Source organism: Flagellimonas onchidii, assembly GCF_004804315.1.
In the GTDB taxonomy this organism is placed as follows: domain Bacteria; phylum Bacteroidota; class Bacteroidia; order Flavobacteriales; family Flavobacteriaceae; genus Flagellimonas; species Flagellimonas onchidii.
This window is the reverse complement of record NZ_SRXX01000003.1, coordinates 56,442-114,112: the sequence shown is the minus strand read 5'-3', so window position 1 is coordinate 114,112 and position 57,671 is coordinate 56,442. Positions and strand designations below refer to the sequence as shown.

The 57,671-nt window shown below is 39.0% G+C and carries 61 protein-coding genes (2 of these 61 cut by a window edge); 30 read left to right on the top strand and 31 right to left on the bottom strand.

The features are described from left to right. The 7 genes in view from E4661_RS04440 to E4661_RS04410 are tightly spaced (at most 14 nt apart) and all read left to right on the top strand, a layout consistent with a single transcriptional unit that may run on beyond the window. Positions 1–1,177, top strand: the 3' portion of a protein-coding gene (locus E4661_RS04440) for a DUF1015 domain-containing protein (RefSeq protein ID WP_136465617.1). 59 nt of this gene lie to the left of the window's left edge; the window shows 1,177 of its 1,236 coding nt (coding positions 60–1,236); its start codon lies beyond the left edge, outside the window; it ends in the stop codon at positions 1,175–1,177. 13 nt (positions 1,178–1,190) lie between these two features. Further along, positions 1,191–1,853 carry a YggS family pyridoxal phosphate-dependent enzyme gene (locus E4661_RS04435; RefSeq protein WP_136465616.1) on the top strand — a complete coding sequence of 221 codons (663 nt, stop codon included), beginning with the start codon at positions 1,191–1,193 and terminating at the stop codon, positions 1,851–1,853. A 14-nt stretch (positions 1,854–1,867) separates the two neighbouring features. Beyond that, the gene (locus E4661_RS04430) at positions 1,868–3,229 is read left to right on the top strand and encodes an exonuclease domain-containing protein (RefSeq protein WP_136465615.1); all 1,362 of its coding nucleotides are present in this window, start codon (positions 1,868–1,870) and stop codon (positions 3,227–3,229) included. Beyond that, positions 3,226–4,065, top strand: a complete 840-nt coding sequence (locus E4661_RS04425) for an ion transporter (protein WP_136465614.1) — start codon at positions 3,226–3,228, stop codon at positions 4,063–4,065. The genes E4661_RS04430 and E4661_RS04425 overlap by 4 nt, the downstream gene beginning before the upstream one ends. Then, positions 4,062–4,985: a tRNA (adenosine(37)-N6)-dimethylallyltransferase MiaA gene (gene miaA, locus E4661_RS04420; protein ID WP_136465613.1), complete on the top strand. Its 924-nt coding sequence runs from the start codon at positions 4,062–4,064 to the stop codon at positions 4,983–4,985. The genes E4661_RS04425 and miaA overlap by 4 nt, the downstream gene beginning before the upstream one ends. Next, positions 4,978–5,472, top strand: a complete 495-nt coding sequence (locus E4661_RS04415; protein ID WP_136465612.1) for a gluconokinase — start codon at positions 4,978–4,980, stop codon at positions 5,470–5,472. Before miaA ends, E4661_RS04415 begins: the two co-directional genes overlap by 8 nt. Next, entirely contained in the window at positions 5,469–6,806 is a 1,338-nt protein-coding gene (locus E4661_RS04410) for a GntP family permease (protein WP_168796326.1), read from the top strand. Before E4661_RS04415 ends, E4661_RS04410 begins: the two co-directional genes overlap by 4 nt. 46 nt (positions 6,807–6,852) lie before the next feature. Here the strand turns inward: E4661_RS04410 and E4661_RS04405 are convergent, their stop codons facing one another. From E4661_RS04405 to E4661_RS04340, 14 genes are all read right to left on the bottom strand, one after another. Continuing rightward, a complete protein-coding gene (locus E4661_RS04405) occupies positions 6,853–7,566 on the bottom strand; it encodes a response regulator transcription factor (RefSeq protein ID WP_136465611.1) in 714 nt (237 codons plus the stop codon). 12 nt (positions 7,567–7,578) lie between these two features. Then, positions 7,579–9,159: a sensor histidine kinase gene (locus E4661_RS04400; protein WP_136465610.1), complete on the bottom strand. Its 1,581-nt coding sequence runs from the start codon at positions 9,157–9,159 to the stop codon at positions 7,579–7,581. 64 nt (positions 9,160–9,223) lie between these two features. After that, a complete protein-coding gene (coaE, locus tag E4661_RS04395) occupies positions 9,224–9,823 on the bottom strand; it encodes a dephospho-CoA kinase (protein WP_136465609.1) in 600 nt (199 codons plus the stop codon). Then, positions 9,820–10,776, bottom strand: coding sequence for a CdaR family protein (locus E4661_RS04390; RefSeq protein ID WP_136465608.1), 957 nt, complete (start codon positions 10,774–10,776; stop codon positions 9,820–9,822). Before E4661_RS04390 ends, coaE begins: the two co-directional genes overlap by 4 nt. A gap of 2 nt (positions 10,777–10,778) precedes the next feature. Continuing rightward, the gene (locus E4661_RS04385) at positions 10,779–11,786 is read right to left on the bottom strand and encodes a glycosyltransferase family 2 protein (protein WP_136465776.1); all 1,008 of its coding nucleotides are present in this window, start codon (positions 11,784–11,786) and stop codon (positions 10,779–10,781) included. A gap of 55 nt (positions 11,787–11,841) precedes the next feature. Further along, positions 11,842–12,654 (bottom strand): enoyl-ACP reductase FabI, encoded by an 813-nt coding sequence (locus E4661_RS04380; RefSeq protein WP_136465607.1) that lies wholly within the window; start codon positions 12,652–12,654, stop codon positions 11,842–11,844. A gap of 87 nt (positions 12,655–12,741) precedes the next feature. After that, on the bottom strand, positions 12,742–14,394 hold the full coding sequence (gene recN, locus E4661_RS04375) for a DNA repair protein RecN (protein ID WP_136465606.1): 1,653 nt from the start codon (positions 14,392–14,394) through the stop codon (positions 12,742–12,744). A gap of 161 nt (positions 14,395–14,555) precedes the next feature. Beyond that, positions 14,556–15,032: a hypothetical protein gene (locus E4661_RS04370; protein ID WP_136465605.1), complete on the bottom strand. Its 477-nt coding sequence runs from the start codon at positions 15,030–15,032 to the stop codon at positions 14,556–14,558. A gap of 104 nt (positions 15,033–15,136) precedes the next feature. Next, complete coding sequence (porD, locus tag E4661_RS04365) at positions 15,137–16,027, bottom strand: type IX secretion system protein PorD (RefSeq protein ID WP_136465604.1); 891 nt, start codon at positions 16,025–16,027, stop codon at positions 15,137–15,139. Beyond that, on the bottom strand, positions 16,020–17,228 hold the full coding sequence (gene coaBC, locus E4661_RS04360) for a bifunctional phosphopantothenoylcysteine decarboxylase/phosphopantothenate--cysteine ligase CoaBC (protein WP_136465603.1): 1,209 nt from the start codon (positions 17,226–17,228) through the stop codon (positions 16,020–16,022). Before coaBC ends, porD begins: the two co-directional genes overlap by 8 nt. Before the next feature lie 3 nt (positions 17,229–17,231). Beyond that, positions 17,232–17,558: a DNA-directed RNA polymerase subunit omega gene (locus E4661_RS04355; RefSeq protein WP_136465602.1), complete on the bottom strand. Its 327-nt coding sequence runs from the start codon at positions 17,556–17,558 to the stop codon at positions 17,232–17,234. 20 nt (positions 17,559–17,578) lie between these two features. Continuing rightward, entirely contained in the window at positions 17,579–18,394 is an 816-nt protein-coding gene (locus E4661_RS04350; protein ID WP_136465601.1) for an outer membrane protein assembly factor BamD, read from the bottom strand. A gap of 117 nt (positions 18,395–18,511) precedes the next feature. After that, entirely contained in the window at positions 18,512–19,402 is an 891-nt protein-coding gene (dapA, locus tag E4661_RS04345; RefSeq protein WP_136465600.1) for a 4-hydroxy-tetrahydrodipicolinate synthase, read from the bottom strand. Beyond that, positions 19,402–19,935, bottom strand: a complete 534-nt coding sequence (locus E4661_RS04340; protein ID WP_136465599.1) for a DUF6913 domain-containing protein — start codon at positions 19,933–19,935, stop codon at positions 19,402–19,404. The genes dapA and E4661_RS04340 overlap by 1 nt, the downstream gene beginning before the upstream one ends. Before the next feature lie 62 nt (positions 19,936–19,997). On the opposite strand from E4661_RS04340, the gene E4661_RS04335 reads away from it, so the two are divergent. Further along, positions 19,998–20,765: a 5'-nucleotidase C-terminal domain-containing protein gene (locus E4661_RS04335; RefSeq protein WP_240751408.1), complete on the top strand. Its 768-nt coding sequence runs from the start codon at positions 19,998–20,000 to the stop codon at positions 20,763–20,765. Then, a complete protein-coding gene (locus E4661_RS04330) occupies positions 20,766–21,677 on the top strand; it encodes a metallophosphatase (RefSeq protein WP_136465597.1) in 912 nt (303 codons plus the stop codon). A gap of 64 nt (positions 21,678–21,741) precedes the next feature. On the opposite strand, the gene E4661_RS04325 is transcribed toward E4661_RS04330, so the two are convergent. The 7 genes from E4661_RS04325 to E4661_RS04295 all read right to left on the bottom strand — a co-directional run bounded on the left by E4661_RS04325 (position 21,742) and on the right by E4661_RS04295 (position 28,234). After that, positions 21,742–23,298, bottom strand: coding sequence for an Ig-like domain-containing protein (locus E4661_RS04325; protein WP_136465596.1), 1,557 nt, complete (start codon positions 23,296–23,298; stop codon positions 21,742–21,744). A gap of 456 nt (positions 23,299–23,754) precedes the next feature. Beyond that, positions 23,755–24,054, bottom strand: coding sequence for a hypothetical protein (locus E4661_RS04320; protein WP_136465595.1), 300 nt, complete (start codon positions 24,052–24,054; stop codon positions 23,755–23,757). Further along, positions 24,038–24,466: a hypothetical protein gene (locus tag E4661_RS04315; protein WP_136465594.1), complete on the bottom strand. Its 429-nt coding sequence runs from the start codon at positions 24,464–24,466 to the stop codon at positions 24,038–24,040. The genes E4661_RS04320 and E4661_RS04315 overlap by 17 nt, the downstream gene beginning before the upstream one ends. Beyond that, entirely contained in the window at positions 24,463–24,858 is a 396-nt protein-coding gene (locus tag E4661_RS04310) for a hypothetical protein (protein ID WP_136465593.1), read from the bottom strand. Before E4661_RS04310 ends, E4661_RS04315 begins: the two co-directional genes overlap by 4 nt. Before the next feature lie 10 nt (positions 24,859–24,868). Beyond that, complete coding sequence (gene ligA, locus E4661_RS04305) at positions 24,869–26,863, bottom strand: NAD-dependent DNA ligase LigA (RefSeq protein WP_136465592.1); 1,995 nt, start codon at positions 26,861–26,863, stop codon at positions 24,869–24,871. Beyond that, positions 26,860–27,747 carry a peptide chain release factor N(5)-glutamine methyltransferase gene (gene prmC / locus E4661_RS04300; RefSeq protein WP_136465591.1) on the bottom strand — a complete coding sequence of 296 codons (888 nt, stop codon included), beginning with the start codon at positions 27,745–27,747 and terminating at the stop codon, positions 26,860–26,862. Before prmC ends, ligA begins: the two co-directional genes overlap by 4 nt. 1 nt (position 27,748) lies before the next feature. Then, positions 27,749–28,234 (bottom strand): GNAT family N-acetyltransferase, encoded by a 486-nt coding sequence (locus E4661_RS04295; RefSeq protein ID WP_136465590.1) that lies wholly within the window; start codon positions 28,232–28,234, stop codon positions 27,749–27,751. Between the two features lie 50 nt (positions 28,235–28,284). Between E4661_RS04295 and ribD the strand changes: the two genes are divergently transcribed. Genes ribD through E4661_RS04275 form a run of 4 tightly spaced genes read left to right on the top strand, consistent with a single transcriptional unit; the run spans position 28,285 to position 31,383 of the window. Then, positions 28,285–29,316 carry a bifunctional diaminohydroxyphosphoribosylaminopyrimidine deaminase/5-amino-6-(5-phosphoribosylamino)uracil reductase RibD gene (gene ribD / locus E4661_RS04290; RefSeq protein ID WP_240751407.1) on the top strand — a complete coding sequence of 344 codons (1,032 nt, stop codon included), beginning with the start codon at positions 28,285–28,287 and terminating at the stop codon, positions 29,314–29,316. Then, positions 29,309–29,911: an HAD family hydrolase gene (locus tag E4661_RS04285; protein ID WP_136465588.1), complete on the top strand. Its 603-nt coding sequence runs from the start codon at positions 29,309–29,311 to the stop codon at positions 29,909–29,911. The genes ribD and E4661_RS04285 overlap by 8 nt, the downstream gene beginning before the upstream one ends. Further along, complete coding sequence (locus E4661_RS04280; RefSeq protein WP_136465587.1) at positions 29,912–30,775, top strand: EamA family transporter; 864 nt, start codon at positions 29,912–29,914, stop codon at positions 30,773–30,775. Then, positions 30,775–31,383, top strand: a complete 609-nt coding sequence (locus E4661_RS04275) for an IMPACT family protein (protein ID WP_136465586.1) — start codon at positions 30,775–30,777, stop codon at positions 31,381–31,383. Before E4661_RS04280 ends, E4661_RS04275 begins: the two co-directional genes overlap by 1 nt. A 106-nt stretch (positions 31,384–31,489) precedes the next feature. Here the strand turns inward: E4661_RS04275 and E4661_RS04270 are convergent, their stop codons facing one another. After that, the gene (locus tag E4661_RS04270) at positions 31,490–31,888 is read right to left on the bottom strand and encodes an acyl-CoA thioesterase (RefSeq protein WP_136465585.1); all 399 of its coding nucleotides are present in this window, start codon (positions 31,886–31,888) and stop codon (positions 31,490–31,492) included. Between the two features lie 205 nt (positions 31,889–32,093). Between E4661_RS04270 and dnaA the strand changes: the two genes are divergently transcribed. From dnaA to E4661_RS04255, 3 genes are read left to right on the top strand one after another with little or no spacing between them, the layout of a single operon-like run. After that, complete coding sequence (gene dnaA / locus E4661_RS04265) at positions 32,094–33,518, top strand: chromosomal replication initiator protein DnaA (protein WP_136465584.1); 1,425 nt, start codon at positions 32,094–32,096, stop codon at positions 33,516–33,518. Between the two features lie 9 nt (positions 33,519–33,527). Next, a complete protein-coding gene (locus tag E4661_RS04260) occupies positions 33,528–33,980 on the top strand; it encodes a low molecular weight protein-tyrosine-phosphatase (protein ID WP_136465583.1) in 453 nt (150 codons plus the stop codon). Between the two features lie 4 nt (positions 33,981–33,984). Continuing rightward, the gene (locus E4661_RS04255; protein WP_136465582.1) at positions 33,985–34,713 is read left to right on the top strand and encodes an SAM-dependent methyltransferase; all 729 of its coding nucleotides are present in this window, start codon (positions 33,985–33,987) and stop codon (positions 34,711–34,713) included. Between the two features lie 55 nt (positions 34,714–34,768). On the opposite strand, the gene E4661_RS04250 is transcribed toward E4661_RS04255, so the two are convergent. The 4 genes from E4661_RS04250 to dapF all read right to left on the bottom strand — a co-directional run bounded on the left by E4661_RS04250 (position 34,769) and on the right by dapF (position 37,900). Further along, positions 34,769–35,407, bottom strand: a complete 639-nt coding sequence (locus tag E4661_RS04250) for a lysozyme family protein (RefSeq protein WP_136465581.1) — start codon at positions 35,405–35,407, stop codon at positions 34,769–34,771. A gap of 159 nt (positions 35,408–35,566) precedes the next feature. After that, positions 35,567–36,610: an endolytic transglycosylase MltG gene (gene mltG / locus E4661_RS04245; protein ID WP_136465580.1), complete on the bottom strand. Its 1,044-nt coding sequence runs from the start codon at positions 36,608–36,610 to the stop codon at positions 35,567–35,569. After that, positions 36,600–37,133 carry a GNAT family N-acetyltransferase gene (locus E4661_RS04240; RefSeq protein WP_136465579.1) on the bottom strand — a complete coding sequence of 178 codons (534 nt, stop codon included), beginning with the start codon at positions 37,131–37,133 and terminating at the stop codon, positions 36,600–36,602. The genes mltG and E4661_RS04240 overlap by 11 nt, the downstream gene beginning before the upstream one ends. Further along, the gene (gene dapF / locus E4661_RS04235) at positions 37,127–37,900 is read right to left on the bottom strand and encodes a diaminopimelate epimerase (RefSeq protein WP_136465578.1); all 774 of its coding nucleotides are present in this window, start codon (positions 37,898–37,900) and stop codon (positions 37,127–37,129) included. Before dapF ends, E4661_RS04240 begins: the two co-directional genes overlap by 7 nt. Before the next feature lie 133 nt (positions 37,901–38,033). On the opposite strand from dapF, the gene E4661_RS04230 reads away from it, so the two are divergent. The 11 genes from E4661_RS04230 to E4661_RS04180 all read left to right on the top strand — a co-directional run bounded on the left by E4661_RS04230 (position 38,034) and on the right by E4661_RS04180 (position 50,841). Beyond that, on the top strand, positions 38,034–39,428 hold the full coding sequence (locus tag E4661_RS04230; protein ID WP_136465577.1) for a S1C family serine protease: 1,395 nt from the start codon (positions 38,034–38,036) through the stop codon (positions 39,426–39,428). 133 nt (positions 39,429–39,561) lie between these two features. Then, positions 39,562–41,010, top strand: a complete 1,449-nt coding sequence (locus E4661_RS04225; protein ID WP_136465576.1) for a glyceraldehyde-3-phosphate dehydrogenase — start codon at positions 39,562–39,564, stop codon at positions 41,008–41,010. A 109-nt stretch (positions 41,011–41,119) separates the two neighbouring features. Then, positions 41,120–41,728 (top strand): tRNA (guanine-N1)-methyltransferase, encoded by a 609-nt coding sequence (locus tag E4661_RS04220; protein ID WP_136465575.1) that lies wholly within the window; start codon positions 41,120–41,122, stop codon positions 41,726–41,728. Between the two features lie 67 nt (positions 41,729–41,795). Then, positions 41,796–42,236, top strand: a complete 441-nt coding sequence (locus E4661_RS04215) for a GNAT family N-acetyltransferase (RefSeq protein ID WP_136465574.1) — start codon at positions 41,796–41,798, stop codon at positions 42,234–42,236. A 25-nt stretch (positions 42,237–42,261) separates the two neighbouring features. Then, positions 42,262–42,936 (top strand): tRNA (guanosine(37)-N1)-methyltransferase TrmD, encoded by a 675-nt coding sequence (gene trmD, locus E4661_RS04210; RefSeq protein WP_136465573.1) that lies wholly within the window; start codon positions 42,262–42,264, stop codon positions 42,934–42,936. A 1-nt stretch (position 42,937) separates the two neighbouring features. Further along, on the top strand, positions 42,938–43,261 hold the full coding sequence (locus tag E4661_RS04205) for a hypothetical protein (RefSeq protein ID WP_136465572.1): 324 nt from the start codon (positions 42,938–42,940) through the stop codon (positions 43,259–43,261). Between the two features lie 118 nt (positions 43,262–43,379). Continuing rightward, complete coding sequence (gene rplS, locus E4661_RS04200; protein ID WP_136465571.1) at positions 43,380–43,730, top strand: 50S ribosomal protein L19; 351 nt, start codon at positions 43,380–43,382, stop codon at positions 43,728–43,730. A 627-nt stretch (positions 43,731–44,357) separates the two neighbouring features. Then, positions 44,358–46,598: an NADP-dependent isocitrate dehydrogenase gene (locus tag E4661_RS04195; RefSeq protein WP_136465570.1), complete on the top strand. Its 2,241-nt coding sequence runs from the start codon at positions 44,358–44,360 to the stop codon at positions 46,596–46,598. Between the two features lie 73 nt (positions 46,599–46,671). Further along, the gene (locus E4661_RS04190; RefSeq protein WP_168796325.1) at positions 46,672–47,481 is read left to right on the top strand and encodes a DUF4249 family protein; all 810 of its coding nucleotides are present in this window, start codon (positions 46,672–46,674) and stop codon (positions 47,479–47,481) included. 59 nt (positions 47,482–47,540) lie between these two features. Then, the gene (locus tag E4661_RS04185) at positions 47,541–49,940 is read left to right on the top strand and encodes a TonB-dependent receptor (RefSeq protein WP_136465568.1); all 2,400 of its coding nucleotides are present in this window, start codon (positions 47,541–47,543) and stop codon (positions 49,938–49,940) included. Position 49,941: 1 nt separating this feature from the next. Then, entirely contained in the window at positions 49,942–50,841 is a 900-nt protein-coding gene (locus E4661_RS04180; RefSeq protein WP_136465567.1) for a DUF4249 family protein, read from the top strand. Positions 50,842–50,844: 3 nt separating this feature from the next. On the opposite strand, the gene E4661_RS04175 is transcribed toward E4661_RS04180, so the two are convergent. Further along, positions 50,845–52,167 carry a GntP family permease gene (locus E4661_RS04175; RefSeq protein WP_136465566.1) on the bottom strand — a complete coding sequence of 441 codons (1,323 nt, stop codon included), beginning with the start codon at positions 52,165–52,167 and terminating at the stop codon, positions 50,845–50,847. A gap of 9 nt (positions 52,168–52,176) precedes the next feature. On the opposite strand from E4661_RS04175, the gene E4661_RS19370 reads away from it, so the two are divergent. Next, positions 52,177–52,455 (top strand): DUF6095 family protein, encoded by a 279-nt coding sequence (locus E4661_RS19370; protein WP_313779146.1) that lies wholly within the window; start codon positions 52,177–52,179, stop codon positions 52,453–52,455. Here E4661_RS19370 and E4661_RS04165 read toward each other — a convergent pair. Further along, complete coding sequence (locus tag E4661_RS04165) at positions 52,452–53,132, bottom strand: DUF4294 domain-containing protein (protein ID WP_136465564.1); 681 nt, start codon at positions 53,130–53,132, stop codon at positions 52,452–52,454. The two genes, E4661_RS19370 and E4661_RS04165, sit on opposite strands and share 4 nt — an antisense overlap. 99 nt (positions 53,133–53,231) lie before the next feature. Between E4661_RS04165 and E4661_RS04160 the strand changes: the two genes are divergently transcribed. Further along, complete coding sequence (locus E4661_RS04160) at positions 53,232–54,320, top strand: M42 family metallopeptidase (RefSeq protein WP_136465563.1); 1,089 nt, start codon at positions 53,232–53,234, stop codon at positions 54,318–54,320. Between the two features lie 87 nt (positions 54,321–54,407). Beyond that, positions 54,408–54,965: an NUDIX hydrolase gene (locus E4661_RS04155; RefSeq protein ID WP_136465562.1), complete on the top strand. Its 558-nt coding sequence runs from the start codon at positions 54,408–54,410 to the stop codon at positions 54,963–54,965. Between the two features lie 357 nt (positions 54,966–55,322). Here the strand turns inward: E4661_RS04155 and hisS are convergent, their stop codons facing one another. The 3 genes from hisS to rplI form a co-directional block, all read right to left on the bottom strand. After that, positions 55,323–56,708, bottom strand: a complete 1,386-nt coding sequence (gene hisS, locus E4661_RS04150; protein ID WP_136465561.1) for a histidine--tRNA ligase — start codon at positions 56,706–56,708, stop codon at positions 55,323–55,325. A 133-nt stretch (positions 56,709–56,841) separates the two neighbouring features. Continuing rightward, a complete protein-coding gene (locus tag E4661_RS04145; RefSeq protein WP_136465560.1) occupies positions 56,842–57,312 on the bottom strand; it encodes a DUF6495 family protein in 471 nt (156 codons plus the stop codon). Between the two features lie 75 nt (positions 57,313–57,387). Further along, positions 57,388–57,671, bottom strand: the 3' portion of a protein-coding gene (gene rplI, locus E4661_RS04140) for a 50S ribosomal protein L9 (protein WP_136465559.1). The gene runs 169 nt beyond the window's last position; only the last 284 of its 453 coding nucleotides appear in the window; its start codon lies off the right edge, out of view — the gene reads right to left on this strand; its stop codon occupies positions 57,388–57,390.

The window sequence follows — 57,671 nt, the reverse complement described above, 5'->3', positions numbered from 1 at the left end:
TGCTTCACGTTCTTATGAAGAATATTCAAAAGACGAACTCAGATCGGTATTGAGATATAATCCCTTTTCTTTTTTGCACATTATTAATCCAGGATTCAAATTCCATAAGAACATTTCAGGAAAAGAACGCTTTAAGCTCGTGCATAATCGTTATTTGGAATTTTTAGAGGATAATATCTTTCAAAAAGATGACCATCCTTGCTTTTATCTCTACCAAATCACAAAAGGAGATTTGACCACTCTTGGATTCTTTTGTGCCTGTAGTGTAAATGATTATCAAAAGGATGTTATCAAAAAACATGAAGATACCATCCAAAGAAGGGAAAAGCTTTTTGCGGATTATTTGAACACCGTGGGCTTTAATGCCGAACCGGTACTTATGACATATACGGATGATGGTATTATTGGTTCGATATTAAAACAAGAAGCTTCCAAACAACCTGATTACGATTTTACCACTTCCGATAAGGTAAGCCATAAACTCTGGCAAATAGAAAATGTAAAAGTCATTGCGAAGCTTCAACAATCCTTCGAAAAGATGGATGCCCTATACATTGCAGATGGACATCACCGCAGTGCTTCTTCCAATCTTTTGGCTAAGAAAATGAAAGCTAAGCATACATCACATTCCGGTGACGAGGCTTACAACTTTTTCATGACCTATTTGATTCCTGAATCCGATATCAAAATTTATGAGTTCAATCGGATGGTAAGAGACTTAAATGGGTACTCCAAGGAAGAATTCTTAATTCAGTTGGATGCTCACTTCAGAATCGAAAAGAAAGACGACGGCCTTTACAAACCAACCCGAAAGCATCATTTTAGCATGTATTTGGATGGAGATTTCTATTCCCTGTATTTGAGAAAACGAGTCTATGAATTTACCGATGCGCTCAGCGAATTGGATACCCAAATTCTTTACAAAACGATTTTGGAACCTATTTTGGGAATTTCAGATTTACGAAACGACAAGCGTATTTCCTATGGCTATGGAAAACACAATGTCATTAAAATGAAAGACAGTGTGGATAATGGGGAGTTTGCTGTGGGATTCAGTTTGGTTCCCATCAACATGGATGAAATCAAGGCCATAGCAGATGCTGGCTTGGTAATGCCCCCTAAAAGCACTTATATTGAACCCAAACTTCGTAGTGGGTTGACCATCTACGAGTTTTAGAACATAAAAAAATATGTCCATAAAAGATAATCTTACTGCACTAAAAGAAGAGCTTCCAAAGGAGGTTACACTGGTTGCCGTCTCTAAAACCAAGCCTAATGCTTCCATTTTAGAAGCTTACGACGCAGGACACAGAGTGTTTGGTGAGAACAAAATTCAGGAGATGACCCAAAAATGGGAAACCTTACCCAAGGATATTGAATGGCATATGATTGGGCATGTACAGCGTAACAAAGTGAAATATATGGCCGAATATGTGTCGTTAATTCATGGAGTGGATAGTTTTAAGTTGTTAAAAGAGATTGACAAACAGGCTAAAAAACACAATCGGGTAATTCCTTGTCTACTACAAGTTCACATCGCCGAAGAAGAGTCCAAATTCGGTCTAGACAAAAGCGAGCTCGAGGGAATTGTAAATTCCGAAGAGTTTAAAAATTTTGAAAACATAAAAGTGATAGGAGTTATGGGCATGGCTACCTATACGCAAGATCAATCCCAAATTCGAAAAGAGTTTGCTTATCTAAAATCCATTTTTGAATTTTTAAGTGATAAACTTCTTGATATTTCCGTATTGTCCATGGGTATGAGCGGTGACTACACCATTGCCATAGAAGAAGGCAGTACCATGGTCCGCATAGGAAGTAGTATCTTTGGAGCACGCAACTATTCGCAATAATACTACCAAGGTTCATGTACGCCATACTCGATATTGAAAGCACTGGAGGAAAATACAATGAGGAGGGTATCATGGAAATCGCAATCCATAAGTTTGATGGGCATCAGGTTGTGGACAAGTTCATGAGCTTGGTCAATCCAGAGCGAGAAATCCAGCCCTTTGTCGTAAAGCTAACAGGAATCAATAATAAAATGCTGCGCTCTGCCCCCAAGTTTCATGAGGTGGCAAAACGAATTATAGAAATTACGGAAGGAGCCATCATTGTAGCACATAATGCCCAGTTTGATTATCGAATTCTTAGAACCGAATTTCGGAGATTAGGCTATGATTTTCAACGCAAAACCCTTTGTACGGTTGATCTAGCGAAAAAATTATTGCCAGATGCGGAATCCCATAGTTTAGGAAAACTGGTCCGTTCATTGGGTATTCCCATGAGCGACCGCCATCGCGCCAACGGTGATGCCATTGCCACTTTGAAGCTTTTTAAGCTTCTTTTGGACAAGGATTCGGAAAAGACCATTATAAAAGAAGTCACCCGGGAGGAATCCATGGGTGAGTTATCTCCCACCCAGCTCGACATTGTTTCGGAATTACTTTCGGAAACCGGTGTCTATTACATGCATGATAAGGATGGAGATATCATCTTTCTTGGCAAGACAAAAGATGCTAAAAGGAGGGTGAACCAACATTTTACCAATGTGGGTCAATTGGCACGCAAGCTTCAGAAAGAAACCAAAAGAGTCACTTTTGAACGCACGGGAAGCGAGTTAGTGGCCATTCTAAAAGAATATGAAGAACTAAAACGAACAAGACCCAAGCACAATAGCATTGCTAAAAAGAGTCTATTCTCGCACGTAATCAATTTTTCGAAGAATGGAAGCACTCCTATTGAGCTTGAAATCACAAAAAGGAGATTTCAAAAAAACCAGAAGATTGGCTTTAACGGGATTCCTTCAGCAACAAGGTTCTTAAAGAAGATAAGCGAAGAATTTAAAATCAATCCCACTTCTTTAGGCATAGAATTTACCGTTGAACCATCTAAAAATGGTTCATGCCAAGGGTACACAGACAAGGAAAGTATTTTGGAATACAATCAAAAAATAGTCGATGTACTTGATAAATATAGTCTCAGAAATAGAACCATTGCCTTGGTTGACAGAGGGCGTGAATTAGGTGAACATAGTTTCATTTTAATAAAGAATGGTAATTTGAAGGGATATGGATATGCTGAACTCAACCACCAAATAAATAATATTCATATATTAGAATCGATAATCACTCCAATGGTAAGTGATGACAATACCACTTTTATTATTGAATCTTACTTAAGAAAAAATAGTAAACTCAAGGTCTTGGAACTAACACCTGCCCTTTGAAAAAACAAGAAGTACATTCCGGTTGGAAACACCGACTACATGAAATCATTTATGAAGCCGATACTCCTTTAGGCAAGTTTTTCGACATTACACTTATTGTCTTAATCGTCCTCAGCGTTGTTCTTGTCATGTTGGAAAGCGTTAAGGAAATAGATTTACATTACCACCGTATCCTGTTGACCTTGGAATGGGTAGTGACCATTTTTTTTACGCTGGAGTATATCGCACGGTTAATAAGCATCAAAAAACCTTGGAAATACGTCTTCAGCTTTTATGGAATCATAGATTTTGTTTCCACCATCCCTCTTTATCTATCCTATATTTTAGCAGGTTCCCAGGTTTTATTGGCAGTAAGGGCTTTTAGGCTACTGAGGATTTTCAGGATTTTGAAACTGGTCAAATTTATGGGGGAAGCCTCGGTTCTTAAGGCTGCATTGAAAGCGAGCAGGGCCAAAATAGCGGTGTTTATTTATGTGGTACTCATATTATCGGTGATTATGGGAACCATTATGTATTTGATTGAAGGAGATGAAGCGGGCTTCACAAGCATTCCCCGAAGTATTTATTGGACCATCGTTACTTTGACTACCGTCGGATATGGAGATATTGCTCCCCAGACCAATTTGGGGCAATTTTTGGCTACGGTCATTATGATTTTAGGTTATGGGATTATTGCTGTCCCCACGGGCATTGTTACTGTGGAATTCTCCAGACATAAAAATGGAGATAAAAGCAAAAGCGTGGTTCATACCAACACCCAAGCATGTCCTAGCTGTACGGCGGAGGGGCATAGAGACGACGCTTCCAACTGCTATAATTGTGGGGAATTGCTATGAGTGCGAAAACTTTGATTGCAGTTGTCGGACCTACGGCCATTGGAAAGACCAAATTGGGTATTGAAATCGCGCAGCACTTCCAAACGGAAATAATCTCCGCAGATTCCCGCCAGTTTTTTAAAGAAATGAAAATCGGCACTGCGGTGCCATCGTTGAAGGAATTGAATGCAGTCCCACATCATTTCATTCAACATAAAAGTATTCAGGAACCTTATTCGGTCGGGAATTTTGAGAAAGATGCCCTAGAACACCTGGAAAAACTTTTTCAAGAAAAGGATTACGCTGTTATTGTTGGAGGTAGCGGTTTGTATGTTGATGCAGTAATTCAGGGTTTGGATGATTTTCCCAAAACTGACCCTAATCTTAGGGAAAGCTTAAATCAAAGATTTAAGGAAGAAGGGCTTTCTTATCTTCAAGATGAATTGAAGAAAAGAGATTCCAAATATTATGCTGTTGTAGACGTTGAAAATCCTCATAGATTGATTAGGGCTCTAGAGGTATGCATCAGTACCAACAATCCATATTCCTCATTCCTGAATCAAAAGAAAGTGAAAAGAAACTTTCATGCTTTATATGTGGGCATTAAGGCAGATAGAGAGGTCATTTATGAGCGAATCAACCAACGAGTGGACCTTATGTTGGAAGCAGGGCTTTTAGAAGAGGCAAAGCAACTATACTCCAACCGGGACCTAAATGCATTGCAAACTGTTGGATATCGTGAGCTTTTTGAATATTTTGACGGTAATTTCACTTTGGATTTCGCCATTTCCGAAATCAAAAAGAACACCCGAAGGTTTGCAAAAAGGCAACTTACATGGTTGCGAAAAAATGAATCTGTTCTATGGGTGAATTATGATGAAGAACCGTCCGAAATCTTGAAAAAAATAGAACAACATTTAATGGAAGATACAAATGGCTAGGTTCGACAAGGTTTTGGTGGTCATGGGAGTTTCCGGTACCGGAAAATCCACAATTGGTAGATTACTTTCCGAGGCACTCGATATTCCTTTCTATGATGGAGATGACTTTCATCCAGAAGCGAATGTCAAAAAAATGAGGGTCGGAAAGCCACTGAATGACAAGGACAGACAAAGTTGGTTGGAAAAACTGAATGCGTTGGCCTTGGAGCATAAATCGACGGGAGCCATAATAGCCTGTTCGGCGCTTAAACAGCGTTATAGGAATTTGTTGGAAAAAGATATGGGCAGTGCAATCCATTTTATTTATCTGGAAGGCTCTTTTGAGCTTATAAAATCCAGACTGGAAAGTCGAAAAGAGCATTTTATGCCCTTGGAATTGTTGCAATCGCAGTTTGATACACTTGAACCTCCCTCTGAGGCTATTACAGTATCCATTTTCCATTCCCCTGAAAAAATTGTTGAATTAATCAGGGGCGAAATACAATGATAGAGACCAATTTGATCATCGCCGTTCTGGGCGGTATAGCTGTACTGTTATTTTTGATTCTGAAATTTCGGATACACGCATTTTTGGCGCTTCTGATTGGAAGTATCACTGTAGGATTGGTGGCGGGCCTCGATGCCAAAGAAATTATAGATACCATTCAGCAAGGTATGGGGGGTACGCTTGGTTTTGTTGCCACTGTTGTTGGTTTGGGAGCCATGTTCGGTGCTATTCTTGAGGCATCAGGGGGCGCAAAGACCATAGCCGACTTTATGATATCAAAATTTGGATTACAAAGAGCTCCTTTGGCCATGGTCATTTCTGGTTTTTTGATTGCCATCCCGGTATTCTTTGATGTGGCATTTATCATTCTGGTCCCCATGATCTATGCGCTACAACGGAAAACAGGAAAATCACTTCTGCTTTATGCCATTCCACTTTTAGCGGGATTGGCCATCACACATGCCTTTATCCCTCCCACCCCAGGACCGATTGCAGTTGCCGATATCATAGGGGCCGACCTCGGATGGGTAATTTTAGTTGGATTCCTGGCAGGAATTCCGACAGCATTGATTGCGGGCTTACTTTTTGGTAGAACCATTGCCAAGAAAATTTTTGTTGCCGCTCCCACTGAAATAGAAAATTCCACCCCTGCATCATTACCTCCTATTGGTCAGACACTTTGGATCATTGCTCTGCCCATCGTACTTATTTTGCTCAACACCATATCTTCCACTGGAGCCTTGGGCATATCAAATCCGATAATTTTAAAAATGATAGGATTGGTGGGACATCCTTTTTCAGCACTGATTATCGCTAATATATTGGCGTGGTATTTTTTTGGTATTAAAAGAGGATTTACCAAAGCCCAATTATTTGATATCTCTTCTAAATCCTTGGCGCCCGCTGGGACTATCATATTGTTGACAGGAGCCGGTGGGGTATTTAAACAGGTTTTGACCAATACCGGAGCAGGAGAGCTGTTAGCCACCTCGCTGAGCAATGCAGGGTTTCCCATTTTGGCCTTTGCTTTTATAAGTGCGGCTATCGTTCGTATAGTTCAGGGTTCCTCTACTGTGGCTATGATTACTGCAGCAGGATTGGTGTCACCCCTTTTAGGGAATGCTTCATTAAGTCCTGTGGAGCTAGCTTGCATGGTTATCGCCATAGCTTCAGGTGCCAGTATATTTTCCCACGTGAACGACAGTGGGTTTTGGTTGGTTGGTCAATACTTGGGGATTACCGAAAAGCAAACTTTTAAGTCTTGGACCATGATGACCACGATTTTGGCCATTACCGGAATGGCAACAGTTTCGGTACTTTATTTTTTGATATAAAAAAACCACCTAAATAGGTGGTTCGGGATTATTTTAACAAAGAGTTCTATTGGTTTTCGGCCTTGATAACCAATCTAAACCCTTCTCCATGGATATTCAGGATTTCTACCACATCGTCCCTCTTTAAATATTTTCTGAGCTTGGCGATGTAAACATCCATACTTCTTGACGTAAAGTAATTATCGTCCCTCCAGATTTTGGTCAACGCCAGTTCACGGGGCATCAAATCATTTTCGTGAAGTGCAAGAAGCCTAAGCAGTTCATTTTCCTTTGGAGAAAGCTTTACAGGCTCTTCTTCCTTATATTTTAAGAAACGAAGCTTGGAGTTCAGGTGAAAGTTGCCAATTTGAAACTCAAATTGTTTACTGTCGGCCAAAGTACTTGAGGCTTTTCTTTGAAGGATGGCCTTTAGTTTCATCAGCAATACCTCAGAATCAAAAGGCTTGTTCAAATAATCATCTGCACCCGCCTTATATCCTTTTAAAACATCCTCCTTCATGGTTTTGGCCGTAAGGAAAATAATAGGAACGTTTTCGTTCTTTTCCCTAATCTCCCTTGCCAAAGTAAACCCATCTTTATAGGGCATCATAACGTCCAAAATGCAGACGTCATAGTTATCCTTTTTAAACTTTTCGAAGCCTTCCATACCATTTTTGGCCAAGACCACGTCAAAATCGTTCATTGACAAATAATCCTTCAACACAATCCCAAAATTTGGGTCATCCTCAACTAACAGTATTTTCTTTTGTTCTGTCTCCATAGTTTTGTTTTTCTATATTAAGGGAAGCTTTATATAAAAGGTACTCCCTTTTCCTTTTTCACTTTCGGCGTAAACTTCGCCTTGATGATCTTCAATAATTCTTTTTACATAGGCCAACCCTAATCCATGGCCTTTTACATTGTGAATATCACCGGTATGCTCCCGGTAAAACTTTTCAAATACTTTTTTCAGGACCGCTTTGCTCATACCAGCTCCCTGGTCTTGAATTTTAATAATAATGTTGTTCTTGACTACCTCCGTAAAGACATCAATTTTTGGTGGTTCTGGAGAATACTTGATGGCATTGTCCAACATGTTCACAATCACATTGGTAAAATGCATATCATTAGCCAAAACTTCAGCTCTTTCTGCATCCAAATGCGCATTGATGTACCCACCCCTATTTTTCACTATCAACTCAACATGTGTAATGGCATCCGTCACAATTTCATGAGCGTCTACCCTATCTTTACTAATGTCCAATTGATTTTTTTCCAATTTGGAAATTCGTAAAACATTTTCTACCTGCGCATGCATACGTTTGTTCTCCTCACGAATCATGCCTAAATAACGCAGCACCTTTTCCTTATCTTCAATAGACTTTGGGTTTCTTATCGCCTCCACTGCCAAGTTAATTGTGGCAATGGGCGTTTTGAACTCGTGGGTCATATTGTTGATGAAATCCGTTTTTATTTCAGAAATCTGCTTCTGTTTTATCAATTGGTAAATGGCGCTAGAATAAGCGACCAATATGACCAACGTAAAAATCAATGACAACAAGGCCATTCCCATAATTGAACCGAAAATGAACTTTTTTTCCTTTGGAAAGGTAAGCAGTAAAGAAAAGTTGGTGTTTCCTTCACTATCCGTTAAAATCGGAGCTTCGTACATATTGGATTCAGAAAATTTGAATTTCTTCGATTTGATTTTGGTTGGATAGCCTTGGCTGTATACACCGTACTCAAAATCGATATCAATATTTCTGTTTCGAAGTTCCTGATCCAAAAGTAATTCCAGTTCTTGCTTGGCAATTCTTTTATGGATAGGCTGACTTTTTGCTTTCTCCATAAAAACATCTTCCCAAGCTGCTTTTTTAAGACTGGAAAGTCCTCCAAGCTTCTCCACTCTTTGCAGTGGAGTTAAGCCGTAGCTCTTGCCATCAAGCCCATGTTCTTCCTTAAAAACAACCTTAGTGCGCTTACTGGTGTAGTTTTTAACTGTTGTACTGTCTTCACTATCAGAATTATCAAAGAACGTAGATGATATATTATAATCCTCCTCCAAAATTCCATGGGAATAAAAGAGAATCTCATCAGAATTTTCATCTTTCTCCACAAAACCAAAACTACCCAACAAAGTAGTTTCAGGATTTCCTACACTATCCACAAGCGAAGCCAAACGATCTGAATATTCTTTGATTTCCCTTTTCTCTACCCTGCTCGCAACCTTATCCAGTATGTCTGTAACCGTTCTTGAGAATTGCTCCTCTTTATCGTTTATTGATGTTCTAATCCAATATACTTGAACAAAGATTATTCCTGTAAGGGATAAGCTCATCAAAATGACGAGAAGAACGAATAGCTTCTTGTTCATCGGGGTAAAATTAGAAATTTAACATTTAGGCCTTTCACCGTTTAACCTAACCTTAACAAAAATGTTAAAATTTTGAACGAGACTGCACATTATCAAGTTTTTGGTGCAGTTTTCCCACTTGTTTTTCGGTCACTTCCAAGTCAATATTTTCTATGCGAAAATGGGCCAATTCCATCTTTTCATCATCGTCCATTTGATGCTGCATTCGGTCTAGAATCTCCTGTTTTGAAACTCTGTCCCTAGCAAGTACACGCTCTAAACGTAGTTCCTTTGGCGCTGTTACCAACAGCACATAGTCATACCTGTCCTCCACTCCATTTTCAAATATCAAAGCGGTTTCTTGAATTACATAATTGGCGGTTTGGCTTTTCGTCCAATCCAAAAAATGTGCTTTTACTTCAGGATGTACGATATCATTCAACTGCTGCAAAAGTTCAGGATTCTTAAAAACCTTATCTGCAATATAACTTCTGTTCAAATCTTCTTTGGAATACGCTTTTTTTCCAAGTAGGGAAATAATGGCTTTCTTTATTTTCTTGGACGAAACCATTAATTGTTTGGCCTCAACATCTGAATCGTATACCGGCACTCCCAGTTTACGAAACATATTGGCGACGGTACTTTTGCCACTTCCAATGCCTCCGGTAAGTCCAACTACTATCATTCTTTCTCCAAAACAAAGTTTACCTTGTTTTCCAGTAATCTAGTCCCATAGGATTTTTCAGGTTTTTTAATCACTTGAAGAAAAAGTACATTATCACTGGAATTGTTCAATTGCTTATAATCCGCCACAACCTGAAAACTGGCTTCAGAAATTACCTTTAACTGTTCTATCGTAGCTTTACATACGATAGAAACCGTATTTGGAAAGGTCTTAATGGAATATCCCTCAGGAACGTTTATTGACTGAATCGGAACCTCATAAACTTTTTCTGAAAATTTTACCACTTGGCCCGACACCTCGGTTCGGCTTATTGAAAAAATACTGTTGGTCATATTTTTAGGGAACACTAATGAGGCCTCTTTTGAAAAGTCCGCTGCAATATTGGTCAACTCGATTTTTGTGGTTAAAATTTGTCTAAGTGTATCAATTTCGTTTGCCGGACCCTTTACCAAAACGGTTTGCGGGTCTACTGTAACCTCTCCATCTAAAATGTAGTTCGGTTCAAATTGAATATCCAGAATGGCTTTAATGGGCACTTCTTTGGATTTAACCTTGTACAAATCAACATAAAGTTCGTTCCTATATAAATCAACAAGAGAAACATTTTGGGAAAGTTGCCCTTCAATCTGTTTTTTCAGCGAGGCTTCAGGTAATTTGTACCGCCCGTCAACATATGAAACTTGAGATAAATCGATATTGATTTTTTTATTGATCACATTGAAATAAAAATGCCGAAAACCACTGGTTTCAATTTTCGCTTCCAAAAAATCAGAAGAATTATTCCCCAAAAACAAAGTGTCTGGCAGATTTCTATAATTTAGGTTAAAATTCGCCCTAGATTCATACGATTCGGACATGTTGCTCAGGAACCAAGCCAAAAAGGAACATAGTAAAAAAAGCAAAAATACTTTTACCTTTTTGTTGCTGATTCCCTTCAATAGTTTTTTAACCACTCTTATTTTCTTTTAAAGAAAAGCTTTGGAAACAATTCCTCAGGCTCCCTGTTACTAAAGTTAAGCAACGTCGTTGATTTTAAAAAACCCATGCCATATCCCGTAAATTGAGTCAACACTGCAAAAATTGCCAAAAAGGCCACTTTTATTTTTCCCGTACTCACCAACGAATGGATAAACAGAAGCAAAAAATAAACTCCAAATAATGCTATTGGAACTACCCATCCCGCCAACAATACAATAATGGAAAAGCATAAACTCAACATGAACAGCGTTGGAAACCAATAGGTGATTTTGGCGGTACCAGGGTGCCACTTATTCAAAATGGGTCGCACTTGTCCAAATTTATTCACTTGGATATAGAATTTATTCCAATCAATCCGTCTTTTATGATATACGAATGCTTTGGGAAACAATCTGGAATTGAAACCAGCTTTCCAAATTCGGAATGTGAGATCAGGGTCTTCTCCTGGATGAATTCTGCCGAATCCTCCTGCCTTTTCAAATGCTTGTTTGGAAATCCCCATATTAAAGCTTCGAGGTTGGAATTTACCCACCGACTTTTTTCCACCGCGAATACCTCCAGTGGTAAAAAGAGATGTCATCGCATAGTTGATGGCTTTTTGCACATCAGTAAAAGATGCATCTGCAGCATCTGGGCCGCCAAAACAATGCACAAACTCCTGATTCAACTCTTTTTGTACTTCAGAAAGGTATTGTTTGGGCAAAATGCAATCTGAGTCCAGAATTATGAAGTAGTTTCCCTTGGCTTTTTGCATGCCATAGTTTCTGGAATCTCCCGGACCGGAATTGGGTTTGAAATAATAGGAAATACTCAGGTTGTCATCAAACTTTTTTACAACTTCTTCTGAACTATCGGATGAGCCGTCTTCCACAACAACAATTTCATATTCTTCCTGAAAGTCTTGCTCATCAAGACTCTCCAGTAACTCCCTAATCTCCTCGGGTCTGTTATATACCGGAACTATTATGGAAAACTTTAATTGCATCATAAAACACAAAAGCCACCCTAAATAGGATGGCTTTATTAATCATCTCTTTTGCTTATTTGCTAAATTCATCTATTACTTCCTGACTTACGCCGGTATTGGAGAACCCACCATCATGGAACAAGTTCTGCATAGTAACTTTCTTGGTCAAATCAGAAAATAGACTCACTGTATAATCCGCGCAGTCCGCTGCAGATGCATTTCCCAGTGGAGACATTTTTTCAGCATAATTTATAAATCCATCAAATCCTTTGACACCTTGACCCGCAGTGGTTGGTGTTGGTGATTGGGAAATGGTATTGACTCTTACTTTTCTCTCCTTTCCATAGAAATATCCGAAGCTTCGTGCTACAGATTCCAAATACGCCTTGTTATCGGCCATATCATTATAGTCTGGAAAAGTTCTTTGGGCGGCCATATAGGTCAAGGCAACAATACTTCCCCATTCATTCATAGCATCTTCCTTGAACAAAGTCTGCATTACCTTATGAAAGGAAAGTGCGGAAACATCCCAGCCTTTTGCCGTGAAATCATATTTTTCATCCGTATAGGCCCTTCCTTTACGAACATTTACGGACATACCGATGGAGTGAAGCACAAAATCTAATTTCCCGCCAAGAATTTCCATAGATTTTGTCACCAAATTTTGTAAATCTTCCTCATTGGTAGCATCTGCTGGGATTATCTCTGAACCGGTTTTTGCCGCCAATTCCTTTATTTGACCCATTCGCATTGCAATGGGCGCATTGGTCAAAACAAATGTACCGCCTTCTTCATGAACACGTTCAGCAGTTTTCCAAGCAATGGAATTCTCATCCAATGCTCCAAAAATAATTCCTCTTTTGCCTTTTAAAAGATTGTATGCCATATTCTATTTATCGTTGGTTTTGCCGACAAAGATATTTATTCTTGTCGAGTTTTGTGTTTTTGATTTTAATGTTCGAAACGGTTAGTACTATTGTAGCAGTTGCCTCGCATGAGCCAAGGCAGATTCCGAAAGTGCCTTGCCTCCCAACATTTCTGCCAGTTCACTTATTCGCTCATCTGCGTTAAGTATTTTCATCTGAGTCGTAGTTCCGTTAGCCCCCTCTTCTTTAAAGACCTTAAATTGTTGTTTGCCCTTGGATGCCACCTGAGGTAAATGTGTAATCGAAAAAACTTGCATGGTATTTCCCATTTGTTGCATGATTTCTCCCATACGATTTGATATTTCCCCCGAGACACCGGTGTCTATTTCATCGAACATCATAGTCGGTAGGTGTTCGTATTCGGCCAAAATCGACTTTATAGTCAACATAATACGTGAAAGTTCCCCCCCTGAAGCTACTTTTTTAAGTTCTCCAAAATCAGAACCCGTATTGGCCGAAAACAAAAACGTTAGATTATCCTTACCGTTGATTTTAAAAGAATTAGATGGATTTACCTCAATTTTAAATGTAGCTGAAGGCATCCCCAATCCATAAAGACTTTCTTGTAGCATTTTCTTCAGCTTCGGGAGTACTGCACTGCGAGCTTTGCTAATTTTTATGGCCCATTTCTCGGTCTCCTCTTCCATTCGGGCGACTTCCGATTCTTTTTCCTTGATTTTTGATTCAATATCTTCGACCAGACCTACCTTTTCCGACAACTCATCTCTAATCGCTATCAACTCACTTACTGATGCTACCTGATGTTTTTTCTGAAGGTCATACAGTTGTTGCAATTTTGTGTTTACCTCATTCAACTTCTCCGGGTTGGCCTCTACTCCATCTTTTAATCGTTCCAATTCTCCAGAAATATCATCCATTTCAATGAAAACCGATTGAATACGTTGGTTCAACTCACCAAAACTGTCTCCATACCCAGATAGGTTTTGGAATATGTGTTTTAAATCAGAAAATCTACCCAGCAACCCCAATTGTTCATCATTCATCAACTGATGCCCTTGGGATAGCAGTTCCAGAATTTGTTCAACATTGTTCAATTGCCCATATTCTGTTTCCAATTCTTCCTGCATTCCTTCCTTTAAGGAAACAGTTTCCAATTCTTGCAACAGAAAGCTGTTATAGTCTTGTTCCTTGGTGGAGTTTGATTGAAAATCCAATAACTCTTGCAATTGATCAGCCGCTTTTTTGAACCGTTCCAATCTTTTTGCATAATTGTCAAGGTTCACCTCATTCTTAGCCAAGGCATCTATCACCTTGAGCTGAAATTCATTCTCGGTTAACTGAAGTGTTTGATGCTGCGAATGCACATCAATCAATTGTTCCCCAAGTTTCTTCAATACATCTAGAACAACCGGAGAATCATTTACGAAAGCTCTCGATTTACCACTGGGCAAAATCTCCCTTCGAAGTATGGTCAAATCCTCGTAGTCCAAATCATGTTCTGCAAAAAATTTATCCAGCTTGTATTTTGAAACTTCAAATTCGGCTTCAATGATACACTTCTGTTCTTTGTTTTTAAGCGTGGATAAATCGGCTCGCTTACCCAATACCAACGAAAGCCCACCCAACAAAATTGATTTCCCTGCTCCTGTTTCGCCCGTAATGGTAGTGAAACCATCTGAAAACGAAACATTCACATCGTCAATTAAGGCATAATTCCGAATTGAAAGATTTGTAAGCAATGTCGAAGATTTTCCCCGTAAATATAAATCTCTTTGGAGAAATGGACTAGTATTTTATTTTATCAATAAGGACAAATTAGTTGGTTTATAAAAGTCTCGTGCCTTCTTCTCTACCAATCAAAAAAGAGAGAGGCTTTAAACCCCTCTCTTTTTCCATTTTATTATTTGGTCCAATCCGTTTTACCTTTTAGCTTTTCAATGCTCACTATATCTTGAGCGTAGAAAATTCCCTTCTTCATTTTCTTGCCTTTAACCTTTACCACTATTTTTTCTTTATCTCTATCTAGATTTTCAAGATTAGGCTTCAATTTGGAATATTCTTCCTCAGAGGTAAAAACATTGATTATTTTTCCCTTTTTGGTTTTCATCTTAAAATGAGGCTGGTCTATAAGGTTTTCTTGAGCCAAATATTCATAATAGTTCCTAACTTCTAGCTCACTACTGCTCAGCGAATCCTTACCCACTCCAGTCCTTATTTTATCCAAAGCGTTTTCAATATCGTCTCTCGGCATACCATACATACTGCCATAAACATCAATTAGCTTTATATAAATTTCTCCACTTACCGTTAGGCTACTTTGGTTTTCACCTATGCACCCAAGTGTACTTATTGTAAGAAGTAAAAAGAATTTCCTCATTGGAGTATTTGATATATAAATAACAGTTTCAAGCTTCATTAGCCATGAACGAAGAATATACCATTAAATCTAGAAACTTCTCACTTATAATTTATAGATGCTCCTTAATATTTGATTTCATTCCAAGTACTGGAATAAAACGGAGCTACCTTATTAAGGGTTTCCTTGAGTTTGACCACATCCACTTTTGGGCCATCTGAGAAGATGTTTCGGATTTCTTCTGATTTTGCATCAAAGAAGGTTTGGATTAAAAAAGCATTAGGTCTTCTTTTAATCAAAGTTTCAAAGAGACGTAGGCTTCCAGCGATTATCTGCTTACCTGTGCTGTTATTGTCCCCCAAAATATCTAGCCCCTTTCTGTGGTAGTTGTACATGGCTATGCGATATTCCCTAAAAGAATTACTCAAAAGATTATCCACCAATTCGAATCGGCTTCTTTCTCCGGTTTCTTGACTCCACCCAGTGGAACTAGAGCCTTGAGCTTGGGTAACAATATTTTGGGCTTTTCTATACATATCATCTCCACCTTCCAATGAAAAAGTATCAGCATCTAATCCCAAAATAATGTATACATAATAGGAGATAACCGCTACCAAATTGGATTCAAAGGCATTTTCATTATACGCCAAGGGTTGAAATTCTTGGTATTGAAAATTGAACACATCATCTTTATAGTTAAAGATTGGGCTCTCATAGGAGGTATTATATGCAGGTCTGGAAGATTGTATTTGAATGTTGGCTTCAAAACGATCCGACTCGTATTGTGTAACCGTAATGAACATTCTGGCATTTACCCTTTCATTCTCCTTATAGGTCCGATTCGTCCATTTGTTTTTGTTCACAAAATCATTTAGTGAACGTTCCAACGTTCTAAAAATCTGTTGGTTGGTCTGACTCACCTGATCTGAATTGACCGTAATAGTACAATTCAGCTCTTGAGCCAAGGCAGAAACTGAAAAGGATAATAAAAAAACAGTTATTAAAAAGTTACGCATGAATTCTGGCGATAATTTCTTCCCAAATGTCCGAAGCAACTTCAGGCTTCGTCTTCAAACCAAACGTTTTTATCTCTAAATTCTTATCAATAAAGGAGATTTTATTAGTGTTCTTTCCAAAACCGGCTCCAGCGTCTTTTAAAGAATTCAGCACAATCGCATCCAAGTTTTTACGCTTCAGCTTTCCTTTTGCGTTTTCAAGTTCATTTTCGGTCTCAAGTGCAAAGCCTACCAAAAACTGGTGCTCTTTTTGCTCACCCAGGGAAAATAGGATATCTGGATTACGCTCTAATTCAATTTGAAGATCTCCATCCTTCTTTTTTAATTTTTCAACTGCCACATGTTTTGGGCGATAATCTGCTACTGCCGCTGCCAGAACGGCCACATCTGTATCTTTGAAATGTTTATGACAGGCATCGTACATTTCCTGTGCAGAGGTAATCCGAATCAAATCAATCGTAACCCCTTCATCTATCGTAAGGTTTGTAGGGCCAGAAACCAAAACCACCTTACCCCCCAAATCGGCCGCCCTTTTTGCAAGTTCAAAACCCATAGTTCCAGAGGAACGGTTTCCTAAAAATCGTACCGGGTCAATTGCTTCATGTGTGGGGCCTGCCGTAATCAATATCTTCTTTCCACTTAAAGGAAGGTCCTTTGTCAAATCTTTGATGAGAAATTGAACAATTGTTTCGGGTTCAGCCATACGTCCCTCCCCATGAAGTCCGCTTGCCAATTCACCTGTTTCAGCAGGAATCATGGTGTTCCCAAAAGATTCCAACTTATCAAACGACGCTTTTGTAGAAGGGTGACGGTACATGTCCAAATCCATTGCAGGAGCAAAATAAACCGGACATTTAGCAGATAAATAAACGGCCATGAGCAAGTTATCACAGGTGCCATTCGCCATTTTGGAGAGTGTATTGGCCGTTGCCGGGGCAATTATCATCAAATCTGCCCAAAGACCAAGCTCTACATGATTGTTCCATGATAGGCTCCCATCCTCTTGATTGACAAAGTCCATCAAAACTGGATTTTTAGAGAGCGTAGAAAGCGTTAACCGGGAAACAAAAGAGCTGGCACTCTGGGTCATTACAACTTTGACCTGGGCACCAGCTTTTATCAAAAGCCTAACAAGAAAAGTGGTTTTGTACGCAGCAATTCCTCCGGTAATGCCCAAAAGAATGTTTTTACCGCGAAGCATTTCTTAGGCGTCTTTCTCTGTGTTTCTGTAATAGATTTTATCTTCTAACCATTCCAAAACAGCTAATGCATGTGGTTTTGGAAGTTTTTCGTAGAACTTGGAAACCTCAATTTGTTCCTTGTTTTCAAATACTTCTTCCAGGCTATCGCTATAGGTGGCAAACTCTTCCAACTTCTCCAGCAATTCCTTTTTTATTTCAGAATTGATTTGGATAGCCCTTTTTGAAGCAATTGAAATTGCCTCATAGATGTTATTTGTTTTTTCATCGAACTCGTTTCTGTTGTGTGTAACTGTGGAAACGGGTGCTTTTGTGTTTTTCAGATCTTGCATAGACTGAGTGTTTAAACTATTTATTTGGAAGTGGCAAATTGCGCCAATTCTTTTTGAATTTTTTCTACTAGGTTATCCGCCTTCTTTTTGAACTTTGTTTCAGGGAAATAGCGCAAAAGATTGTTGTAAGATGCTTGAGCTTCTTCCAAACGTTCTTTCTTTTTGCTATCAATACTGTTCAAAGCCAAATTGGTAGTAGCCTCAATACGGTAGTACAGTGCTTCCTCTCTGTAAATAGAACCCGGATTATCGGAAATAAAATTGTCAAGTGCCGTAATTGCCGAAACCAAAATCGGGTAATTGAATTCTCCTAACTTATTAAATTGTTTGGCTATTTCCAGTTGTTTTTTCTCTTTTTTGGCTGTAAGCTCCTTGGCCATGGTATTTGCTTCATCAAAAAATTCAGAATCAGGGTAAGTATTGATGAAAGATTGTAGCTTGGCCAAAGCTTTATCAGTGTCAGTTTGGTCCAAGGAATATGCAGGTGAAAGCTTATAATAGCTTTTCGCACCTAAAAACGAAGCTTCTTGAATTTTATCGCTTCGTGGATATGATTTTATAAAGCGCTCAAACTGATACCCTGCCAAATAATAGTCCCTTGTCTTAAAATAGGTGTCCGCGAAAAAGAACATGACCCGCTCTCCCTGGGGTTTGCCCACATATTTGGGGGCAATTTGCTCAAAAAGCCGCTTGGCTCTTTTGTAATCCCCCTCATCATAGAACTTCTGGGCCATATCATACTTGGGCTTAATATCCTCGTTTTTAAGTACTTTTTGGTACTCACTACATGATACAAACACCAATGCTGTTATAAGTAATAGGAAAACCGACCTCATTTTCGAAAAATATTTTGCAAAATTAGTGAATATCACCCGATTTAAAAAATTGAATGATTATCGAAATTAAGGTCAAGATTATGCTTCAACCAAGGTTTTGGCTAAGATTTAACAACCTTAGGCGTAAACCTTATTAAAGGATTTCAAGAAATCTGTGATTTTAGATTTCAACTTTGGAGAAGCTTCTAACAATGGTAAACGGACACTTGAGCCGCAAGTTCCCAATGATTCAAACACACTTTTTATTCCTGCCGGGTTTCCTTCTTCAAAAATCAATTGCATCAAAGGCTGCAATGCATGGTGAAGTTCGTAAGCTTTTTCTGCCTCTCCATTTAGCCCTAATCGTATCATTTGTGAAAATGATTTGGGCATGCCCTGTCCCAAAACCGAAATCACCCCTGCTCCACCAGCTAAAACCGTTGGTAATGCGGTGAAATCATCTCCAGAAAGTACCAAGAAGTCCTCTGGTTTATCCTTTAAAATTTTATCAATCTGAACCATATCACCACAAGCTTCTTTAATAGCTATAATGTTAGGAATCTCATGTGCCAATCTCAAGGTGGTTTCTGGGAGCATATTACTCCCCGTTCTTGCAGGAACATTGTATAGTACTATCGGTTTCAGTGATGCTTCAGCGATAACTTTGAAATGTTGGTAAATTCCTTCTTGGGTAGGTCTATTATAATATGGAGATACCGATAATATAGCCTCAAAATCGGATAGGTCCGTTTGCGTAAGTTCTTCAACTATGGCTGCAGTATTATTGCCTCCCACGCCCAATACCAAAGGTAATCGACCTGCATTGGCCCGTACAATTACATCTATGACCAATTGTTTGTCCGCTTTAGACAATGTTGCTGATTCTGCAGTAGTACCCAATGCCACCAAATAATCCATTCCCCCTTGAATACAATGTTCAACAACACGTTCAAGGGCCTGCACGTCCACCGAGAAATCTTTATTAAATGGTGTTACCAAAGCAACACCCGTCCCCACCAATTGTTCCATTACAATTCTTTTAAAACCTTTAAATACTTTTTTAGCTCGCTCTTAAACATTTCAAAGTCGGACAAAGGTGTGTTCAGAATTAAATCGTTGATTTTGGGATCTAAGGCTCCAAAACCTACTTTTAATCTGGCGGGAGTTTTTACAGACAACAACTTCATCATCAAGTTGTCCTCAGTATAGTAATTGATCAATATATCATACTCCCTGCCTAAAAATTCGAGCACATACCCGTTTTCTATAACTCCCTTCCATCCTAAATCCCGATCTGAGAACATTTGTATGGCATAAGGGGAGTTTTTATCATACTCTCTTTTGTACCCAATAATTTTTATGGCATTTGGCCTTAACGAAAAATCATCAATCAGTTCATAAAACACTTCCGCATTCGGAAAACTGTCAACGTCCACAATACAGCCAATACTAGTAATCCCTTTGTCCCTTTCTATTGTTTTGGGAGGCTTTTCCATTTCCTCCTTTAAACATTTAAGACCCGATTTAACCTTAAATTTATCCTGGAACCCTTTTAAAAACATAATTTTTATGCATTTTTACAAAGGTAATTATTCCATTAGGATTACTTTACAAAGATAAGAACGTGTATATTTTAAAATTAAAACAATTTGTTGCATTCGTAACTTTTTGTTTATTGGTTTCTTGCGGACAAAAGCAAGGACAACTTTCAGAGATTCAGGGAAAACAATTAGAAATTGACGATACGCTGGTAAGCAACGACTCGATTTCAGCCTATATTGCACCCTTCAAAAACAGAATCAATCAGGTTTTGGACAGCACTTTGGCCTATGCCCCGGAATCCATTCCGTTGGATGATGCTGAGCATAATACTTCAATGGGGAATTTGATGGCAGATATCGTTTTTGCCGAAACCGCCCCCGTCTTTAAGACGCAAACGGGCAAAGATTTGGATTTTGTTGTATTGAATCGAGGTGGCATCCGTAGTATTATTTCCAAAGGAAATGTATCGGCGCGAAATGCCTTTGAGATTATGCCTTTTGAAAACTACATCTCCGTAGTGGAATTGAATGGTTCGGCGGTAAGGAAACTAATCACATTTCTGATGGAGGCTTCTAGAGTACACCCCATTGCTGGAATGCAGATTGTATTGAACAAAAATGGCGGATTGGAATCCGTGGATATCCAAGGAAGCCCTTTTGACGAAACCCGCAACTATTATGTAGCCACCTCTGATTATTTGGTTCAGGGTGGACCAAGCATTGGTTTTTTCAATGATATGGTCAATGTGACAGATACTGGTTATTTACTTCGAAATGCCATTATTGACCATTTTAAAAAGATAGATACCGTAAAATCATCTGTTGACAATAGATTTATTCAACTCAAGTAAATGAAGCGAAGGGATTTTATTATAAACACAGCCGCAACATCCACTTTTGTTGGATTAGGAGGGCTTAGCCTTAACTCCTGTCAAGGATTGGGTTCTAAACAAGTTACCATTTTGCATACCAATGATGTGCACAGTCACATAGATCCATTTCCAAAATCACATTCGCTCTACCCGAACCTAGGTGGTGTAGCTCGAAGAGCCAGTCTTGTTGAACGGATTCGAAATGAAAATCCCAATACTTTACTTTTGGATGCAGGAGACATCTTCCAGGGCACTCCATACTTTAATTTTTATGGCGGTGAGCTTGAGTTTAAACTGATGAGCAAACTCAAGTATGATGCTGCAACCATTGGAAATCATGATTTTGACAACGGAGTTGATGGATTGCTCGCTCAAATTCCCAATGCGACCTTTGATTTGTTATCGGCGAACTATGATTTTTCCAACACGGTGTTGGATGGTTTTGTAAAACCATATAACATCTATTTATTGGACAATATCAAAATTGGCGTCTACGGAATTGGGATTCAGTTGGATGGTCTGGTCACCAAACGACTTTATAAAGAAACTGTTTATCTTAATCCATTCGAAATTGCGTTGGACACAGAGCGAAAGCTTAAGGAAGAAGAACATTGCGACCTTATTATCTGTCTCTCACATTTGGGGTATGATTATGATAGTCCTGACAGACCTTCGGATACACAATTGGCCCAACGAACCCATTATACAAATTTGATTATTGGTGGACACACCCATACGTTTTTGGAAAATCCGGAAGTATATACCAATCAGCAGGGAAATCCGGTTTTGGTTAATCAAGTAGGTGCCTATGGGTTAAACTTGGGCAGAATTGATTTCTATTTTGATCAAAACAAGAATGCCAAGGCCAACGGGGTGAGCATAAAAGTATAGTTGCAAAAAAGCTGCCCTCCATAAACGAAGAACAGCTCCCGTAATGACAGTGTTTAGGTCTTTGTTACAATTGTTCAAAAACAAATAGGCGAGTTTTTCGCTCTATTTCTTCTGTTTTTCTTCCGAACTTAACATCAATATATTCGTCGTAGCCAGAATAGTTGTCCCTATCTTCCAATAAGAGTGTAATGGCTTCTACATCTTTAAAGGCAATATCCGTGCTGTTGAAAACCCCATTGGTCGTTTCGAAAACTTCTGTAGGTATGGGCGGAAAGGTGATATTATCATCGCTGGAATAACTTTCCCAGTTAAACATAAAACTACCCGACACAGCAACTTGAAAGGTAGCCTTTAGAAAATCGAAATTATCTGTGGAAGTTGCCGTAATATCAAGCTCGGATAATGTTTTGTTATCTGCTAAAAAGGTCGCATTCAATTTTTTCATGGATGTCAACACCCCATCATAGTCTTCATGTACATAGTGCTTGCCATTTTCTTGTATTCTCACATTGGTATAGTAATGGTCAAATACCTCATCTTCATCCTTGGGAACATGAAAATTTGCTTCGAACGTATCTCCCCCAACAGCTGCATTTTCGCGGTACACTGTCACGGCTGGGGAAAAACGACCTGGTGCAGTATGTCCCTGAACCAATAAGCTAACTGTATTTGCAGAGCCATCATCTGTAAAAGTATAGCCTTCCATTGGAGAATCCATGGCACTTAGCGGGAGAACATGATCTCCAGCGCCAAAATTTATGGCATGATAATAGCCCACATCTCCAACTCTTAGATATACATAACCAAGATCAAATTCTTCGTAAACTGTGAATGAACGTTGTGTATTATCGGTAATTGGGTTGGTGTTGCCTCCAGAGAAAATCAATGCATAATCATGATCAAGCACTTCGGTAAAAGTTACATTGGCTTCGCCCAATTCGGAACCAAAGTCAGTCGGTGTAGATGGGACAGGATGGAAATCACCAGGGGTTACTCCATGATAAGTGGTTATCTCTCCTTGGTTTACATCATCTTTTATATACTCCAAAAAATGAACATCAAAAGTTTCTCCCCCAAAATCATCTGGCCGCTGAACTGCTTCGTCAAATGTATCACTTGTAATCTGTGCCACATAAAGAATTTCTCGTTCGGGCGCAGGACTGGTGATATAGGTGAAATTTGCCACATTTGTATCACTCTTCAGGTATCCATCATAAAGGTAATAGTCCAACAAAAGATTCTTCACATTTACATTTACCATGGATGTAGCAGTTTCTCCTTCATTATCCGTCACTACAGCCTTTAGCTCTACAACTCCATCTTCCACTCCTTTGCTATTCCAATTAAAAGTAAAGGGTGCAGTTGCAACCTCAGCTTCTTTAGCGTCATTGACAAACAATTCCACCTTTGCAACGGCGCCGTCACTATCAGCTGCATTCAATTCAACCGTTATAGTGTTCCATAACGTTCCTGTATCAGCGGTTGGGCTTACAAATGATACGGTAGGTGCCTGATTTTCGGGTTCTGGGGTCGGTGGTGTTGGTTTAGGGTCATCGTCTTTGCTACAAGACAAGACAATCAATGCAGCAAAAGCTGCGTAAACTAATTTCTTTGCTTTCATCTTTTTTTTAAAAGGTTGAGGCCGCAATTTCCAAGTTTACCTGCTTTGGTCAACACATGGATTGACGAATGCCCAGTTTGGATTGATAAATGAGCGTCCTGAGACAATACTTAGACGAACGGTAGTTTAAATCAGATGAATGACCATAGATAAAGAAAGTTGGAATGAAAAAGGTCAAACGTGAGAAGTAAGTAATTTGCTAAAGCTTCTAACTAGGAATAAAGGAAAAATGAGTGAAAGGGAGATTAGGAAAAGTCATTCCAATAACTATATGCCTTAAAAGGTGACTACAGTGGAACAAAAAAGAAAAGATTTGAAAGCTATTTGTTTATTTCATAACAATAACCGTATTTTGCGCGGGTTTTTAAACAATTGGGTTCTAGCGAACCTTGTTTTTATGTCCTAACTCAAATAAACCGAACTGGTAGACGATGCCGGGCAAATTGCTCGGCATTTTTATTTGATAACGAACTCCACAAGCTCTTTGAGTTCTTCCTGCAAAGTATGTTTCGGAAAAGGTCTGTTTGCTTGTCTGTACCAATACCCTGCATTCCTGTCATCACCTTCTTTCCTGTGCAGATAAGCATGTATCCAACTTCCTAATGGGGTGTGCAAATCTTGAGCAATATTGTGTGAGGCATTCCAATCTCCTTTGGCATCCCACCATAAGGCTTGCAATGCCAATGGCCATTTCCTATCTGGAGACGGATTGCTAATTGATTCTAGAAAAGTCGGAAAGTTATTTGGAAGACCCACTTAAAACAAATTGAGGCCATGCAAAATGAGCGAGCAATCCCCCACCTATCATTACAACCAGATGTACCATGTTATCCAAATCTTTGGGAAGAAATTGACCAAGTACCGCCAAAACCAAAATCACTGCGGTAAAAGCAAAAACACCAGAGATTTCGTTCTTTTTTACTTCGACTTTTCTACCATAAAATATTTTAGAAAAGAGTCCGCCAAGCAAAAAATTCAACCATATCAAACTTGTTCGATTTTCTTTAATCACCTTGCTGAAAGTAGGAATTTCATCGTTTGACAATCCCAAAACTACCAAAACCACATCAGCCATTATCATTAAACCCAATATGGAAGCTATCACAATCTTGGCGATTTTAATTGTGTTTTTGTTTTTCTTTACAATCAAGTCTATCATATTGCTCATATATAGTTCATTGACCAAAAAAGGTGACCATAGACAAGTCCCAACACCAACAAAATGCTCAAAGCCCATATTGGGATTTTCTTTTCTAGACGCAACGCATAAGCAATTCCAATACTCAATAGCGCTCCTCCAAAAAGTATAAGCACGGGATACATTGAATTGGACATGCGAAAATCAGGGTTCTTTGTCCCCAAAAATAGATGTCCCATTATCGCTCCTAAAGCAAAAGGAATGAAAAAGAGTTTGTTTTGGGCCGCTTTTAGAAGGATAATGTTTGAAGTATCTTCTTTTGTTTCGTTTACATTGAGTACCACCTCAATGATCACATAGAGAATCGCAAAACCAATCATGATGTAGGTTACTATTTTATCATATTCTCCAAGAAAATCCATAGTTCTAAAATTATAACATTTTTAGAAACTCTTGCTCCGAAATAATAGGCACGCCCAAACCTTCCGCTTTTGTCTTTTTACTGGGGCCCATATTGGCACCAGCTACCAAAAAACTGGTTTTGGATGAAATGGATGAAGATACCTTGCCCCCATTATCCTCTATAAGTTTTTTCAATTCGGTACGCCCTATGGTCTCAAACACCCCCGAAACCACAAAAGTTTGCCCTTTCAATTTATCGGATTGGTTTTCCAACTGTTCTTCGGAAAGTGAGAATTGTAATCCATATGATTTTAATCGCTCTACAATTTTTACGTTGGTGGGGTTAGCGAAGAATTGCACCACGCTTTCGGCAATTCTACCTCCAATTTCGTCCACACTCACCAGCTCCTCCTCGGATGCAGCCTTTAATGCATCGATGTTCTTATAGGCTTTGGCCAACTTTTTGGCCACCGTTTCGCCTACATATCGAATGCCTAAGGCAAAAAGCACCCTTTCAAAAGGGATAGTCTTTGACGCTTCTACCCCGTTGACCAAATTCTCGGCCGATTTTTCGGCCATCCGCTCTAAAGGCATTACCTGTTCCTTGGTAAGCACATATAAATCAGCATAATTGGCGATGAGCCCTTCTTTGAATAGAAGTTCCACCGTTTCACTGCCCATGCCCTCAATATCCATTGCTTTTCTTGAAATAAAATGCTGAATTCTCCCAGTAATCTGGGTAGGGCAACCGGTATCATTAGGACAAAAATGCTGGGCCTCTCCTTCTTTTCGAATCAATTCGGTCTCACATTCTGGACAATGTTGAATGTACTGGGTAGGGTGCGAACCTTCAGGGCGTTTTCCAAGGTCAACCGCAATAATCTTGGGGATAATCTCCCCTCCTTTTTCTACAAAAACAGTGTCTCCTTCACGAATGTCCAACTTTTCAATCTGGTCGGCATTGTGCAAGGAAGCTCTTTTGACCGTAGTACCAGCAAGTAGAACCGGCTCAAGATTTGCCACAGGGGTAATAGCACCTGTTCGTCCCACTTGATAGGTAATCTCATTCAACACCGTTGATACCTGTTCAGCCTTAAATTTATATGCCATGGCCCATCGGGGGGCCTTGGCCGTATATCCCAACTCTTCTTGATAGCGTAGACTATTTACCTTGATGACCACACCATCAGTTTCATAAGGTAAGTCATGTCGATGCACATCCCAGTGCTCCACAAATTGCATAACCTCATTGGTGGTTTTGCAATGTTTGGCCACAGTCGGCACCTTAAAACCCCATGAACGGGCTTTGTCCAACATTTCAAACTGAGAGGTAATCTCAAGGTTCTTGCCCACGATACTATATAACAAACACTCCAGGGGTCGTTCTGCAACCAATGCACTATCCTGTAATTTTAAACTTCCTGAAGCTGTATTACGTGGATTCATGTAGGGTTCTTCGCCATTGGCAATACGCTCTTGGTTCATTTTGGCAAATCCTTCCAAGGTCAAAATAATTTCCCCCCGGATATCAAATTTGGGCGGATAGTCTCCTTTTAACTGCAAAGGAACCGATTTTATGGTCTTTATGTTTGTGGTAACATCATCCCCTTGATAACCATCACCACGAGTGACAGCCCTCACCAACTTTCCGTCTTCATAGGTAAGGCTGATGGAAGCGCCATCATACTTTAATTCACACGTGTATTCAACGGGCACATCCCCTAAAATGCGTTGGATGCGCTTTTCCCAATCCTCGAGGTCATCTTTGGAATACGAATTGTCCAGAGAGTACATGCGGTGTTCATGTTGAATGGTCTCAAAATTTTTGGTCACTGCACCTCCTACCCTTAACGTTGGGGAGGTCTCATCATAAAACTCCGGATTTTCCTCCTCTAATTTTTGAAGTTCCTTTAGCTTAACATCAAACTCATAATCGGAAATGGTAGGATTGTCCAACACATAATAATTATGATTGTGTTCGCGAAGTTCATCTCTTAAAGATGTTATTTTTTGTTGGATGGTCATGGTCTAATTCCTTTAAGCAGTCTGTGATTTCCAAAAATGTCTTTCCGCAGCTCAATTTCCAAAAAATTATGCGCTTCTAAAAGTGCTTTAGTCTCCTTTCCCAAATATTGGTTGATTTCAAAAAACAAACTTCCATTTTCTTTTAAACGGGTTTTTGCAAATTGAGTAATGGCATCGTAAAAAAGTAAGGGATTGTTATCGGGTACGAAGAGGGCCAAATCGGGTTCATGTTCCAGTACATTTTTTTTCATTTCCTCTTTCTCCAACTCGCGCACATAGGGTGGATTGGAAACGATAATGTCAAATTGAAGCTCAAGTACAGATTCAAACTCAGAATACAGTTCAAACTCAAGTTCGGGATTAAGGATATCTTTTTGAAGAAAAGTGACCTCAACATTGTTTAACATGGCGTTTTGTTGCGCAACCTTCAAGACCTTTTCAGATATGTCCATGGCATAAACTTTAGCATTTGGCAAGTTTTGGGCCAATGAAACGGCTATGCAACCACTTCCTGTACCTATATCTAAAATCCTAAGGTTTCGACTACGCTCAGCCTGACATTCCTCAAGAATCCATTGAACCAGTTCTTCCGTTTCCGGTCTTGGAATAAGCACGTTTTCATCCACTTTAAATTCCAAATCCATAAAATGGGTGCTACCTAATATATATTGTATAGGTTTTTCCTTTTTGAGTTCGGTTACCACTCTAAAAAGGGGAGTTTCTTCCTCTTTTGTTAATACAAGGTTAGGTTGAAGGACCAAGGCAAAGCGTTCGAGTTTTAAATAGTGCTCAATGGACAAGTAAAAAAAAGTGTCTATTTCTCCTTCGGGATAGGTTTCACCCAGTTCTTTGTGAAAAATGTTCTTTATTTCCCGTAACAGCACATTAAAGTTTTTTAATCATCCAAACTGGACAGGCGTAATGGCCCGTATCTCCCATACGCTCTTCCAAATATTCAAAACCGTATTTGTTATAAAGTTTTTGGGCAGCCTTCATATAGGGCATGGTTTCCAAATAGCATTGCTCAAACCCAAACTCCTTAGCTTTTTCCAAACAAACGGAAATCAATTGTGCACCAAAACCTTTTCCACGAACCTCAGGTGAAACATACATTTTTTGAAGTTCACAAATATTGCCCTCGTAATTTTCTAACTGAGCTAATCCAGCACATCCTATTATTTGCCCTTTATCCTCAATCACAAAATAAGCAGCCTTTGAATTATTGTACGCCGAGTACATATCATCCAACGCTTTATCGGCATAGGCAGACCCTACTTTTGGCACTCCCATTTCCAACAGTACCTCTCGAATCAAAACAGCTACCTGCTTATTATCCTCACGGGTTATTTCCCGAATGACAACATCACCCATATTGCATTTTATTATCCTATTTTTGCTAGGTGAAGATACATGAAAAATACATGTTGCGGTGTATACAATTAGGTGAAAAAGGACTTGGAAGCACTGCACCAAATCCCATGGTCGGATGTGTTATCGTGTATCAAGATAAAATCATTGGAGAAGGTTACACAAGTCCATATGGCGAGGCTCATGCCGAGGTAAATGCAATTAATTCCGTACAGAATAAAACGTTGCTGCCCAAGTCCACATTATATGTGACCTTGGAGCCTTGCTCCCACTTTGGCAAAACACCTCCATGCGCAGATTTGATTGCAAAATACAAGATTCCAGAAGTGGTCATCGGGCTAAAAGACCCTCATAATAAGGTAGCTGGAAAAGGAATCGAAAAATTGAAAACATCAGGTTGCAATGTAATCGTAGGAGTTTTAGCAGTTGAGTGTCAATTACACCATAAACGCTTTCTAAGTTTTCAAGAAAAAAAACGTCCTTATATTATTTTAAAGTGGGCGGAAACCCAAGATGGTTTTATCGCTCCAGACAAATCATTGAGAAAAAATAGCCCAGAGCCATTCTGGATCACTAATCCTCATTCCAAACAATTGGTGCACCAATGGCGCAGCCAAGAACAAGCCATTTTGGTCGGAACGAACACGGTTCTGGAAGACAACCCTAAACTCACTACAAGAAATTGGAAAGGAAAAAATCCCGTTCGGGTGATTATGGATAAGTCTCTAAGAATTCCAACCGAGTTCCATGTGCTCGATAAAAGCGTAAAAACTATTATCCTGACAGAAACAAAAGAAAAATCAAAATACCTGAATGGACTTGATTATGAAATCATCGATTTCTCAGCACCTTTGGCTTCACAAATCTGTAAAACGTTTCACAAACAAAATATTACCAGTATATTGGTCGAAGGTGGCGCCCAAACACTTCAAACTTTTATCGATGAAAATCTTTGGGACGAAGCTAGGGTTTTTACAGGAAGCTCAACGTTCTCAAAAGGTGTTTTAGCACCGAGAATGCAAGGAATACCAGTATCACGGAACAAGATAGTATCGGACACTTTATCCATTTACCGCAATGATTAAGAACATTATTTTTGATTTTGGGGATATTTTCATCGACTTGGACAAGCCTGCAACAGCCAGGGCCATGCAGAAATTTGGATTTGAAAACCTTACCCCTGAGCTCGACACCTTGTTTATGGATTACGAAAAAGGACTTATTAGTTCACCAGTCTTTTTAGAGACAGTATCCAAACTTTTTCCCACTGCCAAAGAAAATGAACTTGTTGATGCTTGGAACGCCATTTTGAAGGATTTCCCAGATGCACGGTTGGAGTTCATTGAGAATTTGGTGAAAGAAAACAACTATCGCTTATTTCTTTTGAGCAACACCAACGACATCCATATAGAATATGTAAAAGAGCAAATGGGAATGGAAAAATTCGATAGGTTTAAAAACGCTTTTGAAACCTTTCATCTTTCATATGAAATGGGTATGCGCAAACCTGATTTGGAAATTTTTGAGTTTGTGTTAAACACCGATAATCTAGTTGCTTCTGAAACCCTATTTATTGATGATACCAAGGAAAACACAGATGCCGCCTCAAGTCTAGGGATCAATATATGGAATTTGCAGGTGGGTAAAGAAGATGTCACACAATTAATGTCCCGTTTGTAAATGATATACCTTGTATTAAGCGTACTCTGCACCAGTTTTTTGTTTGTCATCTTTAAACTGTTCGATGTGTTCAAAATTCAGACTTTGTATGCCATAGTGGTCAACTATGTTGTGGCTTGTACCGTTGGCCTATTACTTTCTGAAAACACTTTCCATTTTGAAGAAACGACTGAAAAATCATGGTTTTGGGGCGCTGTTGCATTAGGAATGTTTTTTATTCTAGTGTTTAATTTAATGGCAAAGACATCTCAAGTAGCAGGTGTTTCAGTAGCTTCGGTAGCCACAAAAATGTCTTTGGTGATACCGGTAATTTTGGGGGTTGTCCTATATCAAGAAAAACTCTCAGGCCCTCAAATAGCAGGAATCTTTCTTGCTCTGGCCGCTGTTTATTTTGCTTCTATAAAAAACGGAGGAATGGCAATTTCCAAAAAGACACTTATACTGCCATTACTTGTTTTTTTAGGTTCTGGAATTATTGACGCTAGCATCAAATATTTTGAGACTGACCACTTGGAACCTGATGAGGTTTCAATTTTTTCGGCAATGCTTTTTGGATTTGCTGCCATTTCTGGATTTGTTTTTATTGGTGTAAAAGCAATTAAAAAACCGCTGAAGTTGAACTTCAAGAATGTATTAGGGGGTATCTGTTTGGGAATCCCCAATTACTTTTCAATTTTCTTTTTGCTAAGAGCCTTACAAGCCAGTGGCTTGGAAAGCGCCGCCATTTTCACCCTCAACAATGTAGCCATAGTGATGTTAACCACACTTTTAGGCATAGTTTTATTCAAAGAAAAAATGAGTCCGAAAAATTGGGGAGGAATTATGCTCGCGGTAGCAAGTATAATATTGGTAGCCTTGTTTTAATGAAAGACGATGTGTACAAAACACTTTCAGAACCTTCTCCAGAAATTCTTTTCAAAGAAAGAAAAAGTAAGTTTTTTGGATATGCGTATCCCATTTCTAACGAAAATGAGGTAAAGCCAATCATTGAATCCTTACGCAAAAAGCATCATACCGCAAATCATGTTTGTTATGCATGGCAATTGGGAGAAAAAAATGTGGTCTACAGAGCCAATGACGATGGAGAACCCAACAATTCGGCAGGAATGCCCATTTATGGACAAATTCAATCCTTTGAAGTAACCAACGTACTTGTGGCCGTTGCCAGAATCTTTGGTGGCACCAAACTAGGAGTCGGGGGCCTGATTCAAGCATACCGTACTGCCGCTCAAATGGCACTCGAAAGCGCCTCAATCATTGAAAAAATCGTGACAACCCATTTTGTACTTCTCTTCAATTACCCTGAAATGGATAAAGTAATGAGAACAATCAAACAAAGAGGTATCAAAATTGTTTTGCAAAAGATGGAACTGAAATGCGAATTGGTCATTTCCGTACGTGAAAGTGAAGCGGAGCTAACCAAGCAGATTTTTGAAGAGATGCAAAATATAAGTGTTCGAAAATCTCCTTGAACAATTAGCAATCAACAATGATCAGTGTGCAACTAAGCTCAGAGTGCTACTTTATTTTTTTCACATCTTACTTTTCATTCTTCAACTTTTGAATTTTATCAGACATTTAAAAATCTAATTTTTCCAAAATATAGTCAGGACATTTAATAGGTTTGTTCTTTTTTTTATCCATGAATGCCAAAACTATGTTTGCGGTGGACAATAGTTGATCGGATTCATTGAATATCCTGTAATCAAACTCAATTTTGACCAATGGAGGTTTTTTAATTGTGGTCTCTACCGTAAGTAGATCATCGAACAATGCCGATTTTTTATAATTGATTTGTAGGGAAATTACAGGAAGTATGATTCCATTTTCCTCCATCTCTCTATAAGAGGTGCCTATGTCTCTTAACCACTCGATTCTTCCCATTTCTAAATATTGAGCATAATTACCATGGTGCACTATACCCATTTGGTCAGTTTCTGCATATCTAACCCGAAAAGAAAATAAATTTTGGTACATATTTTAATTGAAAAATTATATATTTAAAGTCTTGGTCATTCGCTAGGGAACATGCGAAAAAAAAACAGAAAATTCAACGATGAATTCATTTTTTTTTTCAAAGATTTGTTCACATATTTGTCGCTATCAAAAAACATCTGATACCCCCTCGGATGACTTAATCAAAAGCGTAAAGCTAACCAACAAAAACTAAGGAAAGACTTTTATGAGTGTTACTGCAAATTCCGTATGGAAAAACTGTTTGGCTTTTATCCAGGATAATATCCAACCGCAGGCATTCAAAACTTGGTTTGAGCCTATCAAGCCCATCAAGTTGACCGATAAGGCACTTAGCATTCAAGTTCCCAGTAAGTTTTTTTACGAGTGGCTCGAAGAGCACTATGTGAAGCTTTTAAAAGTAGCTTTGACCAAGGAGTTGGGCAATAATGCCAAACTAATCTATATCATTAAAATGGAAAACAAGTACGGGAACAAGGAGCCGTTCACCGAACAGATTCCAAGTTCAAATCGTACTGCTGTGGGCCCTCAGGAGTTAGATGTACCCATCACCTCTAAAAGTCCCGAGCTTAAAAATCCATTTGTAATTCCTGGTATAAGAAATATTAAGATTGAGTCCCAGCTCAACCCAAATTATAATTTTGAAAATTTCTTGGAGGGCGATTCCAACCGCTTAGCTCGTTCAGCAGGTATGGCAGTGGCCAACAAACCAGGAGGCACTTCCTTTAATCCTTTATTGGTATTTGGAGGGGTCGGATTGGGAAAAACCCATTTGGCCCATGCCATTGGAGTTGAAATAAAGGACAAGTATCCAGAAAAAACAGTTCTATATATTTCCGCTGAGAAATTTACCCAACAATATATTGAATCGGTTAAAAAGAATACTCGAAACGATTTCATTCACTTTTATCAACTCATTGATGTGTTGATTATTGATGATGTGCAGTTCCTTTCGGGCAAATCGGGAACCCAAGATGTGTTCTTCCATATATTCAACCACTTGCACCAAAATGGAAAGCAGGTAATCCTTACATCAGATAAGGCACCTGTGGATATGCAAGACATTGAGCAACGATTGTTATCCCGGTTCAAATGGGGACTTTCGGCAGAATTGCAAAGTCCTGATTACGAAACAAGGGTTTCTATTCTAAAGAACAAATTGTACAGGGATGGAGTTGAAATGCCCGAAGACATAATAGACCACGTTGCCAAAAATATCAAAACCAATATTAGGGAACTTGAAGGTGCCATCATTTCGTTGATTGCGCAATCTTCCTTTAACAAACGTGAGGTAACCTTAGAATTGGCACAGCAAGTAGTGGATAAGTTCGTAAAGAATACCAAGAGAGAGGTTTCTATTGACTATATTCAAAAGGTCGTCTCCGATTACTTTGAAATGGATGTTGCCACCCTGCAATCCAAAACAAGAAAGAGGCATATTGTACAGGCGAGGCAGTTGGCTATGTTCTTTGCTAAAAAATTCACCAAAGCTTCCTTAGCCAGTATCGGTTCCCAAATTGGAAAACGTGATCATGCCACTGTATTGCACGCTTGTAAAACTGTGGACAATCTTGCCGAAACCGACAAACAGTTCCGAAAATATATAGAGGACCTGAACAAAAAATTCTCCTAATCCCATTTCATGAAAACCAAAGTTTTGATGGTCTGCCTTGGTAACATTTGCAGATCACCTTTGGCCGAAGGCATCCTGAAATCAAAGATTAATCCTGAAACGGTTTTAGTGGATTCTGCGGGAACTGCAGGTTACCATGTGGGAAACTCCCCTGACCCAAGGTCAATTGCAGTTGCCAAAAAGCACGGCCTTGATATCAGTTTTCAAAAATGTAGAAAGTTCTCTGAAAAGGATTTTGAAGCATTTGATTTGATCTATGCAATGGATAAAAGCAATTTTGCCAATATTATAAAGTTGGCAGGCAGCAAAGTTGAAGAAAGAAAAGTAAAACTTTTGTTAGACGAAGTAGATTTGGGTGTAAGCGAGGTTCCAGACCCATATTATGGTGGAGAGGATGGATTTGAAAATGTGTTTCAAATGATTGATATTGCATGTGAAGCCATTGCCAAAAAATTGATATAACCCCATGGAAGAATCAAAACCAAGTTTAGTTTCAGGAAAAGTTTACTTGATTCCAACTGCCTTAGGGGACAATGCTCCATTAGAAGTGCTCCCCATTTCTATTAAAAGGGCAATTGAAAATATCGACTATTATATTGTAGAAAATGAGAAGACCGCGCGACGGTTCATCAAAAGAATTAGTCCTAGCAAACCCCAACCAAGTCTTCATATTGAAACTTTGAACAAATTCACGGACCCAGCCATCATTCCGTCCTATCTAGACCCGTGTATAAGTGGACACAATATTGGTGTTCTTTCTGAAGCTGGTTGCCCTGGTATTGCAGATCCGGGTGCTGCTGTAGTCAGAGTTGCCCATGAAAAAAGGATACAAGTTGTTCCATTAATCGGCCCCTCCTCCATTCTGATGGCTATGATGTCTAGCGGTATGAATGGTCAAAATTTTGCTTTTAACGGCTATTTACCCATTGATAAGGTCGAAAGAAAGGCAATGATAAAAACATTGGAGAGACTTTCCGATGAAAAAGGGCAATCGCAGATTTTTATGGAAACTCCTTACCGAAATGACAAACTACTTGCCGAATTGACCAAAACGCTTCACAAAAACACCCGACTTTGTATCGCGGCCGACATTACTTTGCCGACAGAATTTATTAAGACCAAAACCGTACATGAATGGAAGGAAATTGAGCTCGACCTAAACAAACGCCCGGCCATTTTTATCATTCAAGCATAAAAAAGCCCAGAAAAATTCCGGGCCATTAATCCAAATCGTGTGAAATATAACTTATTTAAACTTTTGCATTTCTTTTTTGCTTGATTGTTGAAATATCAAACCCAGCAAATTTTCGCATGTAATATGAAATGTTACTTCCATAGGCATCAGCAACATCAACCTTGCCATAAGACCTCAGATACTTTTTGACGTTTCCAGCGCCAGCTAAATGCGCAGCTGCCAAAATACCTGACTCTGTCACAATCACTCCTCTTATTTTCTTTCCGTTGAAACGCTTAATGTCCCTCCGTAAAATCCACTTGTTTCGTGCTATATTGGTCTCAAATGTCTTTTCTTGAAGTTTGGCATCGTTCAAAAAAACATTGGCATCATTAACGCCCATTAGATTCAGCGTGCTTAATCCAAATTGATATTTTCCTAGATAGCCCAACGTATTGACGACATTGTATCTTCCTTGCGATTCTTTGAATGCAAGTGCTTCCTTAAAGCCATTGTACGAATCACCTAAGTAGGGAGGATTGACCAAAGTTTCTTCTGAAATAGCTCCTTCAAGTACACAAGCCTCTTCATCAGTCAAGTTTTTTAACGAGTCAGGAACCTTAAAGTCCTCTTGCTTAGACATGGTGTAGGAACCAAAGCTCGTCAAGATTACAATCATGGCAAGATGCAAAATAAAACTTATCCATCTTTTCATAACTCAAATTTTAAATGTCCCATTGCCGAAAAACAATGAAATCAAATTTGGCCGGCAAATATAGGGGGAGACATTTTAATTACAAGTTCAAAGCTCCTAAGTTTTTCTTAAATAGGTCTCAAATAACGTTAAATAGCTGAAAATTAACGTCAAACTACACTATCGGTATACTTTTTTCTTGTTGAGCCAATTGATGTATTGCACCTTATTTCGGTTATGTTGCGCACCAGTTTTGGCAAACATATGGTACCCAAAATTGGAAACATCGGCCACAAAGTAGAGGTAATCGTGCTTTTCAGGATTTAAAACAGCTTCTATTGAAGAAATGTCGGGCATTGTAATTGGCCCAGGTGGCACACCTTTATGTTTATAGGTGTTGTAAGGAGAATCCATTTCCAAATCCCTATACAATACACGTTTAATAATAGTGTCATAATTGCCAGTTTCCTTTTTAATGGCATAAATAACCGTTGGGTCTGCCTGTAAAGGCCAACCTTTTCTAATTCTATTCACATATACTCCGGCCACTCTAGGCCTCTCATCTGCCTTTACCGTCTCCTTTTGAACAACTGCCGCCAAAGACATTACTTGAGAGGGAGTCAAATTTATTTTTTTTGCTTTTTCCAGCCTTTCAGCATTCCAATACCTTTTATATTCCTTGAGCATCCTATCCCTAAAATCCTCGGCATTGGTATTCCAGAAAAATTCATAAGTATTTGGCAAATACATGCATAGTTTGGTATCCTCATCAAATCCAGAGGTATTCAAAAATGTAACATCATTAAAGGCTTGCAGTAACGAAAGACTATCCGCTTCAATTTGTGTTGAAATTCTTCCCGCCAAAGTTTCCAGTCTTTCCTGATTGTTAAAAGACACTTTTACGGGCAGGTTTCTACTTCTAAGGGTATTAATGATTTCATTATTGTTCATCCCCTTTTTAATGGCATATTTACCCCCTTTAATGTTTTGGGTGTACCCTTTTCTGTCGGCCACGGCCTCAAAGCTAGAGATATCTTTCAATAGGGGTTCAAGGTTCTGCTTTACATCGGCCATTGTGGCATCAGAACTTATATAAACAAAGGCTTCGCCATTATTAAATTGGGTATTTGGATTAAAAATGGCGCTATAAATCTGATAAGCAACAAACCCACAAATTAAAAGACCCAATATGGCTACTGCCCAAAGTACTTTTTTAAGATACACTTGAATTTATTTTTTGAAACATGATTTCATTCTTGAACCCATTACTGGTTCTTATCCATTCTTTTTTAAGACCGATTCTTTCAAAACCTAACTTCTCGAACAAATGGATACTTCTTTCATTTTCTTCTAAAATATTCGCATACAGTTGATGCAGATCTAAAATGGAAAAAGCATAATTGCACAACAACGAAAGTGCTTCTGCTCCCCAACCTTTATTTCTATCACTAGGTTTTGCAATAACGATTCCCACTCCAGCTCTTTTGTTTTTGGGATCAAAATCGAATAAATCGATAAGACCGATACAATTATCCTTTATATCGCAAATACATAGTCTAAGCTGTTTCACATCATAAATATCGCGGTGGGCATTGTCAAGATACAGTCTCAGAACCTTTTTTGAATATGGCTTTAAGGTTCCGCTAATCTCCCAAATAGAAGTATCGTTCTCAAGTTGATATAAAAACTCAAGATCTTTAGATTCCAAGGCCCTGAGATAAACTTTTTTACCTTTCAAATCTAACATTCAATTTCTCCTTTATAGACCTGCTTAGCAGGCCCTTTTAAAAAAATATTGGTATATGAACCGTTTTGCTGCTCAAAACTGACCGACAAGTTTCCTCCAGGCATATTGATCTTCACTAAATCAGATTTTGTTTTCCCCATTTTGTGCATTGCGATGGCCACGGCTGTTACTCCGGTACCGCACGAAAGGGTTTCATCTTCAACACCGCGTTCATATGTCCGAGCATTGAAAGAGTCATCATCAATCTGAGACACAAAATTGATGTTGCTTCCAGACTGACCGTACATACCGTATCGAAGCTTGGCACCGACAATTTTTACATCAACCTCTTCCAAGTTATCAACCATCTGAACATGATGTGGAGATCCTGTATTCAAAAATGTGTAGGTCGGTTTTTCTTTGATTTCATCTACATTCCCCATCTTTAGGTTCACTTCACTTCCTTCGATTGTTGCGTAGTGAAGTCCATCAATGGCATTGAAAGTGGTTTCATTCCCAATCATTTCCAAATAATGTGCAAAGGCTACTGCACATCTACCTCCATTACCACAAAGACTTTGGCTAGCATCGGAATTGTAATAGATCATGTTGAAATCAGACTTTTCATCATTTTCAATCAAAATAAGCCCATCTGCACCTATACCAAACCTTCTATCACAGAGTCTTACAATTAACTTGGTATCATTTTTGGGAAACACATTATGGCGATTGTCAATAATTACAAAATCGTTACCGGTCCCTTGATATTTAAAAAATTGCAGTATCATAATTGCTTACAAAAGAACAAAGATAGGGTATTCTTTAAGGTTTTTTTTGTAGTTAAAAGCGAGTTAAACCGACAAAGCCAAAAATGAATTGACTTAATTTTGTTGAATTGAATTGTTAAATTATTATTGAATTATGAAGAAAATAGCCAGTTTGTTCCTAGTATCACTTTTTGCAGGAGCAATTACGTTAGGAGCATATAAATTATTTTTTGAAAAAGACAACTATAAAATCGTCCAAACCGGACAAGAAACGCCATTTGTGAGCACAAGTACCTTGGCTACTTCTGCTAGGGGAGCAGGTATCAATGAAGTAGATTTTACCATTGCTGCGGAGAAAACTGTAAATGCAGTAGTTCATGTTAAAAATATGAGCATAAGCAGAAGTGGTAATAGTCTTGCTGATTTCTTTTACGGGTCTGAGCGCCAGCAAGCTCCTCAAATAGGAACAGGTTCTGGAGTTATTATTTCACCTGACGGATTTATCGTGACCAACAATCATGTAATCGCCAATGCTAGTCAGTTGGAGGTAACCTTGAACAATAAAAAAACGTTTAAAGCAGAAGTGATAGGAACTGATGCAGGTTCAGATATAGCACTTTTAAAAATTGATGTGGACAAACCTCTTCCCTATTTGGCCTTTGGAGACTCAGACAATGCCAAAGTTGGAGAATGGGTCTTGGCTGTTGGTAATCCTTTTAGCCTTACTTCAACCGTTACAGCAGGAATAGTTAGTGCTAAAGCCAGATCCCTGACTTTGGGGCAGCAATCTTTTATACAAACTGATGCCGCCGTAAATCCTGGCAATAGCGGTGGAGCCTTGGTCAACACCAATGGAGACCTTATAGGAATCAATACAGCTATCACCTCCCAGACAGGATCCTACGTGGGATATTCTTTTGCGGTACCAAGTAATATTGCCAAGAAAGTGGTTGAAGATATCATGGAGTTTGGAAATGTACAACGTGGCTTGTTAGGAATAAGAGGTGGCGACCTTAACACTCAAAGTGCCACTGAACTAGGACTCGACGAAATCGAAGGTGTTTACATATCAGAAATTACTGAAGATTCAGGAGCAGAAGCTGCTGGACTGGAAAAGGGTGATGTGATAAAAAAAGTGGACGATATAAAAGTTCGTAAGTTTTCTGAGTTGACTGGCTATTTGCGCTCCAAAAGACCAGGAGATATTATAGAGGTTACCGTGGAGAGGTCAGGCAAGAGGCTAACAAGAGAGGTTACCTTAAAAAAGGATCAAACCGCTATACTTCCAGCTACTGGGTTCACTGTTAAAAACCTATCAGCTAAAGACAAAAGGACTTATGGGACCCAAAAAGGGGTCAAAATTATTGACGTACCACAAGGCTATGAAAGATATGATCTTGAAAACAAGGTGATTATTGCCTTGGATGATAATGAAATAGATAATATTGATGACGCCAAAGAACATTTTGGTGAAATCTCTAGATATGGTCGAACAAGTTTCACCATGATCAATGAAAAAGGTGAAAAAGAACGTCTGATTCTTCAATAAGATCTGCATAAACAACTAAAAAAGGGCACCTCATTGTAGGTGCTTTTTTTATACGTATTTTTTTACGAAAACGTTTGAAATATATAATTTTGCCTCCAACTAACAACAACTAACTCTAACTCAATCTAATCTCATGGGAGATATTAAATCCTACGAAAAAGAACTGGCGTTTCAAGCCGACAGAAGAAAAGCAACCACAGAATTTATTAAAATTATAAGTGATCTTTGGTACGATAAGGCCATAGAAGTTGTGCTTTTCAAAAATCAAATTATCGACAAAAATGTCAGCGACATTATCAACCTACATGAATATGCAGGTGAATTTGTTCAAAAACCTATCTCAATTTTCGATTCAGTCGAGATTTTAAGGGCAATAAATGACATTAACCTACCTCCGGCCAAATTAGATATTGGCAAATTGACCTATGAATACCACTCGGAAGACAACAACCATCTAAATGTGAAGGCCTTTGTGCTAGAGAAATTTAAGGACGCCCAGTCTTCAAAGGAAATTAAACCAAAAGATGTAGTCTTATATGGTTTTGGACGAATCGGAAGATTGGTGGCTCGTGAATTAATGGCAAAAACCGGCAGGGGCAGTCAATTGCGATTAAGGGCCATTGTGGTCAGAGGAGAAATAAACAGAGAAATTCTCGAGAAAAGGGCGGCTCTATTGAAGACTGATTCTGTTCACGGACAGTTTTTGGGCACTGTGGACATTGATGAGGAAAATCAAGCATTGATCATCAATGGGACCACGGTCAGGTTCATTAACGCCGACAAACCCGAAACCATTGATTATACCAAATATGGCATTTATAATGCTTTAATTATTGACAATACTGGGGCATTTAGAGACAAAGAAGCCTTATCCAGGCACTTAGAGGCAAAAGGAGCCAGTAAGGTGTTGTTGACCGCTCCTGGAAAAGAAGTTCCTAATATCGTTCATGGCGTAAACCACAAAGAATCTAGCCCCGACAAGACCAAGATTTATTCCGCTGCTTCATGTACAACAAACGCAATCACTCCAGTTTTAAAAGTTATTGAAGATTCTTTAGGAATTAAAAAAGGACATCTGGAAACCATCCACGCCTATACCAATGATCAAAATTTGGTGGACAATATGCACAAAAAGTACAGAAGAGGTCGAGCCGCTGCCCTCAACATGGTCATCACCGAAACAGGAGCCGGAGCTGCAGTTGCCAAAGCATTGCCATCTCTAAAGGGGAAGTTGACCTCCAATGCAATCAGGGTACCTGTACCAAATGGCTCTTTGGCTATTTTGCATCTTGAAGTAAAAAACAAAACTTCTAAAGAAGGTATCAATACCATTCTAAAAAAATATGCCTTGGAAGGTGACTTGGTAGAGCAAATAAAATACTCTTTGAGTAATGAACTCGTTTCCTCGGATATTGTAGGAGCCTCAGCTCCATCCATATACGACAGTAAAGCAACCTTGGTCTCTGCTGATGGAAAAAGTATTGTACTATATATATGGTATGATAATGAATATGGATATTCCCATCAGGTCATCAGATTGGCAAAATATATAGCCAAAGTAAGAAGGTATACCTATTATTAATAGGATAATTGAGCTTGGGTAAGGCTGAGTATTGACGATTTTCTTTTGATTTTTAGTTTATTGGCGTAATTTCGCCGTACCCTTAATCAAAATTAAACACACGTTCACCATGAAATGTTTGCGAATTCTTCTCACCCTTACCCTACTTACCTCTATTTATAGCGTAAATGCCCAACAACAGAGCCAACAATCCGAAAAAGATGAAACTTTGGTGGGACAGTTTCAAGAATTGGAACGAAAGTCAGGTAATTATAGAGCAAATGGTATAAGGTATGAAGTCATTAAACTTGGAGACCTCTACCAAATAAAAGGAAATATTTTCGACTCTATCAATTCGGCCAATGCCACGATAAAAAATCTGTCATCCACAATAACCAGCAATAAGGCCGAAATTGAAGACCTTAATGCCAAATTACAGGAGACCACCAATAATTTAAAAAATGTGACCGAAGAAAAAGACAGTATTTCCTTTTTCGGCGCTTTAATAAGCAAGGGTACTTATAAGTTTATTCTCTGGTCCATGATATTTGGCCTATTGCTGTTCCTCTTGTTTTTCATTTACAAATTTAGGAACAGTAACTTCTTGACCTATCAAGCTAAAACGGCTTTGGCAGATTTAGAAAAAGAATATGAACAGCACAGAAGACGTTCTTTAGAGAGAGAGCAAAAAATCAGCCGCCAATTACAGGACGAATTGAACAAACAAAAGAACAAATAACCGTTTCCCTGAAAAAACGCAGATAAATCATCATCTTTTTACGGAAGGTTATCAGTCACCATTTTATATGGAAATCATTAAAGCTTCACTGGATAATTTAGAACAAATTGTCCCACTTTTTGATGCATACAGAGTTTTTTATAAAAAAGATTCTGATTTGGACACAGCAAGAAGTTTTCTAGAAGAACGCTTTTTAAAGAACGAAACCGTGGTGTTTTTGGCCTTGGAGAATGGAAATCCAATTGGTTTCACCCAGCTTTACACCACTTTTTCATCCGTATCATTACAGCCTTTTTTCGTGTTAAATGATTTGTTTGTGTCTCCCGATTCACGAAAAAAAGGTGTGGGTGAGGCTTTGCTGAATGCAGCCAAGACACATTGCGAAAGATTAAATTACAAAGGATTGGCTTTGGAGACAGCAGTAGACAATCCTGCCCAAAAGTTGTACGAACGGATGGACTGGAAAAAAGATGAAGACTATCTTCATTATTTTTGGTCAAATTTGTAGTGCTGTTCCACAAACAAAATCATCCATGCGGATAGACATCATAACAGTTTTACCAGAGCTCTTGAAGAGTCCTTTTGAAGCATCCATCCTTAAACGTGCCATCGAAAAGAACTTGGTAGAAGTTCATTTGCACAACCTGAGGGACTATTCCTCCGGAAACTATAAACAAGTTGATGATTACCAATTTGGAGGAGGTGCCGGTATGGTTTTGATGGTAGAACCTATCGATAAATGTATTTCCCAACTTAAAAGTGAAAGGGATTACGACGAGGTTATTTACATGACCCCAGATGGTGATACGCTAAATCAAGGCACGTCCAATGAAATCTCCCTCAAAAAAAACCTCATTATTTTATGTGGCCATTATAAAGGAGTAGATCAAAGGGTCCGAGATTTGTTCGTGACCCGTGAAATTTCTATTGGAGACTACGTGCTTTCTGGCGGGGAATTGGCCGCAGCCGTCTTATGCGACGCTATTATCCGGTTGTTACCAGGCGTGTTGAATGATGAGACCTCCGCACTTACCGATACTTTCCAAGATAATTTATTGGCCCCTCCTGTCTATACAAGACCTTCCAATTACAAAGGAACTAAAGTCCCCGACATCTTGTTAAGTGGAGATTTTCCAAAAATTGAAAAGTGGCGAGAAGAGAAAGCGCTAGAGCGAACACAAGAAAAAAGGCCTGATTTATTAAAGTAATATGAAAAATCTACAAACTTACTTCGTATTTGGTGGAATTTTAGGCGGACTTGGAACACTGTTATTTGTTATTGGGTGTATTGTATTGGTCGTGAAGCAAAAAAATACGGGCTCCATTTTAATGCTGGTCGGAGCAATTCTTTCAATTCTTCTTTATTTTGGAAACCTTCTTTGGTCATTGATTGCCGCACGAGAAGGTTCTGAATTTTTGGCAAAAACCAGTGCCATCCAAAACATAGTTGGTCAGCTTCCTTTTATTATCTCTGCCATAGGATTGTTGTTGTTCGGAATTAAGTATGTTAAAAAAGACAGTAGCGTAAATTGAATCAAAAAACAAAAAAGGTCTTGTCAATTCTAAATATTGCATTACTTTTGCAATCGCAAAATTAACCTCTGACGAAATCCGTGAAAGTTAATCTTGTAAAACTTTAAAAAACAATACAATGGAATCCTTAATAAAATTTGTCGAAGACGAATTTGTTCCTAAAAAAGACTTTCCTCAATTTTCATCTGGTGACACTATCACTGTTTATTATGAAATTAAAGAGGGTGAAAAAACAAGAACACAGTACTTCAAAGGTGTTGTAATCCAACGCAGAGGAACTGGGGCAACCGAAACCTTTACCATTAGAAAAATGTCTGGTACTGTAGGAGTGGAAAGAATTTTCCCTATCAACATGCCCGCACTTCAACGTGTCGAAGTAAACAAAAAAGGTAAAGTACGTAGGTCACGTATCTTCTATTTTAGAGGACTTACCGGTAAAAAAGCCCGTATTAAAGAGATTAGAGGATAGGTATAAATTCCTTTTGTATAAAAAGCACCTTTTTCAAGGTGCTTTTTTTATGAACAATTGTTAATAACCACAGTTTATATTGTGTTGATTTTTAATTGCTTACAAAATTTGGATATCTCAGACTTTATCCTAATTTAGTAACAGAAATATAAAGGAGATTATATCAAATTTATGTTTTCAATTTAAAGTTGACGTTCTTTAAACTAGTGACTCCCTTTTAAATTGGTAGCACTACTAATCACAAAAGGAATTTCGAATCTGGGGAAGTTTCGGCAGAACCAAGGAAGAAATAATGGACCCTATGTGCGGACGGGAGAGCAATTTTCCGTTTTGATAGAGTTCAGGAATCCATTAGACGCTTTGCAAAATGTTGTTTAGTTGAAAAATTAAGGACATAGTGTTGAGTAAACGTCAAAGGGGCAACGGACGCAATCAATGGTTGCGATTTTGTGGCAACGCAAAATGATGTCTTTTAGCCCTTTTCAGAAAGCCATATCAATGTACAAACATAGATATGGCTTTTGTTTTTTATTATTTCCTCAAAAAACCACCACTTTTTTTAAAAAATCATCTAGTATAACAATAGCCATATATTGTATATTTGCACCGCTCTAACAAAACACCTTAATGGCTAAGATTTTTTATACCAAAACCGATGAGGCTCCTGCCTTGGCAACACTTTCCTTTTTGCCCATTGTAAAAGCATTTACCAACACAGCCAATATTGAAATTGAAACAAAGGATATTTCGCTTGCTGGAAGAATTATGGCTGTTTTTCCGGAGTTCTTGGAAAAAGAACAGCAGATTCCAGATGATTTGGCCCTTCTTGGTGAATTGGCCAAAACGCCAGAAGCCAATATCATAAAACTTCCAAACATCAGTGCTTCTATTCCCCAGTTAAAAGAAGCAATTGAAGAATTGCAACAAAAAGGGTTTAACCTTCCCAACTATCCTGATGAGCCTAAGAACGATGAAGAAAAGGCCATCAAATCCAAATACGACAAAATCAAGGGGAGTGCTGTAAACCCTGTACTTCGTGAGGGTAATTCGGATAGAAGAGCACCAAAGGCCATTAAGAATTACGCCAAAAAGAACCCGCATACCATGGGAGCATGGTCATCGGATTCAAAAACACATGTGGCTACCATGTCAGAAGGTGATTTTAGGAGCAATGAATTATCGACTACTTTGTCAAATGCTGATGATGTTCGAATTGAACTAGTCAATGCTGACGGGAACGCAATAATTTTAAAAGATAAGATTTCGTTACAAAAAGATGAGATTATTGATGCAACCGTAATGAGCAAAAAAGCCTTGGTAAGCTTTTTGCAAAAGGAAGTTTCCGATGCAAAAAAGAATAGCCTTTTGCTTTCTCTGCATTTTAAGGCCACAATGATGAAGGTCTCTGACCCTATTATTTTTGGTCATGCCTTAAAAACCTACTTCTCAGATTTATTCGAAACCTATAGCGATACTTTTGAGAAATTGGGTGTCAACGCAAACGATGGTTTGGAAAGCTTATTGGACAAATTACAAGAGCTTCCAAATGACCAAAGAGAGGAGATTGAGAATGCCATTGCCGAGGGGATTGAAAACGGACCAGATTTAGCCATGGTAAATTCCGACAAAGGAATTACCAATCTACATGTCCCCAGTGATGTAATCATTGATGCCTCAATGCCCGCTATGATTAGAAATTCTGGTAAAATGTGGGACAAAGAAGGAAAATTACAAGATACCAAAGCAGTAATACCTGATAGTAGCTACGCTGGAGTTTACCAGGCTACAATAGATTTTTGTAAGGAGCACGGTGCCTTTGATCCAACTACCATGGGTACGGTACCCAATGTGGGGCTTATGGCACAAAAAGCTGAAGAATATGGTTCCCATGACAAAACTTTCGAGATTCCCAATGCTGGAACAGTAAAAGTAGTGAGCAACACAACAGGTGAAAGCTTGTTGGAGCACAATGTTGAAGAAGGGGATATTTGGAGAATGTGTCAGGTAAAGGACGCTCCCATTCAAGATTGGGTCAAATTGGCTGTTTCCAGAGCTCGTGCAACCAATACTCCTGCTGTTTTTTGGCTAAATGAGGAAAGAGGTCATGATAGGGAATTGATCAAAAAGGTAAACGAATATTTAAAAGATCACAATACTGAAGGTCTGGACATTCGCATCCTTTCGCCAATCGAAGCCACCAAATTTACTTTGGAGCGTATTAAACAAGGTAAAGACACCATTTCGGTTTCAGGAAATGTTTTAAGAGACTATTTGACAGATTTATTCCCAATTCTTGAGGTAGGTACCAGTGCCAAAATGTTATCCATTGTTCCTTTGATGAACGGAGGAGGGCTTTTTGAAACAGGAGCAGGAGGTTCTGCACCCAAGCACGTAGAGCAGTTTTTAGAAGAAGGCCACTTGAGATGGGATTCATTAGGTGAGTTCCTTGCCTTAGGTGTTTCTTTGGAACATTATGGAGAAAAAAACCAGAATGCCAAAGCCATTGTCCTTGCCGATGCACTTGATAAAGCAACCGAAAAATTCTTGGATAACGATAAATCTCCCTCTAGAAAAGTAAATGAGCTCGATACTAGAGGAAGTCACTTTTACTTGTCCCTATATTGGGCTGAACAATTGGCACTTCAAGAAGAAGATTCAGGATTAAAGTCCATTTTTGAGAAAGCATTCAACCAACTTAGTGCCAAGGAGGAGCAAATTGCCAAAGAATTGATTGATGCACAAGGAAATTCAGTCGATATTGGAGGGTACTATCTTCCCGAAGTTTCCAAAGCTTCCCAGGCAATGCGTCCAAGCAAAACCTTGAACACTATTCTTGATACCATAAATCAATCTGCAGTAGAGGCTTAATAAACTGTTAAATCTTAGGCTTTTTGAAATGTTGATTGTCTATTTTAGACTATCATAGTTCAATATTGCAGGTTTGAGATACTGTTTGCTTTCTATTATTACCCTTGGGCTATTTGTGAGTTGCGAGGATGTTATCAACGTGGATTTACCAACTTCAGAATCCAAATTGGTCATCGATGCCCTTATTGGGTATAACGAGAACAATGGCAATCCAATTGTAGCAGGTGAGGTCAGGTTGACGTATACCGCTCCTTTTCTCTCTGAAGAAATCCCTCCGGTGCTCAACGCAAGTGTATCCATCCTTGACGAACAATCAGGTGAATCCTTTCAACTATTGGAGAGTCAACCTGGAGTATTTGGAGTCAATTTTCCTGAACTCAAGTTTAATCGTGACTATACTTTGGTTGTCACACATAACAACCAAGTATATACCGCAACCCAACAGATGCAGCATTCATCCATAATCGATAAAGTGGAACAAAAAGACGGTTTTCTTTTTGATGAGGAAGAAACGGAAGTGGAGGTCACCTTTATGGATATCCCTGGAACAAGAAGTTATTACCTTATTTCTTTCGGGTTTGGTAATTTTTTAGTGATAGATGATGAGTTTTTTCAAGACAGCTCCCTTACTTTCTCCTATTTTTATGAAGATGTAGACCCTGGCGATTTGCTGGTCATTACCCTTTTCGGGATTGACAAAGAATTCGCAAATTATGCCAGTCTTGCCTTGATTCAATCTGGAGAAGATGGTGGTGACGGCCCTTTTTCGGTACCTCCAGGCAACGTAAGGGGCAATATCATCAACACTTCAAACCCCAATAATCCACCCTTTGGATATTTTGCTATCAGCGAATTCGATACAGAACTTTTGACTTTAGAATAACCTTGGTGTATCATTTTTATTTTCCACTATCAATATGTAACTTTAAAGAAACCGTTGCTATGTCTAAAAGACAAGTTACCATCCTCACCATACTTCTTTTCAGTATGGCATTTCTTCAAGCACAGCAAAAATTTACATTAAGCGGCACCATATCAGAAGCCAAAAGTAATGAAACCCTAATTGGGGTAACTGTGGCTTTTCCTGATATACAGACTGGGGTGGCCACAAACGAATATGGATTTTATTCCATTACACTCCCCAAGGGCACTTACGAAATCATAGTAAGTTATTTGGGGTATCAAGATATCAAAGAGACCATTAACTTGAACAAGGATGTCAAAAGAGATTTCAGTTTAAGTGAAAAAATGGAGCTGTTAGAAGAAGTTGTAGTGACAGATGAGTCCCGCCAATTGGATATTAAAAAACCCCAAATGAGTGTGAATACCATGGCCATCCAAACCATAAAGCAGATACCGGTGGTTCTAGGGGAAGCCGATGTCATTAAATCACTGCTACTCTTACCTGGGGTAACCAGTGCAGGTGAGGCATCATCGGGCTTTAACGTTCGCGGAGGGGCTGCTGATCAAAACCTTATTTTATTGGACGAGGCCACCATATTTAACTCTTCTCACCTTTTCGGTTTTTTTTCCGTCTTTAACCCAGATGCAATCAAAGATGTAAAATTGTTCAAAGGAGGAATTCCTGCACGTTATGGCGGACGGGTATCATCGGTCCTCGAAATATTTCAAAAAGAAGGCAACAGTAAAGATTTAAAAGTAAATGGAGGTATTGGTGCCGTAGCCAGCAGGTTACTCATTGAAGGCCCCATTACCAAAGACAGAACCGCATTCTTAGTAGGTGGACGTGCTTCCTATGCGCATTTGTTTCTACCGTTGTTCGACATTGATAACAAGGCCTATTTTTTTGACCTTAATACCAAGTTTAACCATAAAGTTAATGATAGAAACAATATTTATCTGTCTGGTTATTTCGGAAGAGACCTGTTCAGCATTAACGAGAGCTTTGTAAACACCTATGGGAATGCCGTCGGAAATTTTAGATGGAACCACTTGTTTTCCGATAAGCTTTTCTCCAACCTATCCCTCATTTATTCTGATTATTTCTATGGTCTAGAGTTGGATTTTGTAGGCTTTGAATGGGATTCCGGTATTCAAAATTTCAACCTAAAATATGACTTAAAACACTATATCAACGACAAGTTTCAAGTAAACTATGGTCTAAACAATATCTATTATGTCTTTAACCCTGGAAAAATAAAACCAAACCGTGAAGATTCTGGAATTGTGGAGGAGCAACTTACAAAAAAGTATGCCAATGAAACAGCTGCTTACGTTGATGTTGAACAAAAATTGACCGAGAAATTAAGCGTCAACTACGGTTTAAGAGTAAGTCTTTTTAACCGTCTTGGACAAGATGAATTATTTGTATATCAAAACGACCAACCAGTGGTGTTTGATCCATTTCAACTGGTCTATCAAGAAGCTACCCCCATTGATACCATAAGTCCGGGAAGGGGACAAAACCTATCCACATTCGCTAACCTAGAGCCTAGGATTTCAGTTGCCTATGCCATGAACAATGACAATTCCTTCAAGGTCAGCTATACCCGACTGGCCCAGTATCTCCACTTGCTATCCAATACCAGTTCTCCTACCCCATTGGATGTATGGACACCCAGTGGTCCATTTGTGGAACCTCAATTGCTCAACCAATATGCCCTTGGATATTTTAGGAATATTAAAAATGGAAAATACACCTTAGAGCTTGAAGGGTTTTATAAAGACATTGAAAATCGAATAGACTATATCGATGGTGCAGACTTGATTGCAAACGATGCCATCGAACAGGTTATTTTAAACGGAGAGGCTCGTGCCTATGGCTTGGAACTGTTGTTTCGGAAAAATGAAGGCCGTTTTCAAGGTTGGCTAGCCTATACTCTATCCCGCTCTGAACAAAGAACTCCGGGCAGAACAGCGACACTCGATAATGGTAGATCCAATATGGAGACCGGAATAAATTTTGGGGAATGGTATAGCACTCCTTTTGATAAAACTCATGATATAGCCCTATATGGTAGTTATGACCTGAATGAAAGATGGAATTTCAACGCTAATTTTGTCTTCCAAACCGGTCAACCCACAAACTATCCCATCGGTCAATTTGAATTTCAAGGTTTGGTAGTTCCTTTCTTTGGGCTCCGCAATCAAACCCATTTGCCAGATTATCACCGGCTAGATTTATCGGCCACCTTTAAAAGCAAGCGAAAAAGAGAGCAAAACTTTCAGTCTGAATGGGTCTTTAGTATCTACAACGCCTATAATCGAAGAAATGCTGCCTCCATTAATTTTAGGCAAAACCAAGATACGGGAAGGAACGAGGCCATAAGAACCTCAATATTTGGAATTATTCCAGCTATAACCTATAATTTCAAATTTTGATATGAAAAACAAATTGACACTCATAGGATTGCTGATTATGCTGTTCGGATGCGAAGATGTGGTGGATGTTGAAGTGCCCACTACCTCCCCCCGGTTGATAATCAACGGAATCCTGAGAGTGGATGAGAATGAAGAGTTTGTTCCCATTGAAATCAAAGTAACAGAGACCAATAATTTCTTTGAGGAATCACCAGTGACATCATTGGAAAATGCCATAATTATCTTTGGACAACCTAATCCAGATGCACCCGAACTTTTGAACAATTTGGCCACTTCCTCTTTGGCTGAATCTGCACCTGGCTCCGGAATTTACATTCCTGACCCAACGTTTGATAGTGATCAAAGAATTCAAACTTCTTCACTATTGCCCAATACAGTTTTCATTCTCATTCTAGAACATAAAGGTCGTAGGTACGCCGCAAGAACCCCATATTCCAAAACCGTTCCAATAGATAATTTGGTTCAGGGAAATGAAACCCTTTTCGATGAAGACGATACTGAAGTAAAAATTACTATTTCTGATATGACCGATATTGAAAACTATTATGTTTTCGATTTCGGTTTTGGCGAATTTTTAGCTTTGGATGACCAATTCATAGATGGTCAACAATTTGAATTTTCCTATTTCTATCAAAAGGATTTAGAACCTGGTCAGGAAATTGAAGTTAATATCTTAGGAGCTGACCAAAGGTTTTTCAACTATGTAGATTTATTGATTGAACAGACCCAAAACGATGGAGGGGTATTTGAAACCCCAGCTGCTACAGTAAGGGGTAACGTATTCGATGTCACTGGTTTGGACAACAACCTACTCTTTGACAATGTTAACCGTCCAGAAGATTTCCCATTGGGATACTTCGCTGTGGTCGAAGAGTTTTCACAGACGTTGGTAATCGAATAATGGTTAGAACAAAAAATGTAAAAGAATAATTACCATCAAACCAGTCAAACCTTGAAAAAAGGTTGCTATCGTATGTCCTTTCAATGCAGTTTTTACATCCATATTCGAAAATTGGGAAACCACCCAAAAATAGCTGTCGTTAATATGACTTACCGTCATGGCCCCTGCTCCTACGGCTAAAACCCCAAGAGCTTTATCCGTTACAGATTCTAGACCAAAAGTCACCAATAAGGGTGCTACAATCGCAGCCGTAGTGATAATGGCGACCGTAGATGAACCTTGAGCTGTTTTTAGTACTGCGGCAATGCCGAAGCAAATCAATAAACCTGTGATGCCCGATGCTGCATTGATGTTAATAATAGATGCTATATCCATGGTTCTTAAAATAGCTCCAAAAGCTCCTCCCGCACCGGTTATCAAAACGATTGCACCTGCCTGTTTAAGTGCATCTGCCACCCATTCGTTTCGCACTTTCGGTTCCACTCCCTTTGCCAGTGGAAACGCAAAAAACACTCCAACAAGCAAAGCAACTATCAGACTACCAATAAATCCAAGTATTTTAAAGACTAAACCTTCCCCAAATGGATGCGACGGATAATCTCCTATAGATTTTAATGCAATCAACACAACCGGTACCAACAATGGTAAAAATGCCATGATAGGTTTAATATTTGATATGGGGGTAATTTGGTTTTCCTTCATTGTGTTTCCTTCTTCTTTTTCTCTAAGAGATTTACCAATAAACTTGGCCCAAAAATACCCCATCAAAGAAACGGGAATTGCCGTGACCAATCCTAAGACCATGACCATCCCTAAATCCGCTTCCAATACTGCAGCCGCTGCAAGTGGTCCTGGTGTAGGCGGCACAAAAACATGGGCGGAGTACAAACCTGTGGCCAAAGCGATGGCAAAGACCATAACTGGAACTCCTGACTTTTTGCTTAAGGCTTTATTCAAGGAAGAAAGAATTACAAACCCAGAATCGCAAAACACCGGAATAGATATCACAAAACCAGCAAGATTCAGCGCCAAAGGAGAACGTTTTAATCCGACAAACGATAAAATGGAATTGGCCAACACTTTAGTGCTTCCCGTCTTTTCAAGAAAAATCCCGATGATAGTTCCAAAAGCAATCACCAAGCCAATCCCTGAAAGGGTCTTACCAAAACCTTCCCCAAGTGTTGACACAATCTTAGTCGAGTCCATTCCCAATAGCAATCCTGAGACAATGACAGCTAACGTAAGTGATAGCACCGGGTTCATTTTAAACCTGACTGTCGCAACAATAATGAACAATATGGCTAAAACGAGAGTGAATAATTCCATAGTGATTTTATGACTTCCACTAAATATAAAGTATTCTTGCTACTTTTGAGGTTCATGGGAACAGATAAGCAACTTTTGGTAAAGGGCATCAAATCATTCGGCTATACAGCATTTTTTATGTTTCTAAGCCCTATTGTCCTATATCAAGCTTTTAAAAATCAAGAAAAACCCTTGTTTTGGCCGGTTCTCGTTATAGGTTTGTTTTTGGCTGCATTTGCAATTTATAAGGGCTTTAAATCCGTAAATATTATGATGGATGCCCTTTTCGGAAAGAAAAACAAAAGCTAGTTCTTTTCATCGGAAACCTTCTTCCACTTATTGCTCAACTGTGCATAATCGTAGTCCAAAACCGATTTTTGGCGTTGTAACTTGTTAGAGGCAAACGCACGCTGCAGAATATCTTCAATCAGATAATCTTCGTGAATACTTTCAGGATGAAATTCTTCTTTGATACTTATTTTAAAGGCTTTTGCCGTTGTATTATACCAAAAGGCACGCCACCCATTCCTAAGCTCCTTTACCAAATTGAATGCGGTTTTCCCGGTTTGTCTATAAATCAGTTTTATAAGGATTTGACCTTCGGTACGGGTCAACTTTTTAAGTTCGTCTGAAAATTCACCCTCCACATATTTTTGAACAGTTTTAGTGTATTTTTTTCGATGACGACGCTTTTTGATTTTCACAAGACTATCGTTCATTTCTTCCAACCGCTCTGCCGCCAATTTGGCATAGGGGTACACTTTTAAAGTCTTGCGCCGAAGTATATAGTATCGTAGCTTTTCATTTCTATTTGCAAATTTCAGCTTGCCAAAGATATATACCTCATCTAATTCAATAGAGCTCCTTAAAATGGAGTCTCCTTCAAATCGAACATAATAATCCGCAATGGAATCTTTTCCAATTTCTTGGGAAAAACCATCGAAAACCATTAGCAGAAACAATGAAATGGTACAATATCTTAACATTCGGGACACTCTAAAATTTAACCAAAATTAAGGATAAACACATAATTCAGCTATTAAATAAAAGTGAATATTAGTATGTTTGTGGACTAAAATTACTACATGGCAGCATCAAAAATAATTACCGCTAAGTCGCTAAAATTCTTTGAAAAATATTTGAACAATGCTTCTCCTACAGGCTACGAGTGGGAAGGGCAAAAAATTTGGATGGATTATCTAAAGCCTTATGTGGATGATTTCATCACCGACACTTACGGTACTGCCGTAGCAGTTATAAATCCTGATGCACCCTATAAAGTAGTTATTGAAGGGCATTCCGATGAGATTTCGTGGTATGTGAATTATATTACGGACAATGGATTACTCTATGTGATTAGAAATGGGGGTAGCGACCATCAAATTGCACCATCAAAATGGGTGAATATCCATACCAAAAATGGCATTGTAAAAGGTGTTTTCGGATGGCCTGCGATTCATACCCGAAATAGAGCTAAAGAAGAGCCTCCAAAGCTAGATAATATTTTTATTGATATTGGCGCCAAAGACAAGGAAGAAGTTGAAAAAATGGGAGTTCATGTGGGATGTGTGATTACCTATCCCGATGAATTCCAGGTCATGAACAAAAATAAATTCGTATGCCGTGCCATTGATAATCGGGCAGGAGGTTTTATGATTGCAGAAGTAGCAAGATTGCTTCATGAGAACAAAAAGAAACTTCCCTTTGGGCTTTACATTACCAATTCGGTTCAAGAGGAAATTGGGTTGCGTGGTGCTGAGATGATCACCCAAACCATTAAACCCAACGTAGCCATTGTTACGGATGTATGTCACGACACCACCACTCCGATGATCGATAAAAAGAAAGAAGGCGAAACGGCCATTGGTTCCGGACCAGTGATTTCTTATGCTCCAGCGGTTCAAAACAAGCTTAGGGAGCGTATTATCGAAACTGCTGAGGCCAAAAAGATACCTTTCCAAAGGTTGGCTTCGTCGCGATACACCGGAACTGATACTGATGCATTTGCCTACAGTAACGGAGGTGTTGCTTCCGCTCTTATTTCATTGCCCCTTCGTTATATGCACACCACTGTGGAAATGGTACATAAAGATGATGTGGAAAATGTAATTCGATTAATCTATGAAACACTCCTCAACATTAAGGAGGGGGAGACGTTCAATTATTTTGATTGATTATGTCATTCCTGCGTAGGCAGGAATCCATTAATATTTTAAAGATTCCCACTTTTGTGGGAATGACAATGCTGTGATAAGATAACTATGGATGAGTTGATAGACATCCTGGACGAAGACGGAAACGCAACAGGGCGGACATGTCTAAAATCGGAAGCACATCTAAAAGGGCTCTTCCATCCTACCATTCATGTCTGGTTCTATACATCTGACGGGCAAATTTTATTTCAGAAGCGTGCGCATGACAAAGACACTTTTCCCTCGTTATGGGATGTTTCCGTAGCAGGTCATATTGGAGCTGGTGAAGATATCATCCAAGCGGCAATTCGTGAGATTGAGGAAGAAATTGGGCTTGAAATAAACCAATCCGATTTGGAAAGGATTGGAACATTTAAATCCATGCACAAACATTCTGAAACCCTTATTGATAATGAGTTCCATCACAATTTTCTCTGCAAGTTAGAGGTTCCCTTGGTAAAACTTAAAAGACAGGAAAGCGAAGTTGATGACCTTCAATTGTTTGCAATAGACGTTTTTAAGGAAAAAGTGAAGCAAGACAAGCTTGAAGGATTTGTTCCGCATGCAATTTTCTATTATGAGAATGTTATCGCCAAAATAGAAAAAAGGATACACCCTATACGGTAAAGGAAATCAATTGCACTTATCTAAAGGATATGAATTCGTTTTAATGATTTATATCCTACGATAAGTGAAGTTCTGGAAATTTTCACAAAAAATCTTAGGCTAATTGATAGATGCCTGTTTTGAATTGACGAATGAGAGGAAAATTAGTCTGGGCTCCTTCTCTCTTCTTTACTAAAACTTCGAAGAGTTCAAGGGAAGATGGACGAAGGACGGGATGGATTCCGTATCAAGTACGGAATGACATACTACATCGTTTTACCCTTTTCGTCCACTAAAGTGGACACCTTTCCCTTCCTTCGACAGGCTCAGTGTGACATTTGTATAGAATGATATCGGGAAAAGGAGCTTTTGGAAGTATTATTCAGTAACTAGCTCGGATAAGAACTCCTTAGCATTATCCAACGAATAAACTTGCTGCTTGCCTGTAGTCATGTTTTTTACTACAAACTCTCCCTTAGAAAGTTCTTGGTCACCAATCATCACCACAAAGGGCACCTGACGGTTATTGGCATATTTCATTTGCTTCTGCATTTTGGCCGCTGAAGGGTATACTTCTGCCTTAACACCATTAGCCCTTAGTTTCCCAACCAATTTTAAGGAAGCCAAACTTTCGGCCTTTCCAAAATTGATGCACAAAACATCAATTGATTTTTCCAATGTTTCTGGAAACAAGCCCAGTTCCTCAAGAACCAAATAGATACGATCCAAACCAAAAGAAATACCTACACCGCTCACGCCTTTCAATCCAAAAATGCCAGTAAGATCATCATAACGACCGCCACCGCCAATGGATCCCATTTTTACACCTTCGGGAGCACTTACTTCAAAAATAGCACCGGTATAATAGTTGAGTCCACGGGCTAAGGTAACATCTAACTGTAATTTTGCTGATTGCAATCCAATCTCTTCGATAGTGTTCACGATTTCCTGCATTTCCGCAATTCCCTCCATCCCGATTTCAGATTCTACCAAAAGGGATTTTAATTGATCCAGCTGTTCTTGGCTAGAACCAACCATCTGAAATAAAGGTGAAGCTTTGGCAATAGCTTGTTCCGAAATGCCTTTGTCCATCATTTCTTGCTTTACCTTCTCCTCTCCTATTTTATCCAATTTGTCCAAGGCAACGGTAAAGTCCACTAATAAGTGTTTTGCTCCGATTACCTCAGCAATTCCGGAAAGTATTTTTCTGTTATTAAGTTTAATAGTCGCGCCCTTCAATCCTAAATCCGTAAATACGGCATCATACAACTGCACAAACTCAACTTCCTGCAATAAGGCATTGGCTCCTACCACATCGGCATCGCATTGGTAAAACTCCCTGAAACGTCCTTTTTGGGGTCTATCCGCCCGCCAAACAGGTTGTATTTGGTAGCGCTTGAACGGAAAATCAATCTCATTTTGGTGCATGACCACATAGCGTGCAAAAGGCACCGTAAGATCATAACGGAGGGCTTTTTCTGAAATCTTAGGCGTCAAAGAAGTAGAATTCTTTGAGCTATAGGTGACATCATCAACTTTGGAAATAAAGTCCCCGGAGTTTAGAATCTTAAAAATTAAACGATCGCCTTCATCTCCATATTTGCCCATCAAGGTTTCTGAATTTTCAAAAGACGGTGTCTCAATAGGTTGAAAACCATATACTTCAAAGTGTTTTCTTATGGTTTGAATGATGTAGTTGCGTTTGGCAACCTCGGTTGGTGAAAAATCGCGTGTTCCCTTAGGAATGGATGGTTTTTGTGACATGTACTAGAATTCTGGTGCAAATATAAACGGTTTGGCGGTTTCGTGATTTTATGGTTTGACACGAATTTCACGAATTCAAGCTAATTACAATCAGATGTTGGATTTCAGATATCTGACTTCCAACTTCTGAAAGCTACTCCATAATCTGTTCAAACCACTGGTAGAGATCACCTTTGGTAATCACAGCCCCTTGCTGAATCAAATCAAACTTGTCCTTGTTCTTATCTTCGGAATAGGCTTTGGAAGCGGTTAGATACTCCACGAAATCTGATTGGAAATTCCGTTTGAACCAACCAAAACCTTCTTCGGTTCTTAAATCGATATCAGGATTCATTACTTTAACGGAAAACAATTTCATTTCCTTTTCCGTCAGATGGAACAAGTGCATGTGCGACTCTGAAATATTCTCCAGATATTCCACCTTAGACAATACTCCTTCCCAAACCAAATCACTAAAAACATCTATTTCCTCTTCAGCAACCTCTGGCTTTTCTTCCTTTATGGCGACCCACTCATCCGCTGTAATGGACTGTGTGGCCAAAAAGTTGATAAACTCAGGATGCAGTTCTTCCAATTGCTGTTGTGTCAACCGTGCGTACTTCATAAACATTCTTATAAAAAAAGAAAAGAGCCATGCAAGGCATAGCTCTTTAACTGTATTTATTTTAGACTTCAGCTTTTATTTAGCCTCTGCTATTACTTCAAAAGGGAAATCAACAATTACTTCTCTGTGAAGTCTGATTGAAGCGCTGTACGGCCCAACTCTTTTGATTGTTCCTCCTTTGATATTGATAAATTTTCTTTCGATCTGATGACCTGCTTTATCCAAAGCAGCAGCCAAATCTATATTGCTGACAGAACCAAACAACTTATCTCCAGCTCCAGCTTTAGCAGGAATACGGATTTCCAATTGTTTTAATGCCTCTGCCACCTTGTTGGCTTCATCAACTACCTTCTTTTCTT

Bases quoted from the DNA above. Each gene is read 5' to 3' on its own strand.
- E4661_RS04435 (WP_136465616.1), top strand. From the start codon at position 1,191: ATGTCCATAAAAGATAATCTTACTGCACTAAAAGAAGAGCTTCCAAAG.
- E4661_RS04430 (WP_136465615.1), top strand. From the start codon at position 1,868: ATGTACGCCATACTCGATATTGAAAGCACTGGAGGAAAATACAATGAG.
- miaA (WP_136465613.1), top strand. From the start codon at position 4,062: ATGAGTGCGAAAACTTTGATTGCAGTTGTCGGACCTACGGCCATTGGA.
- E4661_RS04415 (WP_136465612.1), top strand. From the start codon at position 4,978: ATGGCTAGGTTCGACAAGGTTTTGGTGGTCATGGGAGTTTCCGGTACC.
- E4661_RS04410 (WP_168796326.1), top strand. From the start codon at position 5,469: ATGATAGAGACCAATTTGATCATCGCCGTTCTGGGCGGTATAGCTGTA.
- E4661_RS04405 (WP_136465611.1), bottom strand. From the start codon at position 7,566: ATGGAGACAGAACAAAAGAAAATACTGTTAGTTGAGGATGACCCAAAT.
- E4661_RS04400 (WP_136465610.1), bottom strand. From the start codon at position 9,159: ATGAACAAGAAGCTATTCGTTCTTCTCGTCATTTTGATGAGCTTATCC.
- coaE (WP_136465609.1), bottom strand. From the start codon at position 9,823: ATGATAGTAGTTGGACTTACCGGAGGCATTGGAAGTGGCAAAAGTACC.
- E4661_RS04385 (WP_136465776.1), bottom strand. From the start codon at position 11,786: ATGCAATTAAAGTTTTCCATAATAGTTCCGGTATATAACAGACCCGAG.
- E4661_RS04380 (WP_136465607.1), bottom strand. From the start codon at position 12,654: ATGGCATACAATCTTTTAAAAGGCAAAAGAGGAATTATTTTTGGAGCA.
- E4661_RS04370 (WP_136465605.1), bottom strand. From the start codon at position 15,032: ATGAGGAAATTCTTTTTACTTCTTACAATAAGTACACTTGGGTGCATA.
- porD (WP_136465604.1), bottom strand. From the start codon at position 16,027: ATGCGTAACTTTTTAATAACTGTTTTTTTATTATCCTTTTCAGTTTCT.
- coaBC (WP_136465603.1), bottom strand. From the start codon at position 17,228: ATGCTTCGCGGTAAAAACATTCTTTTGGGCATTACCGGAGGAATTGCT.
- E4661_RS04355 (WP_136465602.1), bottom strand. From the start codon at position 17,558: ATGCAAGATCTGAAAAACACAAAAGCACCCGTTTCCACAGTTACACAC.
- E4661_RS04350 (WP_136465601.1), bottom strand. From the start codon at position 18,394: ATGAGGTCGGTTTTCCTATTACTTATAACAGCATTGGTGTTTGTATCA.
- dapA (WP_136465600.1), bottom strand. From the start codon at position 19,402: ATGGAACAATTGGTGGGGACGGGTGTTGCTTTGGTAACACCATTTAAT.
- E4661_RS04340 (WP_136465599.1), bottom strand. From the start codon at position 19,935: ATGTTTTTAAAAGGGTTCCAGGATAAATTTAAGGTTAAATCGGGTCTT.
- E4661_RS04330 (WP_136465597.1), top strand. From the start codon at position 20,766: ATGAAGCGAAGGGATTTTATTATAAACACAGCCGCAACATCCACTTTT.
- E4661_RS04325 (WP_136465596.1), bottom strand. From the start codon at position 23,298: ATGAAAGCAAAGAAATTAGTTTACGCAGCTTTTGCTGCATTGATTGTC.
- E4661_RS04315 (WP_136465594.1), bottom strand. From the start codon at position 24,466: ATGAGCAATATGATAGACTTGATTGTAAAGAAAAACAAAAACACAATT.
- E4661_RS04310 (WP_136465593.1), bottom strand. From the start codon at position 24,858: ATGGATTTTCTTGGAGAATATGATAAAATAGTAACCTACATCATGATT.
- ligA (WP_136465592.1), bottom strand. From the start codon at position 26,863: ATGACCATCCAACAAAAAATAACATCTTTAAGAGATGAACTTCGCGAA.
- E4661_RS04295 (WP_136465590.1), bottom strand. From the start codon at position 28,234: ATGGGTGATGTTGTCATTCGGGAAATAACCCGTGAGGATAATAAGCAG.
- ribD (WP_240751407.1), top strand. From the start codon at position 28,285: ATGTTGCGGTGTATACAATTAGGTGAAAAAGGACTTGGAAGCACTGCA.
- E4661_RS04285 (WP_136465588.1), top strand. From the start codon at position 29,309: ATGATTAAGAACATTATTTTTGATTTTGGGGATATTTTCATCGACTTG.
- E4661_RS04280 (WP_136465587.1), top strand. From the start codon at position 29,912: ATGATATACCTTGTATTAAGCGTACTCTGCACCAGTTTTTTGTTTGTC.
- E4661_RS04275 (WP_136465586.1), top strand. From the start codon at position 30,775: ATGAAAGACGATGTGTACAAAACACTTTCAGAACCTTCTCCAGAAATT.
- E4661_RS04270 (WP_136465585.1), bottom strand. From the start codon at position 31,888: ATGTACCAAAATTTATTTTCTTTTCGGGTTAGATATGCAGAAACTGAC.
- dnaA (WP_136465584.1), top strand. From the start codon at position 32,094: ATGAGTGTTACTGCAAATTCCGTATGGAAAAACTGTTTGGCTTTTATC.
- E4661_RS04260 (WP_136465583.1), top strand. From the start codon at position 33,528: ATGAAAACCAAAGTTTTGATGGTCTGCCTTGGTAACATTTGCAGATCA.
- E4661_RS04255 (WP_136465582.1), top strand. From the start codon at position 33,985: ATGGAAGAATCAAAACCAAGTTTAGTTTCAGGAAAAGTTTACTTGATT.
- E4661_RS04250 (WP_136465581.1), bottom strand. From the start codon at position 35,407: ATGAAAAGATGGATAAGTTTTATTTTGCATCTTGCCATGATTGTAATC.
- E4661_RS04240 (WP_136465579.1), bottom strand. From the start codon at position 37,133: ATGTTAGATTTGAAAGGTAAAAAAGTTTATCTCAGGGCCTTGGAATCT.
- dapF (WP_136465578.1), bottom strand. From the start codon at position 37,900: ATGATACTGCAATTTTTTAAATATCAAGGGACCGGTAACGATTTTGTA.
- E4661_RS04230 (WP_136465577.1), top strand. From the start codon at position 38,034: ATGAAGAAAATAGCCAGTTTGTTCCTAGTATCACTTTTTGCAGGAGCA.
- E4661_RS04225 (WP_136465576.1), top strand. From the start codon at position 39,562: ATGGGAGATATTAAATCCTACGAAAAAGAACTGGCGTTTCAAGCCGAC.
- E4661_RS04220 (WP_136465575.1), top strand. From the start codon at position 41,120: ATGAAATGTTTGCGAATTCTTCTCACCCTTACCCTACTTACCTCTATT.
- E4661_RS04215 (WP_136465574.1), top strand. From the start codon at position 41,796: ATGGAAATCATTAAAGCTTCACTGGATAATTTAGAACAAATTGTCCCA.
- trmD (WP_136465573.1), top strand. From the start codon at position 42,262: ATGCGGATAGACATCATAACAGTTTTACCAGAGCTCTTGAAGAGTCCT.
- E4661_RS04205 (WP_136465572.1), top strand. From the start codon at position 42,938: ATGAAAAATCTACAAACTTACTTCGTATTTGGTGGAATTTTAGGCGGA.
- rplS (WP_136465571.1), top strand. From the start codon at position 43,380: ATGGAATCCTTAATAAAATTTGTCGAAGACGAATTTGTTCCTAAAAAA.
- E4661_RS04195 (WP_136465570.1), top strand. From the start codon at position 44,358: ATGGCTAAGATTTTTTATACCAAAACCGATGAGGCTCCTGCCTTGGCA.
- E4661_RS04185 (WP_136465568.1), top strand. From the start codon at position 47,541: ATGTCTAAAAGACAAGTTACCATCCTCACCATACTTCTTTTCAGTATG.
- E4661_RS04180 (WP_136465567.1), top strand. From the start codon at position 49,942: ATGAAAAACAAATTGACACTCATAGGATTGCTGATTATGCTGTTCGGA.
- E4661_RS04175 (WP_136465566.1), bottom strand. From the start codon at position 52,167: ATGGAATTATTCACTCTCGTTTTAGCCATATTGTTCATTATTGTTGCG.
- E4661_RS19370 (WP_313779146.1), top strand. From the start codon at position 52,177: ATGACTTCCACTAAATATAAAGTATTCTTGCTACTTTTGAGGTTCATG.
- E4661_RS04165 (WP_136465564.1), bottom strand. From the start codon at position 53,132: ATGTTAAGATATTGTACCATTTCATTGTTTCTGCTAATGGTTTTCGAT.
- E4661_RS04160 (WP_136465563.1), top strand. From the start codon at position 53,232: ATGGCAGCATCAAAAATAATTACCGCTAAGTCGCTAAAATTCTTTGAA.
- E4661_RS04155 (WP_136465562.1), top strand. From the start codon at position 54,408: ATGGATGAGTTGATAGACATCCTGGACGAAGACGGAAACGCAACAGGG.
- hisS (WP_136465561.1), bottom strand. From the start codon at position 56,708: ATGTCACAAAAACCATCCATTCCTAAGGGAACACGCGATTTTTCACCA.
- E4661_RS04145 (WP_136465560.1), bottom strand. From the start codon at position 57,312: ATGAAGTACGCACGGTTGACACAACAGCAATTGGAAGAACTGCATCCT.